Raw genomic sequence first — 52,955 nt, forward strand, 5'->3', positions numbered from 1 at the left:
CCGACCCACGGCACGCCTTCGCCGCCCATATGGGTGAAGGTCTCGGTCGAGCGGTTCATCCACAGCGCCATGAAGTGGCAGCCGATGCCGGCGAGCGCGCGGCTGCCTTCCGGCACCCTGGTCGAGGTGTTGTGCGGACAGCCCGAGCAGAAATACGGCACGCGGGTGACCGGCGCGGTGGCCTGCATCTGCGTCGCCTGCCGGCCGTTGAACCAGTCGGCCTTGGCGCGCAGCATGTCGGCGATTTCGGGATTGAGATTAAGTCGAACCAGCCGCTCCGTGAGCGAGCTCGCAAGCGATGCAACGGAAAGCTCGGCGGCGAAGGTCAGGAAGCGCTTGTCGTGGTCGTCCATCTTGCCGACGATGCGGGGACGCACATCGTCGCGCCAGTTGAACAGCTCCTGCTTGACCTGGTTCTCGACGATCTCGCGGCGTTCCTCGACGATGAAGATCTCTTCCAGGCCGACGGCAAAATTGCGCACGCCTTCCGGCTCCAGCGGCCAGGGCATGCCGATCTTGTAGAGGCGGATACCGATCTTGGCGGCGATCTCGGGCGTGATGCCGAGCTCGCGCAGCGCCTGGCGGATATCCTCGTAGCTCTTGCCCGAAGCCATGATGCCGTAACGCGCGTTCGGCGAATCCATGGTGATGCGGTTGACCTTGTTGGCGCGGGCAAACGCGATCGCGGCAAAGCCCTTGTAGTTCTGCAAGCGCCGGTCCTGCTCGAAGCGGTCATCGGGCCAGCGGATGTTCAGGCCGCCCGGCGGCAGCTCGAAATCGGTCGGGATCACGAACGGCGTCATCTCGTCGGTGAGGTCGATCTCGGCCGTGGTCTCGACCGTCTCGGTGATCACCTTCATGCCCACCCAGCAGCCCGAATAGCGCGACATCGCGATGCCGAGCAGGCCCATCTCGATCATTTCATGGATGCTGGAGGGGTAAAGGTAGGGCATCAGCGCGGAGATGAAGGCGTGGTCGGACTGATGCGGGACGGTGGAGGATTTTGCGCCATGGTCGTCACCGGCCAGGCAGAGCACGCCGCCATTCTTGGCCGAACCCGCCGCATTGCCGTGGCGGAACACGTCGCCGCAGCGGTCGACGCCCGGACCCTTGCCGTACCAGATGCCGACCACGCCGTCGTATGCGGCACCTGGCGAGAGACCGAGCTGCTGCGAGCCCCAGACCGCGGTCGCCGCGAGATCCTCGTTCACGCCGGGCTGGAATTTGACGTTGTATTGCTCGAGATGCTTGCGGGCGGCGAACAGCTGCTGGTCGTAGCCGCCGAGCGGGGAACCGCGATAGCCGGAGATGAAGCCCGCGGTGTTCAGCCCCGCGGCGCGGTCGCGTCTGATCTGCGCCATGGGCAGGCGGACCAGCGCCTGGATGCCGGTCAGGAAGACGTGGCCGGTGCCTTGGGTGTATTTCTGGTCGAGACTGATAGGACCCTGGTTGATTCCCATTTAGCCCTCTTTCCTTGGTCGCGACGACTTGTTTTAGCTAGTCATCCGAGCTTGTTAGAACCAGTCTATGTCGGATTTTCCGCCTCGCGCAGCACAATTCTGAGCCATGACAGCCGGCCCGCAAAAATCGCAATTTCGTGCCGGGAGTATCGCAGCCACGTTTCGGTTTCTGTCGCAGGACAGGCTTGCGACGAAACGGCGTGACGCGTCCGGCAGATCGAACGGTGGATGAATGCAGCGGCGATATCGAGCGGCGACGGCGATTCTGGCGGCTCTCATCTTGTGCGGTGCATTTGCGACGCCTGCGCGTGCGGCAGAGCCGTCCGACGATGTGATCGCCCGCGGCAAGGCGCTCGCCGTCGCCGGCGACTGCGCGGGCTGCCATACGGCCGACCCCGCCAAGCCGTTCGCCGGCGGCAAGCGGATCGACACGCCATTCGGCGCGGTGTTCTCGCCGAACCTTACCCCCGACCGCGATACCGGCATCGGCGGTTGGAGCAATGACGAGTTCGTCCGCGCGCTGCGCACCGGGGTCTCGCCGACCGGCGCACATTATTATCCCGCCTTCCCCTACCCCTATTTCACCAGGCTGATCCGCGACGATATCCTCGCGATCCGCGCCTATCTCGGGACGCAGGCGCCGGTCAGCAACACTGCGCCACCGCCCGAGCTGCGCTGGCCGCTGAACTATCGGGTGCTGATGCGGGCCTGGAATGCGCTGTTCTTCACACCAGGAATCTTGCAGCCGGACCAGAGCAGGAGCGCGGAGTGGAATCGCGGCCGCTATCTGGTCGAGGGCCTCGGCCATTGCGGCGCCTGCCACACGCCGAAGAACGCCTTCGGCGCCGACAAGCGCCACCAGCCGTTCGGCGGCAGCATGGTCCAGAGCATGTTCGCACCAAGGCTCGATGGCGCCACGCGCGGCGGGCTGAAATCCTGGAGCGTCGACGATATCGTCGAGTACCTGCAGAGCGGCCGCAACGGGCACAGCCATGCCGGTCCCCTGATGTCGGAGGTCGTCGTCAACTCGACCTCGAAGATGGGCGATGCCGACGTGCGCGCCATCGCGGTCTATCTCAAGAGCCTGCCCCCCGGTGCGCCGGAGCCCGCGGTCGCTCCGCCCTCGCCCGCGCAGATGAGCGACGGCGAGCGCATCTATCGCGGGGCCTGCGTCGCCTGCCATGAAGTCGACGGCTCCGGCAGCCCGCGGGTCTATCCGCCGTTGCCCGGCAACGCCAATCTGCAGTCGGCCAACCCGGCGAGCACGCTGCGCATCATCCTCGACGGCGCGCAAACCGTGACCACGCCGCGGGCGCCGAATTCGGGTTCGATGCCGGCCTATCCAAAACTCTCCGACCAGGAGGTCGCCGACGTCGCGACCTACATCCGCAACGCCTGGGGCAATGCGGCCACGGCGGTGACGGCGGACGACGTCGCGGCGGCGCGGAAGACGAAATAGCGGTTCACCGCTCCACGTCGCCGAACACGAACTTGGGCATCTCCCATTTGTAGCGGATGGCAAGCAGCCGGAAGCTCAGACCGAGCGCGAAGGTCAATACGGTCCAGAGCGTGTCGTTGAGGTGGAAGCCGAATGCGGTCGCATAGAACAGGCCGGTGACCACGGAGACGCTGGCGTAGAGCTCGCTGCGGAACAGCAGCGGCACCTCGTTGCAGAGGATGTCGCGCAGCACGCCGCCGGCGCAGCCCGTGATCATGCCGGAGACGATCACGATCGCCAGCGGCGCGTCGACCTGCCAGGCCACGTCGCAACCGGCCATCGTGAACACCACGAGCCCGATCGCATCGAGCACCAGAAAGGCGAGATTGAGCCTCACCACCAGCCGCGCCAGCAGGATGGTGATGAAGGCCGCCACGCCCGCGATCACGAGATAGATCGGATGCGCGACCCAGAGCAGCGGGTAATGCCCGAGCAACACGTCGCGGATGGTGCCGCCGCCGAGCGCGGTGATGGCGCCGAGCATGCAGACGCCGGCCCAATCCATGCTCCGCTTGCCTGCCGCGAGCGCCGCCGTCATCGACTGCGCCGCAACCGCGATGAACGAGAGCAGGTGCAGCACGGAATCGGTGGGCGGCAGGGTCCACATCGCAAAATGCCCCATGGAACGGCATGGAACCGGGAATCGCCGGTTCCATCATGAACGGGTTGCAACATTGGCGCGGAACATCCTCCGGCGCCAGCGATTGTCCATGGCGTTTAGCTTTGGGGTGCTAACGGAGGAACGAATCAATGACCTACGATCCCAACGATCCGTACCGCGCCAGTATGAGTGATGAAGAGGCCCGGCGTCAGGCACGCTTCAACAGCCTCGACAACGAGCTGCAGCCGGATCCGGAGCTTCAGGAAGGCCCGGCCAGCGCCACCAAGATTGCAATGTTCGCAGTTGCGATCGCGGTCGTGCTGGGTGCGCTGTTCTATGGGCTGAATAACACGTCGGTGAACCAGGCCCAGACCACGCCGTCGACCCAGACCGCCCAGACCCAGCCCGCCAATCCGGCCGGAGCCCCTCCGGGCATGCGTGACGTGACGCCGAAGCCGAATGGCCAGCCCGGCATGACCACCGGTGCTGCGCCGGCACAGCCGGCGGCTCCTCCCGCCGCCAAGCCGACCGGCCAGGACATCGACCGTTCGGCCACGCCGTCCAATTCGACCGGCGACAAGAACCAGTAATCTGCTCCAACACACCTACGACGCGCAGCGGGCCAATCGGCCCGCTGCTTGTTTGCGTCGTCTATTTGAACATCTTGTTGAGTTCGCCGCCGGGATAGCCATTGGCGAATTCGGTGAAAGTGCCCTTCTCGGCCATCTCCTTGGCGGCTTTCATGACGCCGGTCCATGCCATCCGCGCCAGCGTGCCGCCCACGCTGATCCGGCGCACGCCGAGTTCGGCGACCTTTTGCAGCGACAGGTCGGAGGCACCGCCGATCAACAGATTGACCGGCTTCGGCGCCACCGCCTTCACGACCGCGGCAATCTCCTCGCTGGTCCCGATACCCGGCGCATAGAGCACATCGGCTCCGGCATCCGCGTAGGCCTGCAGCCGTTCGATCACCAGCTTCAGATCCTTGACGCCCCGCAGGATGGCTTCGCAGCGGCCGGTGAGCAGCACACCGCTGTCGCCGATCGCCTTGCGCGCGGCCTTGATGCGCTCGACCGCAAGCTTATGCTCGAACAGCGGATTGGCGGCATCGCCGGTGAAATCCTCGATCGAGAGCCCGGCGACGCCGGTCTTGACTGCGCGCGCGACATTGACGGCGACTTTCTCTGGTTCGACCGCGAAGCCGTCCTCATAGTCCGCATTGACGGGGATATCGACCGCCGCGCACACCGCGGTGAGATGATTGCAGACGTCGTCGACGGTGACGTCGTTGTCGGGCTTGCCGATGGTCCAGGCAAAGCCCGCGCTGGTCGAGGCCAGCGCCTTGAAGCCGAGATGCTGGAGCGCCAGCGCACTGCCGACATCGAACGGGTTCGGAATGATGAAGCATCCGCTCTCGTGCATCTTCTTGAAGGTGGTACGTTTGTCAGCAGTTGTCACTGGCATCGTTCTCTCCCGGTTGAGTTGGCCGCGCAGAGATAGGCACGCGGCCATCCGCGCGCTAGTGCTTCTCGTGAACCGTGCGGCTGTCCTTCGGCGCCTGATCGCGTTCGTTCAGACCGTAATCCCTCATCACGCTTGCGACCCGCAAGCGGTAGTTCTCGAAGATCTTCGCACGGCCCTTGGCCTGGGTGCGGCGATGCTCGATCGTGTTGCGCCAGGCCTCGACCGCGGCTTCGTCGCGAAAGAACGACAGCGACACGAACTTGCCCTTCTCGGTGATGCTCTCGAACCGCTCGACCGAGATGAAGCCGTCGATCTGCTGCAGGATCGGTTTCAGTTCGGCGGCGAGGTCGAAATAGTGCTGCCGCTCATCCGGCTTGGGCCAGACTTCGAAGATCACGGCGATCATGGGCGCCTCCGCAAATTGTCGTTGTGAGCCGACTATAGCTCGACCTTGCGCAGAAAGGTCCGCTCCTCCGCCAGGATGAAGCGGTTTTCTTCCGCGAAATTGAAATTCGCCATGCCCTCGCTGTCCTGGCGCAGCCGTGCCCGATAGGCCTCGTAGGCGGCGAGGTTTTCGAACGAGATCAGCGCGAAGGCGATGTTGTTGGTGCCCTCATGCGGCATCCAGTAGCCGAGCAGATCGCCGCCGCAGCGCGGGATGATCGAGAGCCAGTTCTTCGCATACTGCTCGAACATCGCGCGCTTGAACGGATCGAGCTGGTAGCGAATGAAGACGGTGACGGTCATGATGACACTCCTCGCAATGACGGCATGGTGAGAGACTACCGCCTTGCCCGACGTCGATGCTTCGGCTATCATCGAACTATGAAATCCGGACCCGACATCTCCCGGATCGCCGCGTTGGTCGGCGATCCCGCCCGCTGCAACATGCTGACCGCGCTCCTGACCGGCCGCGCGCTGACCGCGAGTGAGCTCGCGCAGGAAGCCGGCGTCACGCCGCAGACCGCGAGCTCGCATCTTGCCAAGCTCGAAGCCGGCGGACTGATCGAGCCGGAGAAGCAGGGGCGCCACCGCTACTACCGTCTCACCGGCCCCGACGTCGCCAGCGTGCTCGAAGGCTTGCAGGGCATCGCCGCCCGCGCCGGCCACATGCGCGTGCGCACCGGGCCGAAGGATCCGGCGCTGCGCCGCGCCCGCATCTGCTACGACCACCTCGCCGGCGATCTCGGCGTGCAGATGCTCGACAGCATGAAGCGGCAGAGGCTGGTGCGCCAGAGCAAGCAGGCGATCGAGCTGACCGGCGACGGCAAGCGCTTCATGGCCGAACAGCTGCAGATCGACGCCGATGCGCTGACGCATCCGCGCCGTCCGGTGTGCAAGGCCTGCCTCGACTGGAGCGAGCGGCGCCACCATCTCGCCGGCACGCTCGGCGCCGCGCTGATGGACCGCTTCACCGAGCTGAAATGGGCGGCGCGTGACGCTGTGCCGGGCAGCCGCGTGGTCAACTTCTCGCGCAACGGCGAGAAGCGCTTTGCGGCGCTGTTCGGGGCGGATGAATAACCGCGCGCATTTCGTGTCGATGGCGATGAATGCGCCGCGCATCGTTTCTCGTGGCTGCGAAATATGACGAATTGTTACTCGGCCTCCTTGCGGCGTGCTGACGCAGCCATGCCTCGCGACATGATGGCCCGCAACATTCATGTCGCATTCAGCCCGCAAGATTATGGTCGGCGACATCGGGCACGGCTTCTGCAATGATCCGGCCGGGCGAATCGGTAGAGTGAAAGTTTGTTGCGGTGCCGCGGCGCGGCCCATATCAAAGGAGAGACCATGAAGTATCTTTTTGCAGCAGCAGTTTTGGTGACGACCGCATTCGCCGGCATGAGCGCAGCTGAGGCTGCCGGCGGTTGCGGCCCCGGCTTCCATCGCGGCCCCTATGGCGGATGCGCCAGGAATCGCGGTGACGTCGTCGTTGTCCCCGGCGCCGTCGTCGTCGAACGCCCGGTGGTGGTGGTGCCGCGCGGTCGCGGCTGCGGCCCGGGCTTCATGTGGCGCGCCGGCCGTTGCCGTCCGATCTGAGCGCGGCGCGATCCGAGCAAACAAAACCCCGCCACGTGCGGGGTTTTTCTTTTGCGACGAGCACGCCAAAAGCGGTTCACTCAAGTCCGATATCTCACCAGTGCCGGTGATGATGACGCCAGTGCCGGCGCCAATGACGGCGATGCCAGCCCCAGTGCCGGTGATGCCAGCGCCGGTGCCAGTGGCGATGATGCCAGCCGCCATGACGATGATGCCAGCGCACCTCTTCCGGCTTGAGGCGCGCGACTTCCGCGTCCGTGGTGACGGCGGGACGCGCATCCCCGGCCGTCGGCAATTGGGCATCCTGGTTGAGCGGATGCGGCGCGAGCGGCGCCGCCTCCGCAGCGCTGGCGAAGGCCGCGGTGCCCGCGGCGACACCGAAGGCGATCCTGAGAAAATCCCGACGTTCCATGACATCTCCCTTTCGCAGAGTTGGACGACCTGCAGCGCAAGTCTGATGGCGCCGATCTGAATGGCCGGTGAATTCTGCGTTCACCTTCATGAAACCGGCCTGCTGCGTGACGTCACATAATTTACCGTCTCTCCCCTCGTCGTCCCGGCGAAGGCCGGGACCCATACGCCGCGGCGGATGTTGTTGAAGGGACTCGTCATTCCGGCGGGGCCTGACAATGATCTTCGGTGGCTATAGGTCCCGGCCTTCGCCGGGACGACACCGAGTTTGTTGCAAGATCTCGCAAAACAATCGGTGTCGTCCTCCGCGCATGCGGGGGATCCAGTATTCCAGAGACGCTGGTGCTTGAGCCGAGAGGCCGCGGCGTACTGGGTCGCCCGATTAAATCGGGCGATGACAGCGGGGGTGGGGATGTAGCTTCGCGCTCTCGCGACATGAGTTGTCCGAGTTTTGCTTCTCGTTTCGCCCTCTCGCTTTGTAGAGGGCGCAGGGAAAGCCGGGTGCCGATCGCACCCATGGGTCCCGTGCAACAAAAAGCACGGGAGTAGGACCACAGGTGTAACCGGGAACAACCCGGCTTTCCCTGCGCGATGGGTTACGGCTTATACGTGCTCGCCCCGGCGAGACTGGGCTTTTGTGTCACCGTCATCCCTGAGAAGCGCTAGCTTCTCAAAGGAATCAACACCTGCCACTAGGGCGTCAGGCCTGCACGATTTCACCGTCCGCCTTGCGCGCGCTTCGTCCTCGCGCGCTTGGCGTCCACCGCATCTCACCGCAACACTCATGACGACCGCGAAGCGCCCCTCGATCGGGTGAGACGGGACATCTATACACCAAATCACTCTTCCGATAAAACGAATTATTTTTTTGCAGCGGGATTGACGGGTTTTGCTGAGTTGCCCGTCGTGTTGGATTTGTCACACGTCGCGACAGCGCCATGCGAATTGCGCGGGGGTGAGATGATCGTAAATTTCGCGCGCGCCGCCTGCGCGAGCGGATGCTATGGATGCATCGCAGCGAAATGAGCGCGAAGCGGACATCAACCGCTCGCGCCGCGAATGGGAGTGACCGCCATGCGCAGGATCTTTGCGGGCGTGATCGCGACGGCTTGCCTCGCACCGTCGGCGCTAATGGCCGAGGTGATCCGTTTCGACATCACCGAGCGCGTGCCGGCCTTCGCAGGCCGCAGCTTTGGCGAGGTCGGCCCTTACGAGCGGATCACCGCAAAGGCGACGATCGCGCTCGACCCCGCCGACGATCGCAACGCCGTCATCACCGATCTCGCGCAGGCGCCGCGCGATGCCGACGGCAAGGTGGAAGCCACCGCCGACGTCGTGATCCTGCGACCGGCCGATCCGAGCCATGGCAACGGCACGCTGCTGCTCGAAGTGCCCAATCGCGGCCGCAAGCTCGCGCCGCAACTGTTCGACGATTCCCCGCAGCCCGGCGCCAACAACGCTGCCAGCGCCGACGATGCCGGCATCGGCTTCCTGCACCGCCGGGGTTTTACGATGGTCTGGGTCGGCTGGCAGGGCGACATCCCTTCCAAGCCCGGCCAGATGGCGATGGCCGCACCGGTGCTGAAGGGCGTCACCGGGCCGGCGCGCGAGGAATTCGTGTTCGACAACACGACCAATCCGGCGCGCGCGACGCTGACCTGGCCGTTGGCCGATCCGGCCAATCTCAAGGTCACCGTGCGCGCCGCCTGGGCCGATCCGCGCCAGTCGCCGCAGGGCCTCTCCGCCAATCTGGTGGATCCCACCACGATCGAGATCATCCGGCCCGACGGCTTCGATGCCGGCGCGCTCTATGAGGTCACCTACACCGCGCGCGATCCGGTGCCGCTCGGCATGGGCTTTGCCGCGGTGCGCGACGTCGCGAGCTTCCTGCGCCGCGACACCACGCCGGCCAATCCGCTGCTCGACGGCCTGCATCCGTCGGTCAGCCGCGCCATCGGCTTCGGTGTCTCGCAATCCGGCCGCTTCCTGCGCGACTTCCTCTATCTCGGCTTCAACGAGGACACCAAGGGTCGCGTCGTGTTCGACGGGCTGATGCCGCACGTCGCGGGCACGCGGCGGATGGCGACCAATGTCCGCTTCGGCCAGCCCGGCCGCAATCCGCGCAGCCCGCAAGACCCGGCCTGGCAGGCCGATCTGTTCCCGTTTACCTATGCGACGCTGTCCGATCCCTTGTCCGGCAAGACCGACGGCCTGCTGCGCCGCTGCGCGTTGTCGGCGACCTGCCCCAGGGTGATGCAAACCGACAGCGAGCTCGAATGGTGGTCGTCGCACGCTTCGCTCCTGGTCACCGACCTCGCCGGCAACCATCTCGATTTGCCCGACAACGTCCGCGCCTACATGATCGCGGGCACGCCGCATTTCGCCGAGCCGACCGACGTCATGCACAAGGGCGTGCCGGCCCTGTCGCTGCCGCAAAACCCGATGCACGCCGGCGCCCCGATGCGTGCGCTGCTCACCGACCTCAACGCCTGGATCAGCGACGGCACCCCGCCGCCCTCGAGCCGCGTGCCGATGCGCGCGAGCGGCACGCTGGTCCCGGCCAGGGGCGCGGTGCCGACCGACATCCCCGGCCTGCCCTACACCGGCATCCATATGCCCGCCGTCTTCTCCGATCAAACCGTGCTGCCGCCCAGGGAAATCGGCCGCTATCCCGTGTTCGTGCCGAAGGCCGACGATGAAGGCATGGCGATCGCAGGCGTCCACCAGCTCGCCATCGCCGTGCCGCGCGCGACCTACACGGCATGGAATCCCCGTGCGCAGGGCTTTGGCCCGACCGCGCTCTACCCGCTGCAAGGCGCGGTGGTGCCGTTCGCGCCGACTGAAGCCGCGCGGAAGGAGGTCCACGACCCGAGGCCGTCGATCGCGGAGCGTTATGCGGACAATGACGCCTATGTCGCGGCGGTGCGACGGGAGGCCGCACGGCAGGTGGCGGAACGATTGCTGCTGCCCGAGGATGCCGACCGCGCGATCGAATCGGCGAAGCAGAGCGAGCTCGCGAAGCTGGGGCAGTGAGCGGAGCAGCCCTGTCGCCTCGGCGCAGCCGTCCGCAGCGGCGCCGCGACACAGCCCATGCCGGGTTCCACCGCGAGTTGAACAGTTAGGTTAATTTACCTTTGACTTGCCAGCGGTCCGCAGCATTGCGATGATTGGTGATGAAAGCCGATACCGCCACCGCCGAACAAATCGAAACCCTCTATCTCATTCGAACCTTCACCCGGATCAAAGACCGCCATGCCCGGCTCGCCGTGCTGGACTACGTGAAGAGGATGGCTGAGGAAGACGAAGACAGTCGCGGCAACCCGCCCACTCCGAACTGACGCCTCGCCGGCATGAGCGAAGCGCCATGCGGGACAGCAGCTCCGTAGGATGGGTGGAGCGCAGCGATACCCATCATTTCGCCGGGCGGATACCGTTGATGGGTATCGCTGCGCTCCACCCATCCTACGCAGCGCGCACGCGGCAGCGTCTCACATCAGCTTCAACGGTGCATCGTGGACCAGGCGAAGATTGATCCCACCGATCAGCCGCGCACGATACGCCTCGGCACCGGCAATCGCGGCCTCGGTCTGCCGCAGCGTGCTGACATTCGATCCGTACGACACGATGCCGCCGAGCACGAGCACAATCGATCCGAGCGCGGAAGTGACGCCAGTGCCGAACAGGCCGAGTAGCGTGACCAGCAACAACGCGAAGCCCCCAGCGATTGCAACCTTCGAACCAAGGATGATCCTGCGCGAGCGCTCGGCGCTCTCGGCCAGCTCCTCGATCCGCGCTTCGAGCTCGGAAATCTCGTCGGTCGGATCGTCCTCGGACATGGCTTCCAACTCGTAGGGCGGGTCAGGCGCACCCGTAACCCGCTGCCGGTGGCGTAAAGCGAAGCGGTGGGTTACGCTTCCGCCTTCGCTCATTGAGCTACGGCGGACAAGTCGCTAACCCACCCTACGGCATCACTACAACGGCAAATTGTCGTGCTTCTTCGCCGGAATCTCGACCTTCTTGTCCTTCAGCATCGCCAGCGCCCGCGCGATCCTTCGCCGCGTCGAGTGCGGCATGATCACGTCGTCGATATAGCCCCGCTCGGCCGCGATGAACGGCGACAGGAAGCGATCCTCGTACTCCTTGGTCCGCGCCGCGATCTTGTCGGGGTCACCGATGTCGCTGCGGAAGATGATTTCCACCGCGCCCTTGGCGCCCATCACTGCGATCTGGGCGGTCGGCCAGGCGTAGTTCATGTCGGCGCCGATTTCCTTCGACGCCATGACGTCGAAGGCGCCGCCATAGGCCTTGCGGGTGATGATCGTCACCAGCGGCACCGTGCATTGCGAATAGGCGAACAGCAGTTTTGCGCCGTGCTTGATCAGGCCGCCATATTCCTGCGCGGTGCCCGGCAAGAAGCCCGGCACGTCGACGAAAGTGACGATCGGGATGTTGAAGGCATCACAAAAACGAACGAAGCGTGCGGCCTTGCGCGAGGCGTCGCTGTCGAGCACGCCGGCCAGCACCATCGGCTGGTTGGCGACAAACCCCACCGTGCGGCCGGCGATGCGGCCGAAGCCGGTGACGATGTTCTTCGCAAAGGTCTCGGAGATCTCGAAGAAGTCGCCCTCGTCGACGACCTTCAGGATCAGCTCCTTCATGTCGTAGGGCTTGTTCGGATTGTCGGGGATCAGCGTGTCCAGCGACATGTCGACGCGACCGATGTCGTCGAAGCTCGGCCATTCCGGCACGCCGTCGGTGTTGTTGGCCGGCAGGAAGTCGATCAGCCGGCGCATCTGCAAGAGAGCATCGACGTCGTTCTCGAAGGCGCCGTCGGCGATCGAGGAGCGCGTGGCGTGCACCGAGGCGCCGCCGAGTTCTTCCGCCGTGACCACCTCGTTGGTCACGGTCTTCACCACGTCGGGGCCGGTGACGAACATGTAGCTGGTGTTCTTCACCATGAAGATGAAGTCCGTCATCGCGGGCGAATAGACGTCGCCGCCGGCGCAGGGGCCCATGATGACGGAAATCTGCGGGATCACACCCGAGGCGATGACGTTGCGGCGGAACACGTAGGAATAGCCCGCCAAGGCAGCGACGCCCTCCTGGATGCGCGCGCCGCCGGCGTCGTAGAGGCCGATGATCGGCGCCCGCGCCTTCATCGCCATGTCCTGCAGCTTGGTGATCTTCAGCGCATGCGTCTCGGACAGCGAGCCGCCGAACACCGTGAAATCCTTGGCGAACACGAAGGTCTTGCGGCCGTTGACGGTGCCCCAGCCGGTGACGACGCCGTCGCCGGGGATCTTGCTCTTCTCCATGCCGAACTCGGTCGAGCGGTGCTCGACGAACATGTCGAATTCCTCGAACGAGCCCTTGTCGAGCAAAAGCTCGATCCGCTCGCGGGCGGTGAGCTTGCCGCGGGCGTGCTGCGCCTCGATGCGCTTTTCGCCGCCGCCCAGCTTGGCGCCGGCGCGCCGCTCTTCGAGGGTGTCGAGGATGTCTTTCATTTGTTTCCGCCCGTGTTAGCTACAGTCCGCGTCCCACGCGAAGCCCGCTTCGCAGGGAAAACGCTTTAGCACGGCCATTTCGGAACCGGAAACCCGGTCTGTGGGGCAAAAACGGTAGTATTTTCTGATAGCTGGGGAGACGGCGATGACCGACATGGAGCCTGAGGCGACGGGTGCTGCGACCGGTGGGGTGCGCACCCTGCTGCGGCTCGAGGGGCTGGTACTGTTCCTCGGGATGACCGTGCTCTATTACAAATGGGAAGGCTCCTGGCTGGTCTATGTGCTGCTGTTCCTGGTGCCGGACATCAGCTTTGCCGCCTACCTGATCAGCCCGCGCGCGGGCGCCCTCGCCTACAACGCCGCCCACACCTATCTGGCGCCGGTCGCGCTGATGACGCTGGGCTTTGCCGGCGAAGGCCCGCTGGTGCTGTCGATCGCGATGATCTGGCTCGCCCATATCGGGATCGACCGCGCGTTCGGCTACGGGCTAAAATATGAGCGGGGATTCGGCTTCACCCATCTCGGGCGGATCGGCAAGGACAAGGCGCCGGCCTGAGCCGCGCACGGCCGGCCAAATTGACAGGCTGCCGCGCGATTGATCTAGTCGGTCGCATTCAAAAAGACATTTGGGTGAACCGATGCTGACCGATTGGCGCCTGCCCGCGACCGCCATCCTGTTGTGTTGCGCCGTCCTGTTCACCTGCATCGAGACCAGCGCGCAATCCGTGCCGAAGGAGATCGCGGCCCGCACCGAGATCTACGCCATCCCGTCGCTGACGATCTCCGACCAGCAATTCCTGACCGGCGATGCCAACGGCAAGCCGGTCACGGTCGGCGGCGAATTCCGCATTGCGCAAGGAAGCGGCCGGCTGCCGGTCGTGGTGCTGATGCACGGCTCGAGCGGCGTCGGCAGTGCGATGGACGGCTGGGTGCGCCATTTCAACGGCATGGGCATCTCGACCTTCGTGATCGACGGATTTTCCGGCCGCGGCCTGACCGCGACCGGGCCGAACCAGGCGCTGCTCGGCCGGCTCAACCTGATCGTCGACATCTACCGCTCGCTGGAGATCCTGGCGAAGCATCCACGGGTCGACCCTGAGCGGATCGTGCTGATGGGATTCTCGCGCGGCGGACAAGCGACGCTCTATGCGAGCCTCGACCGCTTCAACAAGCTCTGGAACAAGTCCGGCGTGCAGTTCGCGGCCTATATCCCGTTCTATCCGGACTGCTCGACGCGCTATCTCGGCGACACCGAGGTGGCGGCGCGGCCGATCCGGATCTTCCACGGCACGCCCGACGACTACAACCCGGTCGCGAGCTGCAAGGCCTATGTCGCGCGCCTGCAAGAGGCCAAGCGTGACGTTGTGCTGACCGAATATCCCGATTCCGCGCACGGCTTCGATGCCGGCCTGATCGGCAATGCGACCGTGGTGGAATCCGTGGGATCGCAGACCGTGCGCCACTGCACCATCAAGGAAGGCGAAGGCGGCGTGCTGATGAACGCGGCGACGCAAGCCGCCTTCAGCTACAAGGATGCCTGCGTCGAGCTCGGCCCGCATGTCGGCGGCAATCCCACGACCGCGATCGAGGCGCGCAAAGCGGTGAGCGATTTCCTGGTGACGCTGTTCAAGCTCGGATAGCGCTCACGCATATTTGCGCGCGAACACCACGCTGACGACGACGAGGCAGGTCGCCGCGATCATCGTCCAGGCGACCTGCTCATGCAGCAACAGGCCGGCCAGCGCGAGGCCGAAGAACGGCTGCAGCAGTTGCAATTGGCCGACGCTGGCGATGCCGCCGCGCGCGAGCCCGCGATACCAGAACACGAAGCCGACCAGCATGCTGAAGACGGAGACATAGAACAGCCCGAGCCAGGCCGGCGCGCCGATGCCGCTCCAGCTCGGCGGCAAGGTTGCGATCGTCATCAGCAGCACCACCGGCGCGGACAGCACCAGCGCCCAGGAGATCACCTGCCAGCCGCCGAGCCGCCGCGACAAGGTCGCGCCCTCGGCGTAACCGAGACCGCAGACGATGATGGCGGCGACCATCAGGAGATCGCCGGTCAGCGAGGCCGAGCCGTCGTTCGACAGCGCGAAGCCGGCGACCGTGGCGCTGCCGAGGCAGGAGAACAGCCAGAACAGCGGCTTCGGCCGCTCGCCGCCGCGCAGCACGCCGAAGATCGCGGTCGCCAGCGGCAACAGTCCGATGAACACGATCGAATGCGCCGAGGTGATGTGCTGGAGCGCCAGCGCAGTGAGCAGCGGAAAGCCGATCACGACGCCGAACGCGGTGATCACAAGCGAGACCAGGTCGTCGCGCCTCGGCCAGGGCTGGCGCAAAGCGGCCAGCAGCAGCGCGCCGAGCAGCGCCGCGATCGCGGCACGCGCCGCAGTCAAAAACAGCGGCGAGAAGCCGGCCACCGCGACCCGGGTCGCCGGCAGCGAGCCGGAGAAGATGATCACGCCGAGCAGGCCGCTGCCCCAGCCGTCGATTGAAGTCGCCCCCCTCGCCTCGCCCGGCAATGCTCTCGAATCGCTCATCACGCCTCACCTTCGCGGGCGACGCTAGAACGCGTGGGCTGGCCAAGGCAGCTACAGATCAGTACAATATCGAAGAACTGTATGGGTCAAGATAGGCATACACATGCAGCAATCTTCCGACGCGCCGAAGTCCACGCGGACATCAGAGGTGATGAACGCGATCCGCGCCCGGGTGGCGAGCCGGGCGCTCGCAGCCGGCGACCGCCTGCCTTCGATCCGCAGCTTTGCCACCACGATGGGCGTCTCGCCCTCCACCGTGGTCGAAGCCTATGACCGGCTGGCCGCCGAGGGCCTGATCCGGGCCCGGCCCGGCTCCGGCTTCTATGTCTCCGCGACCGCGTTGCCGCCGCTGGCTTTGGCAAAGGATCAGCCGCAGCGCGACCGCGCCGTCGATCCGTTCTGGGTGTCGCGGCAGTCGCTCGACGCAGAGCAGGACGCGCTGAAGCCGGGTTGCGGCTGGCTGCCGTCCGACTGGATGCCGACCGAGGCGCTGCGCCGGGCTTGCCGCGGCCTGGCGCGCGCCGAGGATGCCGTGCTGACCGACTATGGCGCGACGCGCGGCTCACTCAAGCTGCGGCGTCTGCTGATGGCACGCTTCGCCGACGAGGGCCTCGAGGTGCCGCCCGATCAATTGCTGCTGACCAATTCGGGCACCCAGGCGATCGATCTGGTCTGCCGCTTCCTGCTGCGCCCCGGCGACACTGTGCTGGTCGACGATCCCTGTTACTTCAATTTCCGGGCGCTGCTGCGCGCGCATCAGGTGAAAATCGTCAGCGTGCCCTACACGGCGCAGGGTCCTGATGTCGCAAGCTTCGAGGCGGTGCTCGACGCCGAGCGGCCGCGGCTCTATGTCACCAACTCGGCGCTGCATAATCCGACCGGCGCGACGCTGTCGCCGCAGACGGCGCACCGGCTGTTGAACGCGGCCGCGGCCTACGATCTCACCATCGTCGAGGATGATATTTTCGCCGATTTCGAGCCCGAGCCGTCGGCACGGCTCGCCGCGCGACGGGCTCGACCGCGTGATCCGGATCGGCAGCTTCTCTAAGACGCTGTCGGCCTCGGTACGCTGCGGCTTCATTGCGGCGCGCGCCGACTGGATCGAGGATCTCGTCGACCTCCAGGTCGCGACCGGCTTCGGCGGCCCGAGCGTGGTCGCGACCGAAATCATCGCAGGCGTGCTGGCGAGCGGCTTCTACCGCAAGCATGTCGAGGAGCTGCGCCGGCGGCTGTCGCGCGCCCGCCGCGACGTCGGCGAGAAGCTGCAGCGGATCGGCATCACGCCGTGGCTGATGCCGCGCGGCGGCTTCTATCTGTGGTGCCGCCTGCCCGGCGGCTGCGACTCCGCCGACGTGGCGCGCGCGGCGCTCGCGGACAATGTCGTGCTGGCGCCGGGCAACGTGTTCAGCGCGCAGCAAACCGCCGCCAGCTTCATGCGCTTCAACGTCACGCATTGCCGCGACCCGAAGCTGATGCCGACCTTGCAACGGGCGCTCCGGCAATAGCGGTGATCGCTCGTGAGGTGAGCACGTCTGTCAGGCTCCCTCTCCCCTTGCGGGAGAGGGCGGGGAGAGGGGTGGCCCCGGGCGTGATGCGCGGATTCGATCGACGAGCTATCAACCAGCGCTCGCCGCCGGGCAATCGCACCCAACAACAAGCAGAGCAAGCGGCACCGCTCTCCCTAACCCTCTCCCGCAAGGGGAGAGGGAACCCTCGCAGCGGCGCGTCCCTTACTTCCCGGCTATTTCTCGCCGACCTTGAACGGCTCCTCCTTGCCGGGCGGCACGGTTTCCTCGGCCATCGCCAGGATCATCGCGACCATCACGTAATTGCCGGCGAGCGCCGTCAGATCGACGATCTGCTGATCGTTGAAGATTTTCCTGGCACGCGCATAGGTCTCGTCGGAGAGCTTCTTGGTCGTGGCCAGTTCGGTAACGAAATCGTAGACCACGGCCTCGTCGTCGGCCATCTTGCCCGGCCGGTTGCCGGCCTTCAGCTCGGCGATCACGTCGGCCGACAGTCCGGCCTTGGCCGCCAGCGGCGCGTGCGCGAACCATTCGACCTGCGAGCGCCACTGCCTGCCGATGATCAGGATCGCGAACTCGTTGAGCCTGGTCGGCACCGAGGTCTGCCAGCGCAGATAATAGAAGAGATCATAGAGCCGCTGGCCGAGCACCGGGCTGCGGATGATCGGATTGTAGGGCCCGCCGATGCCGACGCTCGACACCTTCATGATCTGCTCGCCGAGCGGCTTCTGCTGGTCGTTGAGCTGGTCCATCGTGAGCTGCGGAAAGCGCGGCTCCTTGCTGGTGGCGGGCGCCGAAAACATCGTGGCCGCGAGCCAGCCGCCGGCGGCGGCGAGCGTGAGCGACGACAGCCAGACTGACGTTGAGTGCATGGTTTCCTCCGGTTTGTTCTTGCCGGAGGATGCTAGGACATGACGTCGCGCGCGACAAACGCAAAGCGTTTGCACGGAGGTCGGCCTGTTACAGCGCGACGATATCGGTGAGGCATTGCTGCGTCACGCTCATCCGCGCATCGATCTGCGCTTGCGTCTTGCAATCCATGTTCATCGCGAACACCGTGATGTCATTGCCCTTCTCGACCCAGCCGACCAGCCAGCCGAGCGAGCCGTGCTCCTTGTCGGTCAGTCCGGTCTTGGCGCGGATGATGGCGTCGCCGACTTTGGTCACCGGCAGGATGTCGCGCACCAATTCCTGGCTGCGCTTTGCGACCGGCAGTGTGCCGCGGCGCAGCCGGTCGAGGAAATCGACCTGCTGGGTCGGATCGATCCGCAAATTGCCCTTGACCCAGAACTGGTCGATGCCGCCGCCGATGTCGCGATTGCCATAGTCGAGCATGTCGACATATTTCTGCATCCGCTCCGCGCCGATCCGGCGCGCGATCTCCTGGTAGACTGGAAATGCCGACACCGCGATCGCCGAGCGCAGCGTGTGGTCCTTGTTCCAGGCGTCCACGCTGCGCGTCACGCCGTCCCACTTGAAGACGTCCTTGTCGGGGTCCTGCACCACGCCGGTTTCCAGCGCGATCAGCGAATTCGCAATCTTGAAAGTCGAGGCCGGCAGCCTGCCCTCACCCGAACGCACCTTGTCGCTGGCGACGATCAGATAGTCGTCGATCTTGTAGCCGACGAAGGTGCCGACGGTGTCGAGATCGAAGAACCGCCGCGCCAGTTCCTCGCGGAACTCGCTGCGCTGATAGGAGACATTGGATCGGCCGCGCGACGGCACGATGCTCGCGGCGGCGATGAGACCGAGCGTTTGGCGGCGATTGATCACGACAGAACCTGGATTGGATCGGGTTGGCGACGATGGTTGATGCCATCGTGGCAATGCGATGGCAATAAGGCTCTCTTGTTGACGCGTTCTCTTGACGCGAACCGGGATCCGCTTCGCTTGAAAACGCTATGGTTGGCGCACCCGTCCCGACATCCGCAGCACGAAGATCAAGACCTCGGCGACCGCCTTGTAGAGCTCGGTTGGAATCTCCTCGCCGAGCTCGACATTGGAGAGCGCACCGGCCAAGACTTCGTTCTCCTCGATCGGGATCTCGTTCGCCTTGGCGACCTCGATGATCTTGGCGCCGATCGCGCCCTTGCCTTTCGCCACCACGCGCGGCGCGCCGGAATGGTCGTAGTGCAGCGCGATCGCGAGCTGGTTTCTGCTGTCGGTCATGATGCGCGGTCCAGGAAATGGCCGGCCCGCGCCGGCGCCACCTGCGGCGGCGCACCGTCGCGGATCTCGATGTCACCAGGCACGAGCTCGGCCTTGGCCAGCGCCTGGCTCAACTCGGCGGCGCCGGCGCGCAGCTCGGCTGCGGTCGACGGCCGCTCGGCCCACATCCGCACCGAGGTGCGCTCGCCGCTGAGCGAGATCAGGGCATGCACCGGCCCGGTCGGTTCGACATCAAGCGTGAAGCGTGCGCGCCAGACCCGCTTGGCGGCTTCCAGCTCATTGCCGGCGCCGTCGCGTGAGATCTCGAACTGCGCCATCGCCGTGCCCTGCTGGGTGAAGAACGGCACCTCGAAATTCCAGCGTGGCGTCATCGCATCGAGCTGCGGCCGCGCGGCGTCGGCACGATCCGGCAGCGAGGCGAGCTGCAGCAGCGTGTGCCGTGCCAGCGCCGCGTCGGTATTTTCACCAAGGCGATGCGCGACGGTTGCGAGCGGCGCATCCGGCGCAATCGACGGCGCCGCGATGGGCTGCGCCGCCGGCAATGAACCGCGAAACGGCGGCGGCGTGCCGGCGTGCGCAAGCGCATCGCCGGCCTGCGTGTTGCTCGCACCCGCGCCCTGCCGGGCCGCTTCCTGCAGCAAATTGAGCGCGCTGGCCGGCGTGGCTGCGGCGTCGAGCGCCTCGGCCAGGACGCCGGCGAGGCTTGCGCCGCCGGCACTGGACTCGCCGGCCAGCGGCACGCGCACCTGCGGCAACAGGATCTGCTGAAGCTCGGGCTCCGGCATCTCCGGCACCAGGCCGGGTGCGGTGCCGACATTCGAAAGCGTCGCCTCGGGGACCGTCGCGGACATGGATCCGGCGGCATTCGCCGTGCCGAGCGATGACAGCGTCTGCCGCAGCACGATCAGCGCGGCCTTGAGATCGGGTGCATTGCCGGGCGGCGCTACGCCTGCGGCCAGCGAGGCCTCGAGCAGCACGCCGGATCGCTGGAACGCGGACTTGACGTCCGCGCCGCTTAGCTGCTCGTCGAGACTGGTCTGCTGCGCCAGCACTTGCGCGACGGCGGCTTGAAGTTTTGGCGGCAGATTGGCAGAGGCGATCGCCGCCAGATTGGCGAACAGCGGCGCCTGGCTGCCTTGCACGGACGCCGCGCTCTGCGCCGTGGTGGCGACCGTGACGCGCTCGAGCGGCGTCAGCACGTCGCGTGCCGGCGCACTGCCCTGCACGTTGACGCCGGGGCCGGCCACGCCCGGCGACAGCGTGACCGCGTCGCTTGCGTCGGTGCCCGACCCGACCAGTTGCAGGCGGATGCCGTCGCCATTCTGCGAGACGGCAAGCTGCAGGTTCTGGCCCTGCTGCAATGGCACTTCGGTCTGCACGTCGATCGCGAGGCCCGCGATCGCGATCCGCACCATGTCGGCCGACAGCACTTTCAGCACCTCGGCCTTGACGACACTGCCCGCGTTGAGCGTGAGGTCCGGCGCAACGCTGCCCGCCTCGGAGGCGGCAAGCACCGGCAGCACGGGATTGATGGCGATTGCCATGGGGGGTCTCGGCGGCGGCAGGAGTTGCATGAATCGCCCCAGGACAGCGTCGTTCGCCGCCCCGGATCGGGCTCCACGCTAGCCCGGCGTCCTAAACCTCTCGTTAACCCCGCGCCGAAAGTGCCTCAGTGGGCGCCCACCACGGCCCAATAGCGGCGGCCGTTGGTATTGGGATCGGTCCCGTCGCTGCTCGAGAAAATGATGCCAAAACCCTTCCAGTGCGCGAAGCGTCCATGACCGGAGCTGACCTCGGCAAAGGTTGAGTGGGCGGGTCCGAGCGGCGTCTTGTTCTCGTAGACGACGACCGGAGACCGCGAATCGCCCTCGATGTGGGGATCGTCAGCGAGGGCGGCCAAATCGCCATATTCGCGTGACGAAGGCACGGTGCGGAATGCAGCCTTGGCCTGCGGCTCGAACGGCCCGACCAGCTGGACGACAATCTCGCCTTTCGGACGCGGATCGTCCCACGAGCGGTCCAGCCAGAGCGCCACGCTGAAATAGGCGGCGACGCCCAACGCAATGCTCGGCCACAGCAGGTGACCGTTCCAGGCCAGCAGCCAGGCTCGGCTGCCTCGCACCGGTTCCACAAAGCATTGCGACATATCTGCACTCATTAACGCCACGCCACCATCTATCCCGGTGCCAGACCAACTGGACAAAAATCAGGCGCCCGCCAACCAGCCGCGCATCGCCCACGTCGATCTGCCGTCAGCCTATCACGGACTTGGCGGCGCGGCGACCATGCTGGTCGGGGCGACAGCGGCATCCGGGAAGCCGGCGTTGCCCAACATGTCGATTGATTGCTGATTAGCCAGCCGCCGTGCGCGCCTTGAGAATGCCGGCCGCGGCCTTGAAGTCGACCAGCCGCGCGGCGCGGCGTGCGGCGACCTCCTCGTCGATGCCCCATTGCTGGGTATTCCAGTCCTCGTCGACATGCGCGGCGGCCCAGATCTGGTCCTCGTCGCGAACGCCGTGCGCAAGCGCCAGCGCCAGCAGCGCCGAACCGGTCAGCGTGGTCACCACATGCAGCGCCGCGACCGACCATGGATCGGTCGGGAAAGCCGCGCGCGCAGCAGCGATCGCCGCCTCGGGCTGGCCGACATGCATGATGCCCTCGGCCAGCACGAAATGCGCACCGAGTTGATCTGCGGCCCAGAACACGATCGGGTCCCAGTGCGCGGCTTCCCGCGCCACCAGCGTCTCGGGATGGCCGGCGCGATAAAACAGCAGATCGCTGCCGAGGAATTTTGCGGCATCCGCGGCGACGTCGTCGACTCGATCAATCACCCCTTCGACGACGCTGTTGGCAAATCGCGTCAGCGGCATGGTCAGCGGATCGATGGTTTCGCCTTGCGCATTCCATTCCGATGCGATCGTGTCCGCGATGGCGCGCGCCGGCACCACGATCGGCTTGCCGGATGGCGAGCGGATCTGTTTACCGTCGAGCGTGATTGCAAACCCGCCGTCGGCATCGGCCACGCCGGCGCTGCCGTAGAACCGCTTGCGCTGGGGCGTGCGCAGCTGGCGCCGCACCGCCTCCTGGGGATCGAGCGGGGATTGTCCTGCAACGTCGTCAAACAGTTCGCGCATCCCGCCGACCAGCTTCCGTTTTGAGGGGTTTAACGGCATGATATGTAGAGCCATTTCCGTTGCGATGGAATCGGAACGGGGCTCTAGACTGTCGTTTTGACGCATTTTCTTTTACGCGAACCGGTACCGACTTCGCTCGAAAACGCTATCGTGCCAACGGCAAATAGAGCTGATGGGACGCGCCAAATTCCTCGCTTGCCTTGTCGGCGTGGCCGCGTTCGGCGCGGTCCCGGCCGATGCCGGGTTCCGCTCGCCGGAATCCCTGATCCGCAATGTCTATGCCCATTACGGCCGAGGCAGCGCCGAGTTCTCAAACGGCCTGCCGCGCGACGAGGACACAGCGCGGCAATTCTTCGATCCGACGTTGCGCGATATCTGGACCGCGCCGCATGACGCGCCCTACGATTTCCTGGTGCAGAGCCCGACCTGGCGGCTCGGCGCCATCTCGATCACCGTGCTGCGCCGGCAATTCGATCGAACCTACATGACCGTGACGTTCGACAATCAGGGCCGCGCCGTCACGCTCAGCTTCGTCGTGATGAAAGGCCCCGAAGGTTGGGTGATCACGGACGTCGAAAGCGCCCACGATTCCCTGCGGATGTTTCTGGTGCAGTTCAGGCGGTAAGGATGATCGTGATGTCGCATGGCCAGGCCATGCGGTTCACAGCCTGAACAGCGCCTCCGCATTGCCATGCGCGATCAGCGCGCGGTCGGCGGCTGACACCGGGATCTGATCCAGGAACGCGCGGGCCTTGGCCATCGAGCCGTAGGGGTAGTCGGCCGAAAACATGATGCGGCCGACCCCGATCTCGAGCAGCAGATCGAGAAATGTCGGTGGGAAATTGAAGCCCGCGAACGTGTAGTGCAGGTTGTCGCGCAGATAGGCGCTGACGGGGCGCTTGAGCTTTGTGATCTCGACCGGCATCACGTCGACCCGCTGCATGAAGAACGGCAGGCCCTCGCCCATGTGGCCGATCACGACCTGAAGCTTTGGGAAGCGGTCGAAGACGCCGCCCAGCACCATGCGCAGCACGTGCACCGCGGTCTCGATGTGCCAGCCGAAACCCGGGCCGGCCAGCATCTCGGTGACAAAAGGCGCAAAGCCGCCGAACGACGCCTCGATCACCGGCTTCGGTGGTTTGGTCGGATGCAGATAGACCGGCGCGCCCAGCACCTCAGCGGCCTCCAGCACCGGCCAGAAGAATTTGTCGTCGAGATAGCGGCCGCGGTGATGGCCGTTGATGACCGCTCCCGCAAAGCGTTGACCGTTGACGCGGCGCTCGAGCTCCTTCGCCGCATGATCGGGCGAGGCGATCGGCAGCGCCGCGAAACCCGACAATCGCGTCGGGTGCCTCGCGATCGCCTCGGCCAGCGCATCGTTGGTGTCGCGCGCGAGCGCCAGGGCATCCGCGGTTTCCAACTGCTCGACGCCCGGCGCGGTCAGCGAGAGCACCTGCATGTCGATCCCTGCCGCGTCCATCTGCGCGATCCGGCCGTCGCCGAGATCGCAGAGATCGCGCATCAGTTGCTCGGCACGTCCCCCGACCTGGCGGGCCTGCTCTTTGAGGTCGCGGCCCGGGCCATCGAGAAAGCCCGGCGTGGCGAAATGCTCTTCAAGCGTGATGGTGCGCATGGCCTGGTCTTCCGTTGCAGGCGGATGCCCGCCAACGGGCATTCATCCGATCTATCGAAGTGTTGCGGCGAATGTTGGCGATTTTCCGGGGTGCCGCTCGAGAACTGATTGCCCGATTGATTTTAGATGTGATCAAAGAGACGTCACCTACCCGCGATTTGCCGTGGAGCTCCGCTGAAATGACGCACGTGACGTTCCGCCCTGCCCAGATCGGCGATCTTCCGGCCATCATCGCCCTGCTCGCCAACGACGTCCTGGGGCAGCAACGCGAGGATGCGAGCATGCCGCCGCACCCGACCTGTGTCGACGCGTTTCGCGCCATTCTCGCCGACCCCAACCAGTTGCAGGTCGTAGCCATCCTGCACGATGACGTGATCGGCGCCCTGCAACTCAGCTTCATTCCCGGGCTCGCGCGGATGGGCGCCTGGCGCGGCCAGATCGAGGCGGTGCGCATTGCGGAAGCGCACCGCGGATCGGGCGTCGGGCAGCGGATGTTCGAATGGGCGATCGCGCAGTGCCGCGCGCGAGGCTGCAATCTGGTCCAGCTCACCACCGACAGGACGCGGCCCGACGCCCATCGCTTCTATGAAAGGCTGGGGTTCGTTGCCAGCCATGTCGGCTACAAGCTGACGCTTTGAAGTCGCGGGCTCTCACGGCTTCTGATAGATCACGCGGCCGGCGCGGATGGTGGTGCTCACCTTTGCGAGATTGCTGACATCGCTGAGGGGATCGCCGTCGAGCACAACGATGTCGGCATCGAAGCCCTGCTCCACTTTGCCCTTCTTCGCGGCCTTGAAATACTGTGCCGGGTTGGTCGTGAGCGAAGCCAGCACCTGACGCTCGGTCAACACGCGATGCATCAGTTCATATTCCCGCGTGGTGTCGTAAAGCTGGATGAAACCGACATCGGTGCCGAACAGGACCGGGCCGCCGCCGTTCTCGGAAAACTGCTCGAGCTGGTTGACGGCCGCTGCAACCAGGCGGTCCGTCACGGCGGGGATGAGCACGACGGTCGTGAACAGCGACAGCGTCGGGATCAGCGCCGTTCCCTGCGCCTTGAAGCGCGCGAGCTGCTCCTGGGTATAACCGCTGCTGCCGGATGGCGCGGTATGCGCCATGACGTCGACATCGGCCGCGATCACCGTGTCCACGCCGATCATGTTCTGCGGATGGGCAAACACCGGCTTTCGTTGCGCATGCGCGACATCGACTGCGGCCTTGGCGATCGCGGGATCCATGTTGATCACCGGCTTGTCGCCCATGAACGCGCCAGTGAACAGTTTGATGCCGTCCTCGCCCATGGCGAGCCAGTCCTGCGCCCGTTTGGTCGCCTCCTCCGGCGTCGCCACTTCAGGAAGCTGCACCTCGCGCGGGACATAGACGGGATGGCCGCCCTTCGGGAACATGTTGCCGGCGAGCAGGATGTTCGGACCCGCAACCTCGCCCTTGGCGACGCGCTGGCGCAGCGGCAGCGTATCGCGTGGATCGGAGCCGAGATCCCACACCGTGGTGAAGCCCCAGCGCGTCAGCATCTCCTGCATGTGCTGCGTCAACGGCTCGGCCGGCGCGGTGCCGGCGTTGCGCCAGGCCGGTTCGGTGAAATGCACATGGCTGTTCCAGAACCCGGCCACGATGGTCTTGCCGCTGCAATCGATCGTGCGGGCATCGGGCGGGATCTGGACGTCACCGGATTTGCCGACCGCGCCGATCACGCCGTCGGTCATCACGATCACGGCATCGCGCAGCGGCGCTGCATACGGCGATGCATAGAGGCTGCCGCCGCGGAGCGCCAGGGTTTCGCCGTGCGCCGCGCTTGCGGCGATCGCCGAGCCGAGAAGTCCGAGGAGAAGCGCACTGCGGAGCCAGGTCATGGACAACCTCTTCGATCATGATGACGCCCGATATCGGCGAGCGCGCGGCAAGATAGCCGCGGCCGCCGACAGCGTTTGATCGTTGTTGCGGTGTCCGGAGTTTATTCTTCCGGCGCGTTCTCGATCGGATCGAAGCGGTCGGCCTCGAGCCCGAGCAGATTCCAGGATTGCAGCATGTGCGGCGGCAGCGGCGCGGTGGCGTCGATCACGCCACCGCGCGGATGCGGGATCACGATGCGGCGGGCCAGGAGATGCAGCCGGTTCTGCAACCCGCCGGGCAATTGCCAGTTCTCCTTGTTGAAATATTTGGGATCGCCGACGATGGCGTGATCGATATGCGCCATGTGGGCGCGCAGCTGATGGGTGCGGCCGGTGACCGGCTTGAGCGAGACCCAGGCAAGCTTCTGCGCCGAGGCCTCGACAACGGCGTAGTAGGTCACGGCGTGGCTCGCGCCCTCGTCGCCATGCGCCGCGATCCGCATGATGGTGTCCTCCTCGCTCTCCTCCTTCGCAAGGTAGGTCGAGATGCGGCCCTGCTTCGGCTTCGGCACGCCCGCGACCAGCGCCCAGTAGACTTTTCGCGCGGAGCGATGGCGGAAGGCGCCGGTGAGATGCGAGGCGGCAAACCGCGTCTTGGCGATCAGCAGGCAGCCCGAGGTCTCCCGGTCGATGCGATGCACCAGGCGCGGCTTCTGCCCCTTGGCGTCGCGCATCACCTCCAGCATGTCGTCGACATTGCGCGTGATCCCGGAGCCGCCCTGCACGGCGAGACCCACCGGCTTGTTCAGCACCAGCACGTCGTCGTCCTCGTACAGGATCATGCTCTTGAGGTCTTGCAGGGTCTTCTTGGCCGCTTCCGAGAGGCTGGCGGCTGCCTTGGGCGTGTCGAGCTTCAGCGGCGGAATGCGGACGCTCTGGCCTTCTTCCAGCCGGTCCTTGCTGTCCGCGCGCTTGCCGTTGACGCGCAGCTCGCCCTTCCGGACGATGCGCTGGATGTGGGAAAACGACAGGCCAGGGAAACGCGCTTCGAGGAAACGGTCGACGCGCATATTGTTCTCATCCGCCGTCACGACCACGGTCTGGACCTTGGTCGGCAACGGGGGCGGCTCGGCCACGATCTTTTCCGGCTCGGGCACGAATGGCTTGGGCGCGCGCGGCTTGTCCGTCAAGCGCGCCGCTGGCTTGCCGCCCGGACGATGCCCCGGCCCCCGCTCAGCTGACGAGCCGCGAAAAGGACGCGCGCCCTTGGCGCGATCGCCCGCCGGGCGGAGAGGTTTCTTGACGCGACGGCTCATGCCGTTTTTCCCAATTTGCGCGGTGACGGCCGGCCTGCGCGACGCGGCAAGGCCGCGATTTGAACACCAACCTCATTTTCTGCGAGCCGCAGCTCGTAAAGCTGCTGCAGGTTCATCCAGAACTGTGGAGTTGTTCCAAACCAATGCCCGAGCCGGAGTGCCGTGTCGGCGGTGATACCGCGCTGACCATGAATGATGCCAGTAATGCGGTTCACGGGAACGTCGATCTGGCGCGACAGCTCGGCGGCCGTCATGCCGAGTTCACGCAGTTCTTCCGCGAGATGTTCTCCGGGATGGATTGGGGTACGAGGCATAGCGATGATGTTCTCTCAGTGATAATCAACGATCTCAACGTCGACGGGACCAGGCGATCCGTCCGGCCACCTGAAACAGATCCGCCATTGATCGTTAATGCGAATCGAAAATTGCCCGGCTCGGTCGCCCTTTAGGGCTTCCAATCGGTTTCCAGGCAACGCCGCCAAATCAGCAAGGCTGGCTGCCGCTTCCAATCGATCAAGGCGCATCTCGGCCTGCCGGGCGAAACCCGAGAACTCCTTGACGTGCAATCCGGAGGCAAACCGTTCGGTGACCTTGTCCCGATGACCGACAATCACATCGCCTAATTTACCAACTTTTACGACTTACGTAAAGAGTAATTGGCTTGAATGACGCGGTACAGGTCCGTGTGATATCGACCATATTGAGCCAACCGCGCGCCACTGGCGACGTCTGATGACGCTGACATTTCATCAAGACCGGCAGTAGTCAAGCATTCAGAACAGCCGCACCTGCACCGCGCTTGTGGTGATCTTCGGCGAGCTGGAATCGACGGCCCTCTGCACCTGCGAAAACTTGGAGCGCAGCACCTTCTCGACCTCGTTGCGCAGCGCGGCGTCGCTTTCCGCCGACACGAACGCGACGGTGCCTGCCGTCAGGCGGTTGGAGTCGCTGAGCTCGGTGAAGTCGGTAAAGACCGCATTGGCGCTGTAGCCCTGCTGCAGCAGATAGTTCTGCATGTCCAGCGCCAGTCCCTTTTGCTCGGCGACATAGAGCACCACGACGACCTTGCCGTTGTTGGCATCGGCCTGGGTCTTCTCCGCCGCCGTCACCGTGGGGACCCTGGTGGCTTTCTCGATCGCATCGACACGCTGGCGCAGCATCACGATCTGCCGCCTGACGTCGGCGCCCTGCTCGCCGATCTGCTGCGTCTGGGACTGCAACTGTTCGCGAACCAGGCTGATCTCGCCGCCTCCTGGCAGCTTGATGGCGAGATTGAGAACGGTCGGCGCGACGCACAGCAAGGCCGCGACGCCGAGCACCATCGCGATGCCGTTCGGGATGTCGGGATTGTTGAGGATCCTGCGCACCAGCGCGGCAATCAGCCCGAGGCCGGCCAAAAGCGGCACCACGACGATGGCAGCAGTCAGCCAGATATTGTCCATGCAGCGATAACCCCCAGAGGTTGCCGCTGTAGCATAGGGCTATTTCAGGGAGATGTCAGCCGCCGCGCTGCGCGCGCAGCTTCGCCCAGTAGTCCAGCCGCTTGCGGATCTCGCGTTCGAAACCGCGGTCGGGCGGATCGTAGAAGGTCTGGCGGCCGAGCGCTTCCGGGAAGTAGTCCTGGCCCGAGAACGCGTCGGGCATGTCGTGATCATATTGATAGCCGGACCCATAACCCTCCGACTTCATCAGCTTGGTCGGCGAGTTCAGGATGTGCTTCGGCGGCAGCAGCGAGCCGTTTTGTTTCGCGGTCTGCATCGCGGCACCGAAGGCGGTGTAGGCCGCGTTCGATTTCGGCGCGGTGGCGAGATAGATCACGGCCTGCGCGATCGCGAGCTCGCCCTCCGGCGAGCCGAGGAAGTCGTAGGCGTCCTTGGCGGCGTTGCAGATCGCGAGCGCCTGCGGATCGGCAAGGCCGATGTCCTCCACCGCCATCCGCACCACGCGCCGCGCCAGGAACAGCGGATCCTCGCCGGCGTCGAACATCCGCGCCAGATAATACAGCGCCGCATCCGGATCGGAGCCGCGCACCGACTTATGCAGCGCGGAGATCAGGTTGTAGTGGCCGTCGGCCGATTTGTCGTAGATCGGCGCGCGACGCTGCAGGATGTCCTGCAGCTGTTCGGCGTTGAACACCTCGTCCTTGCGCGCGGCGCGCCAGACCTCTTCGGCCAGGGTCAGCGAGGCGCGTCCATCGCCGTCGGCCATCCGCACCAGCACCGCGCGCGCCTCGGCATCGAGCGGCAGCGCCCTGCCCTCGACCTTCTCGGCATTGGCGAACAGGTTCTCGATCGCCGCCGTGTCGAGCGAGTGAAACACCAGCACGCGGGCGCGCGACAAGAGCGCCGCGTTGAGCTCGAAGGACGGGTTCTCCGTGGTGGCGCCGACCAGCACCACGGTGCCGTCCTCCATCACGGGCAGGAAGGAATCCTGCTGCGCGCGGTTGAAACGATGCACCTCATCGACGAACAGCAGCGTGCCCTTGCCGGTCTCGCGGCGGGCGCGCGCGGCATCGAACACCTTCTTCAGGTCGGCGACGCCGGAGAACACTGCCGATATCTGCTCGAAATGCAGCTCGGTGGCGTCCGCCAAGAGCCGCGCCACCGTGGTCTTGCCGGTACCGGGCGGCCCCCAGAACACCAGCGAGCCCAAGGTGCGCGTCTCCAGCATGCGGGTCAGCGCACCGTCGGGCCCAAGGATGTGGTCCTGGCCGACGACGTCCGCAAGCGAGCGCGGGCGCAGCCGGTCCGGCAGCGGCCGCGGCGCGTCCTGCTCCATCCCCGCCGCCGCGAACAGGTTCGCTGCCTCCCGCGGTTGCTTCGGGCTCATCCGCCGAGCGTCACGTTGATCTGCTGGCCGCCGCGCACCAGGGTGATCCGCCAGACCCGCGATCCCGTCTTCGACGCCTTGTCCAGATCGCCGGTCCGCGCGATCTTCTCGTTGTTGACCGCCAGGATGATGTCGCCCTTCTGGAATCCGACATTGGCCGCGGTGCCGTCGTCGGCGAGCTCGGTCACCACGACGCCCTCGGCGCCGGCATCGAGATGCAATTCATCGGCGAGCGCCGGCGAGATGTTGGCGACGCGCGCGCCCTGGAACGGCGAGCGCGCGGTCAGCACGATCTCGTCGCGGCCGGTGTCGGGCGCGGTCTCCAGCGGCACGGTGAGCTTCACCGGCTTGCCGGCGCGCTGCACCTCGATCTCGGCGTTGCCGCCGAGCGGCCGGGTGGCGAAGCGATAGTCGAACGCGTTGGGATCGTCGATCGGCGTGCCGTCGATCCCGACGATCAGGTCGGAGAGCTTGAGCCCCGCCTTCGCCGCCGGACTGTTCGGCGCGACATTGGCGACCAGCGCACCAGACGGCAGCTTCAGGCCGAGCGTCTCGGCGATCTCGGGCGTCACGGCCTGCAGCCGCGCGCCGAGCCAGGGCCGCTTCACCGCCTTGCCGCCGCCCTTGGCGGAGGCCACCACCACGCGCACCATGTTGGCGGGGATCGCGAAGCCGATGCCCTGCGAGCCGCCGGAGCGCGAGAAGATCGCGGTGTTGATGCCGGCAAGCCGCCCGGTCATGTCGACCAGCGCGCCGCCGGAATTGCCGGGATTGATGGCGGCGTCGGTCTGGATGAAGAATTGATAGTCGGTGATCCCGACCTGGGTGCGCGCCAAGGCCGAGATGATGCCGTGCGTCACGGTCTGGCCGACGCCGAACGGGTTGCCGATCGCGAGCACGACGTCGCCGACCTGCAGCTGGTCGGAATTGGCGAAGTCGAGGGTGGTGAACTTCTCCTTGTTGGTGTCCTTCAGGCGGAGCACCGCGAGGTCGCTGCGGCTGTCCTTCAACACGATCTCGGCCTCGAATTCCCGCTTGTCGGACAGCGAGACCTTCACCTGGTCGGCGCCTTCGATCACGTGATTGTTTGTGACCACGAGGCCGGACGAATCGACCATCACGCCGGAACCGAGCGAGCGCTGCATCTGCTCGGGCTGCTGTCCCGGCACGCCAAAAAATCTGCGAAAGATCGGATCATCCAGGAATGGATTGCGGTTCTGGACCATCTTGGCAGCGTAGACATTGACGACCGCCGGCTGCACGCGCTGCACGATCGGGGCGTAGGACAGCTGCAGCTCCGCCTGCGAGGACGGTACGCGGCGGTCCTGGGCCTCGGCCTGGCTAGGACTTCCCAGCAGGGACAGTCCGAACAGGGCGAAGATGGCGGCAAAGCGGACGGGTCGGAGCATTCTCACCTCTCGTAGGAAACGGCGGAATATAGGGGTGTTCGTGGGGTAATTGAAGGGCATCCGGGCGAATAAGGCGACCCTGGCGAGACCGGCGCAAGACCTGCCGCCGGCGCGTCGAAGCGCGTCCCTCGACTTCCATGATGCCTATCATCTCACTGCGCCCGTGTTGCGTGCCGACCACATCCGGAACGGCGGTCCCATGTTACGCTGTCGTTCGTCAGTCACGTTGGACTTCTAGGACTCGCGTGACGGTGTGGGGAAATGCAAACACAACAGGGGTGCTGAAATGGGTGCGACAAAGCTAAGTGCAATTGCCGTTGGAATCGCAGGTGCGCTCGCCGCTTCGCCGGCGTTTGCGGAAAGCAGCGACGCCGAGATCGCGCTGCTGAAGCAGCAGCTGCACATGCTTGAGCAGAAGCTCGACAAACTGCAGAAGCAGAGCGACGCCAACTCGGCGACCGCCGCCTCCGCCAATGCGCGCGCGAAAGCAGCGGACACCAAGGCCGCCGACGCGAATGCGAAAGCTGCGAGCGTCGCCAACGCCAACGCGGCGCTCCCGGTCAAGGGTCCGATCGCGGCGTCAGGCGTCGTCGTGACGATGCCGAACAACCGGCCGACGATCTGCACCGCGGACGACCAGAACTGCATCGCCATCGTCGGCCGCATTCACTATGACGTCGGCGGCTACAACTATCGGCCGGATACGGCAGCGACCTCGCCGCAAAAGCTCGACAGCGGCGAGAATCTCCGTCGCGCGCGCATCGGCATTGCCGGCAAATTCCTCAGCGACTGGAATTTCGCGCTGATCTACGACTTCGGCGGATCGTCCGACGGCTTTGGCGGCACCGGCGCGGCCGGCGCGACCTCGGTCGGCTTCCTTCCCGGCGGCGGCACCTCGGGCGTCGAGAATGCCTATCTCAGCTACACCGGCTTCAAGCCGTTCGGCGGCAAGATGGCGATCGAAGGCGGCATCATGGACCTCGCCTGGACGATGGACGAGTCCACCAGCTCCAACGACATCATGTTCATGGAACGCGCCTCGGCAGGCATCATCGCGCAGAATATCGCGGCCGGCGACTTCCGCTCGACGGCCGGCACCCGCTGGTGGAACGACCAGCTCTGGGTCGGCGGCTATGTCACCGGACCGACCACGGGCGCGATCCACTCCGCCTCCAGCACCTCGCCGGCCGGGACGTCGGAGCAATATGGCGCGGTCGCCCGTATCGCCGGCAATCCGATCAGCGGCAAGAACTATTCGGTGCATATCGGCGCCGACGCGGAATGGCTGATCCAGCCGCCGCGCAATCTGGTAACGCAGGCGCAAACGCTGACGCTCAGCGACCGGCCCGAGCTGCGCATCGATCCGACCTCGCTGATTTCGACCGGCGCGATCGCCAACGTCTCGGGGGCGCAGGTCTACGGCGTCGAAGCGGCGGCGACCTACGGCTCGTTCATCGCGCAGGGTGAATACTACTGGTTCAACATCGACCGCACGGCAAATACCGGGCTGCCGCCGTTCGGCGCGCCGAGCCTGAAGTTCGACGGCGGCTACGCGCAGGTCGGCTACGTCCTGACCGGCGAGACCCATTCCTACAACGCAGCGAACGCCGCCTATGGCGGCGTCAAGCCGGCGAATCCGTTCTCGCTCGCCGGCGGCGGCTGGGGCGCCTGGGAAATCGCCGGACGCTTCAGCCAGATGAACCTCAACGATCAGCTTGCCACCGCAGCCGGCGTCGCGGGCGGACGGCAGAACGTCTACACCCTCGCGCTGAACTGGTACGTCAACAGCAACGTCCGCTTCATGCTCGACTACCTGCATGGCGACATCTCCAAGCAGGCTTCGGCGGTCTCGACCCTCGATGCGGGTTCGAAGTTCAACGCGGTCGCAATGCGCACGCAGATTGCGTGGTGATGTGACAAGGCCGGGAGCGGCACCCTGCTCCCGGCCTCCCCTTCACGGCCGTATCGCGGGTTCCTTACGCCGCGCGCTTCGGCTTCTTCACGACTTCAGGCGCGGGTGCGCAGGACAGCCGCTCCTGATGGCTCTCGCCCCAGGCTTTCAGGATATCGATCACCGGGCGCAGGCTCTCGCCGAGTTCGGACAGCGTGTATTCGACCCGCGGCGGCACCTCGGCATAGACCTTGCGGATCACGAGACCGTCGTCCTCGAGCGCGCGCAGCTGCTTGGTCAGCATGCGCTGGGTGATGCCGGGCATCCGCCGTCGCAACTCGCCGAAGCGCTGGGTGCCGGCCTGCAGATGAAACAGGATCACGCCTTTCCATTTGCCGTCGATCAGGTCGAGCGCCGCCTCGACCGCGCAGCCCGGCCGACGGGCGAAATTCTGCCGTTTCATGCGAGTTTCCCCAACAGTATACAAACAGGGACTAGTTCCCCCTTTTTACAGTACTTGCCAATTCGACGCCAGCGCGACAGTTAGACGGCAGGCAATCGCCATCCATGGAGAGCAGGCATGAAGGCCGTCGGATACCAGACATCGCTGCCGATCGAGGCAGCGGACGCGCTCGTCGATTTCGAGACTGCGAAGCCGGAGCCGAAGGGCCGCGACATCCGCATCGCGGTGAAGGCGATCTCGGCCAACCCGGTCGACTACAAGGTGCGCAAGCGCGCCGCGCCCCCGGCGGGTGAATACAAGATCCTCGGCTACGACGCGGCCGGCGTGGTCGATGCTGTCGGTCCCGACGTCAGCCTGTTCAAGGTCGGCGACGAGGTGTTCTATGCCGGATCGATCCAGCGTCAGGGCACCAACTCCGAATTCCATCTGGTCGACGAGCGGATCGTCGGCATCAAGCCAACGTCGCTCTCGTTCGCGCAGGCGGCAGCGCTACCGCTGACCTCGATCACCGCCTGGGAGCTGCTGTTCGACCGGCTCGGCGCGGTGCCCGGCAAGAGCCTCGATCCGCGCACGCTGCTGATCACGGGCGGTGCCGGCGGCGTCGGCTCGATCCTGATCCAGCTCGCCCGCCGTCTCACCGGGCTGACCGTGGTTGCGACCGCGACGCGGCCGGAATCGCAGAAGTGGTGCCTCGAGCTCGGCGCACATGCCGTGATCGATCATTCCAGGCCGATGAAGGAGCAGATCGAGACGTTGAAGCTGCCGCCGGTCGGCCTCGTCGCCAGCCTCACCTACACCGACCAGCACTACAAGAGCATCGCCGACTTCATCGCGCCGCAAGGCAAGTTCGGCCTGATCGACGATCCATCGGAGTTCAACGTCGCGGCCTTCAAGGGCAAGGCGGTATCGGTGCACTGGGAATCGATGTTCACCCGGTCCTCGTTCCAGACGCCTGACATGATCGCGCAGCATCATCTGCTCAACGACGTCGCCGACCTCCTCGACAAGGGCGTGCTGCGCACCACGCTCGACCAGACTTTTGGCACCATCAACGCCGCGAATTTGAAACGCGCGCATGCGCTGCTCGAAAGCGGCAAGTCGCGCGGCAAGATCGTGCTCGAGGGTTGGTAGACGTTGGCTGGTGCGTAGGGTGGGCAAGGCGCGAAGCGCGGTGCCCATCATCACGCGACGTGCTCGTGATGGTGGGCACGCTGCGCTTTGCCCGCCCTACGGCTGTGCGGCTTACGCGATCGTGCTGATAATGCCGCCTTCGGCGCGCAGCGCCGCGCCGTTGGTGGCCGACGACAGCGTCGAGCAGACATAGACCACGAGATTGGCGATTTCTTCCGGGCTGGCGAAGCGCTGCAGCAGCGAGGTCGGACGATGCTGCTTGACGAAATTGGCCGCCGCCTCGTCGACCGACTGGCCGTTCTGCTTCGCCAGATCCTTCACGAACGTCTCGACGCCCTCCGACATGGTCGGGCCCGGCAGCACGGAATTAACGGTGACGGCAGTGCCGCGGGTCAGCTCGGCAAGCCCGCGCGAGATCGCAAGCTGCGCGGTCTTGGTCATGCCGTATTGAATCATCTCGGTCGGAATGTTGAGGCCCGACTCCGAGGAGATGAAGACGATACGGCCCCAATTGCGCTTCAGCATCCCAGGCATATAGGTGCGCGACAGCCGCACGCCCGACATCACGTTGATCTCGAAGAAACGGCTCCAGTCCTCGTCGGGGATCTCGAAGAAGTCCTTCGGCTCGAAAATGCCGGCATTGTTGACGAGGATATCGACATCGGGCAGCGCCGCGAGCAGCGCCTTGCAGCCGGCGGCGCTCGAGACGTCGGCGGCGATGCCGCGGACCTTGCTGCCCGGGACTGCCTTCGTGATCGCTGCGACCGCGGCATCCACCTTGGCCTGGCCGCGGCCGTTGACGACGACCTCGGCGCCCGTTCCGGCAAGCCCCCTTGCGATGGCATGGCCGATGCCGGCGGTCGAGCCGGTGACGAGCGCAGTCTTTCCGGAAAGGTCGATATTCATGGGGCAAATCTCCTGTCGGTTCCCCCAATATTGGGCGCCGGCGCGCCGCTAGCAAGCGACCGAAGTAACGCCGTTGATCACGGCCGTCTCGCCCGCAGCACATACATCAGCGGCAGTTGCGGCATTCCCGGCCTCATCCTGAACATGCCGAGGCCCGCGTCCTCCATCTCCGGCCGGCGCTTGAGCACCGAGCGGTCGAGCTCGCGCAACTCCGTGATATTGAGGCCTGCAGCGGCGAGCGCGGTGATGACCTCGCCGAGCGGATGATTCCACTGCACCGTTCCGGGCGCGATGGCCGCATCGTCGATGGCGCGGCGATCGACGCATCCCTCGCACGGCGTGAAGTAATCGAATTTGAGTTCGGTCCGATCGGCGGCGCGCCAATCCAGCATCCATTCGACCGGGTGGAACTCGAACAGATAGAGCTCGCCGCCGGGCTTCAGCAGGTCGCGCACGACCTGCGCCCAGCGCGCGATATCGGGCAGCCAGCACAGCGCGCCGACGCCGGTATAGACGATGTCGAAGCGGCGTCCGAGCACGCGAGGCGCCTCGTAGACATCGGCGATCACGAACTCGGCGTCGAGCTCGCATCTGGCGGCGATCCTGCGCGCCGCAGCGATCGACGTTTGCGAAAAATCGAGGCCGGTGACGCGCGCGCCACGCCGCGCCCAGGACAGCGTATCGAGCCCGATATGACATTGCAGATGGACGAGATGCTTTGCACCGATATCGCCGAGATCCCTGATCTCATGCGATCGCAGCGAGGAGCGTCCCGCGATGAAGCCCGGCACATCGTAGACCGGCGAGCGGATGTGATCGGAGACCTTGCGGTTCCACATCGCCATGTTCCGCGCACGCCAGTCGGTCGCCCATTCTGACATTCCAAGGCAGTCCAGTATCGCCGCCCCCGCGCCTAAGCACGATATCCGGTCGACGCCGTCGCGGCAGACATCGTGTTGTCACGCGTCCAATTGCCACAAGCGCGTGCGATCGCCGCAAACAAAAACGGCGCCCGAAGGCGCCGTCTGCAAAATGAATGCGTGAGAGCGGCTTAGGCCGCCTCGGCTTCCTTTTCCTGGGTCGGGCCGGAGTCCTTGCCCTTCGCATCGACGTCGCGGTCGACGAATTCGATCACGGCCATCGCCGCGTTGTCACCGTAGCGGAATCCGGCCTTGATGATGCGGGTGTAGCCGCCCTGGCGGTCCTTGTAGCGGGGTGCCAGCACATCGAACAGCTTCTTGACCTGGTCGAGGTCGCGCAGCTCCGAGATCGCCTGGCGGCGCAGCGACAGGCCGCCCTTCTTGCCGAGGGTGACGAGCTTCTCGACGATCGGCCGCAGCTCCTTGGCCTTCGGCAGCGTGGTGACGATCTGCTCGTGCTTGATCAGGGCCGCCGACATGTTGGCGAACATCGCACGCCGGTGCTCGGCGGTGCGGTTGAGCTTGCGATGAACCTTGCCGTGACGCATTGACTTCTTCCTTCTTCAATTCTGTCGCGGTGGTTCGGCGACAAGTTTCAGGTGGGCTTCCTGCGTTCGCCCATTAAAAAATCGTGGCCGGAAGGCTTCCGGCCACGATGGTCAAAATCGGATCAGTAGTGATCCTCGAAGCGCTTGGCGAGCTCGTCGATGTTCTCCGGCGGCCAGCCCGGCACTTCCATGCCGAGGTGCAGACCCATCTGGGCCAGCACTTCCTTGATCTCGTTGAGCGACTTGCGGCCGAAGTTCGGGGTGCGCAGCATTTCCGCTTCCGACTTCTGCACGAGGTCGCCGATATAGACGATGTTGTCGTTCTTCAGGCAGTTTGCCGAACGCACCGAGAGCTCGAGCTCGTCGACCTTCTTGAGGAAGGCCGGGTTGAAGGCGAGATCCGGGATGATCTCCTGGGTGACTTCCTTGCGCGGCTCTTCGAAGTTGACGAACACGTTGAGCTGGTCCTGCAGGATGCGCGCGGCGTAGGCGACGGCGTCATCCGGCGTGATCGCGCCGTTGGTCTCGATCGTCATGGTCAGCTTGTCGTAGTCGAGGATCTGGCCCTCGCGGGTGTTCTCGACCTTGTAGGAGACCTTGCGGACCGGCGAGAACAGGCTGTCGACCGGGATCAGGCCGATCGGCGCATCCTCGGGCCGGTTGCGCTCGGCGGCGACATAGCCCTTGCCGGTGGTGACCGTGAACTCCATGCGAATCTCGGCGCCGTCGTCCAGCGTGCAGAGCTGCAGGTCCGGATTGAGCACCACGACGTCGCCAACGGTCTGGATGTCGCCGGCGGTGACGGCGCCCGGGCCCTGCTTCTTCACGACCATGCGCTTCGGGCCTTCGCCCTGCATCTTGATCGCGATGTCCTTGATGTTGAGCACCATGTCGGTGACGTCCTCACGGACGCCGGCAATCGACGAGAACTCGTGCAGCACGCCGTCGATATGCACCGACTGCACCGCGGCGCCCTGCAGCGAGGACAGCAGGATGCGGCGCAGCGCGTTGCCGAGCGTCTGGCCGAAGCCGCGCTCGAGCGGCTCGGCGACGATGGTGGCAAACCGGGTCGGGTCCGAGCCGGGCGTCACCTGCAGCTTGTTCGGTCGAATAAGCTCTTGCCAATTTTTCTGGATCGTCACTGTGTCACCCATGTGCCAGTCGTTCGGGCCGGTCGAATGGCCGTAGCTGGCGTTGGAGATCGCGGAACAGTCCGCGCGGTCAATTCCAAGAAGTCAGTTCCAAGAACGAACGAAGGGCGGCACACGCGCCGCCCGCAACGTTCGATCAGACGCGCCGGCGCTTGCGCGGACGGCAGCCATTGTGCGGGATGGTGGTCACGTCGCGGATCGAGGTGACGGTGAAGCCCGCAGCCTGCAGCGCGCGGAGCGCCGATTCACGGCCCGAACCCGGGCCGGCAACTTCAACCTCCAGCGTGCGCATGCCGTGCTCCTGCGCCTTCTTGGAGACGTCTTCAGCCGCAACCTGCGCGGCGTAGGGGGTCGACTTGCGCGAGCCCTTGAAGCCCATCGTGCCGGCCGACGACCAGGCGATGGTGTTGCCCTGCGCGTCGGTGATGGTGATGGTCGTGTTGTTGAACGACGAATTCACGTGCGCGATGCCGGAGGCGATGTTCTTGCGTTCGCGGCGGCGTACGCGGGTGGCTTCCTTGCCCATTTCAAACCTTTCCTGTGATCTCAAGCGCCGCCGTAGTGCCAGCGGCTACACCTCAAAACGCAAATGGCGAGTAGCGAACTTCGATTCGCTACTCCCCACCTGCAATTCGCAAAACTTACTTCTTCTTGCCGGCGATTGCCTTGGCCGGCCCCTTGCGCGTGCGCGCATTGGTATGGGTGCGCTGGCCGCGCACCGGCAGACCGCGGCGATGACGCAGGCCGCGATAGCAGCCGAGGTCCATCAGCCGCTTGATGTTGATGCCGACCTCGCGACGGAGGTCGCCCTCGACCAGGTAGTCGCGGTCGATGACTTCGCGGATCTGCAGGACTTCCTGGTCGCTCAGCTGGCTGACGCGACGATCCAGCGGGATCTTCACCTTCTCCATGATGTCGGCGGCGTTCTTCTGGCCGATGCCATGAATGTACTGAAGCGCGATCAGCACGCGCTTGTTGGTCGGAATGTTGACGCCGGCAATACGGGCCACGGACTTCTCTCCTGTCGCCGATCCCTCACGGATACGGGCTGCTCAAGTTCTTGCTGTTGCGGGCGATTGTGTCCACAAACGCGAACACGACGCCCTCCCCTCATGTCCTTCGGGGCCCGGCATCGTCATAAAACTATCCAACTTGGATGCGGGGCTTATTAAAGGATTCATGTCGGTTTCGTCAACCGCTCCTAGCGTTTAGCTCGCTTTTTCGTGAGCTTTTTTGCCACCTTTTTGGTGGCTTTTGCCCCCTTCCGGGCACTGGCGCCGCGAGCAGCCTTCTTGGCCGGCTTTTTTGCGACTTTGGCCTTGGAAGCCGCTTTGGCGGCCTTGCGGGCCGGGCTGGCGGCCTTTTTGGCCACCTTTGCTGGCTTCTTGGCCGGCTTCCCGGCAACCTTGGCGGTCTTCCTGGCGCCCTTCGAGGCTTTTTTGGCGGGTTTGACCTGCTCTTCCTCTCCCAGCGCGCCGAGCGCGCCCAGGATCCGGTTGATCTCGCGGGTGACGTGCTCGATGGTCATCATGCCATCGACGGTCAGAAGCTTGCGCCGCTCGGAGTAATAGTGAATCAGCGGCTCCGTCAGCGAGCGGTACTGCGCTAGGCGCTTGGTCAGGACCTCCGGCGTATCGTCGAGGCGCACGTCCTCGCCGCGCGCCCGGGTCTCCTCGGCGCGCTTCTCGACGCGCGCGAGCAGCGCGCTCTCGTTGACGCGGAGCTCGACGACGGCATCGAGCTTGAGGTGCTTCTTCCGCAGCAGTTCGTCCAGGGCTTCGGCTTGCGGCACCGTGCGCGGGAAGCCGTCGAGGATGAAGCCCTTTTTGGCATCGGGCTCCTCGATGCGGTCGGCGATGATTCCGACCACGACCTCGTCGGGGACCAGGCCGCCATTGGCCATGATCTCCTTGGCCTGCAGGCCGATCGGGGTGCCTGCGGCGACGGCCGCGCGCAGCATCTCACCGGTCGAGAGCTGGACGATGCCGTGCTTGTGGACCAGCCGCTGCGCCTGGGTGCCCTTGCCCGAGCCCGGCGGGCCGAGAAGAATCAGTCTCATATGCGTTCGCCCCCGCGATTGCTGCGCGATAGATCGCGCACCTGCTTTTTAAGATCAAGAATAGTGCAAACCACAATCAGCACCGAACCACCACCGATTTTATAGGGCAGCGCCACCCCACCTGCCACCAGCAGCTCTGGAATCAGCGATACCGCGACGAGGTAGACGGCTCCGACGACGGTCGTCAACGATGCGATGCGATCGAGATGATCGGCGGTCGCCTCGCCCGGCGCTATGCCCGGTATCGTGCCGCCCTGCGCCTGCAGGGTCTCGGCGGCCTGCTCGGGATCGAGCACGCGGGCGGTGTAGATGAAGGCCAGCACGATGACGATCATCGATCCGAGAATGATGTGCAGCGGCTGCGCGAACTGGAGATGCGCATAGGCCGCGGCCAGCCACGGTGTCCGGCCGAACAGATAGGCGCCGAACGAGAGCGGCAGATAGATCACCCACAGCGCCACTGTCGTCGGGATCAGGAAACCCGCGCTGTTGAGCTTGATCGACAGCACCGAGGCGCGCGGGCCAAGGAGCCGCTTGCCGACTTGCCGCGGGCCATACTCCACCGGCACGTTGCGCCGTGCGCTCTCGACCAGGACGATCAGACCGATCAGCGCAATCCAGAGCACGCCGTTGAAGAGCAGGACATTGCCGGATACTGCGCCCTGTCGCAGCAGCTCGAGGGCGGTGGCGATTTCCGACGGCAGCGATACCACGACGCCGACGCTCAGGATGAGCGCAAGCCCGTTGCCGATGCCGTGACGGGTGATCTGCTCGCTGAGCCAGACCAGGAAGAAGACGCCGCCGACCATCGTTGCGATCGTCGACGCCAGAAACCAGGAGCCGGGTTCGGCGACCAGACCTCGAATGCCCTGCAAAGCGGATGCAATGCCGAAGGCCTGGAAGACGGCAAACCCCAGCGTCACGATCAAGGTGCAGCGGACGATCTTGCGGCGGCCGGCCTCGCCTGAGCGTTCGAGCGCGCCCAGCCTGCCCCACACCACCGAGAGCAGCTGCATGATGATCGCAGCGGAGAGGTAGGGAACGATCGAGAGTGCGAAGATCGAGACGCGGAACAGCGTGCTCGGCGGCAACACCCCGCTCTGGGTCGAGAGTCCCGCCAGTGGGACATAACAGCCGAGCCTGAAGATGAGCAGCGCGCCGATCGTGATTGCGATGCGGCGCGCCAGCTCACTCATCATCGGTCGGCGGCGTCCATCAGCGACGGCGTCCGCGCAGCTTCGATTTGCGGATCAGGCCTTCATACTGGTGCGCCAGCAGATAGCCCTGCACCTGCGAGACGGTGTCCATGGTCACGCTGACCACGATCAGGAGCGACGTGCCGCCGAAGTAGAACGGCACCGAAGCGTAGGAGATCAGGATTTCCGGGATCAGACAGACGATCGCGAGATAGATCGCGCCGAGCACCGTGATCCGCGACAGCACGTAGTCGATATATTCTGCGGTGCGCTCGCCGGGCCGGATGCCCGGGATGAAGCCGCCATGCTTCTTCAGATTGTCCGCGGTCTCGGTCGGGTTGAACACGATCGCGGTGTAGAAGAACGCGAAGAACACGATCAGCACGAGATAGAGGATCAGGAACAGCGGCCGGCCGTGGCCGAGCTGAGTGGTGATCCACTGGAACCATTCCGGCCCCTTGCCGGCGTTGAAGTTGGCGACCGTGGTCGGCAGCAGCAGCAGCGACGAGGCGAAGATCGGCGGGATCACGCCCGAGGTGTTGAGCTTGAGCGGCAGATGCGAGGACTGGCCCTCGAACATCTTGTTGCCGACCTGGCGCTTCGGATACTGGATCAGCAGCCGGCGCTGCGCGCGCTCCATGAACACGATGAAGGCGATCACGGCGACCGCCATCAGGATGACGATCAGGATCAGGCCGGTCGACATCGCGCCCTGGCGGCCGAGCTCCAGCATGTTGGCGAGCGCCGACGGCAGCTCGGCGACGATGCCGGACAGGATGATCAGCGAGATGCCGTTGCCGATGCCGCGCGAGGTGATCTGCTCGCCGAGCCACATCAGGAACATGGTGCCGCCGGTCAGCGTGATCGCGGTCGAGATACGGAAGAACATGCCGGGGTCGCTGACGACGTTGCCGGCGCCTTCGAGGCCGATCGCGATGCCGTAGGACTGGAACAGCGCCAGGATCACCGTGAGATAGCGGGTGTACTGGTTCAGCGTCTTGCGGCCCGCCTCGCCTTCCTTCTTCAGCGCCTCGAGCTGCGGCGACACGGTGGTCAACAGCTGCACGATGATCGATGCCGAGATGTACGGCATGATGTTCAGCGCGAAGATCGCCATGCGGTGGATGCCGCCGCCGGCGAACATGTTGAACATGCCGAGGATGCCGCCGGACTGGGTGCGGAACACCTGCTCCCAGATGTTGGGGTCGATGCCGGGCAGCGGGATGTAGGTCCCGAGCCTATAAACAAGCAGCGCACCCAGCGTGAACCAGATGCGCTTCTTCAGTTCGTCGGCCTTCGCCAGCGATCCGAAATTGAGGTTTGCGGCGAGTTGTTCGGCTGCTGAGACCATGTTTCGGCTTTCTTCCCGGAGCCCCTTCGCCGACACCCCGGGAGACTGGTTCTCTCCGGGGCGATCGGCAGACACCGGACATTATCTGGTGCTCGGCCGCGATAAGTCCATCATTCGATCGGCGGATTGCCCGCGGGCCGCGGGCAATGACGCAGATGTTACGCCGCCTCGCCGTCTTCCTTCTTGGCGGGGGCCAGGATCTTGACCGAACCGCCGGCCTTCTCGACCGCGGCGACCGCCGACTTGGAGGCGCCGTACACCTCGATGGTCAGCTTGGCCTTGATCTCGCCGCGGCCGAGCAGCCGCAGGCCGTCCTTGGCGCGGCGCAGCACGCCGGCCTTGACCAGCGTTTCGGCGGTCACGGTCGCCGAGGCGTCGACCAGCTTGTTGTCGACAGCTTCCTGCAGACGGTCGAGATTGATCTCGGCGAAGTCGAGCCGGAAGATGTTGTTGAAGCCGCGCTTGGGCAGACGGCGATGCATCGGCATCTGGCCGCCTTCGAAACCCTTGATGCGGACGCCCGAACGCGCGGTCTGGCCCTTGCCGCCGCGGCCCGAGGTCTTGCCCTTGCCGGAACCGATGCCACGGCCGACACGCATGCGCTTCTTGCGCGAGCCGGCGTTGTCGGCGATATCGCTGAGCTTCATCGTTAGCGTCCTTATGTCTTGCTTACTCGCCGACGACGCGGACGAGATGCTGGACCTTGCTGATCATGCCGCGAACTTCAGGGGTGTCCTGCAGCTCGGCAACCCGGCCGATCTTGTTGAGCTTGAGGCCGATCAGCGTCGAACGCTGCGAGTGATGGCGGCGGATCGCGCTGCCGGTCTGCTCGACCTTGATCGTCTTGCTGGCCTTGGCCATGACAGTAACTCCAAATAGCCGGTTATTCCGCCACCACTTCGGCGTCGCCGCCGACGCGGCGCGACTGCAGGGTGGAGACCTTGATGTTACGGCGCGCCGCCACCGAGCGCGGCGAATCCTGGTTCTTCAGCGCGTCGAAGGTGGCGCGAACCATGTTGTAGGGGTTCGACGAGCCGATCGACTTCGCCACCACGTCCTGGATGCCGAGCGTCTCGAACACCGCGCGCATCGGGCCGCCGGCGATGATGCCGGTACCGGCCGGAGCGGCACGCAGGTAGACGCGGCCGGCGCCGTGACGGCCGGCGATGTCGTGATGCAGCGTGCGGCCTTCGCGCAGCGCGACGCGGGTCAGATTGCGCTTCGCCGATTCGGTCGCCTTGCGGATCGCCTCGGGAACTTCGCGCGCCTTGCCGTGGCCGAACCCGACCCGGCCCTTCTGGTCGCCGATCACGACCAGCGCCGCAAAGCCGAAGCGCTTGCCGCCCTTGACGACCTTCGCCACGCGATTGATGTGGACGAGCTTGTCGACGAACTCGCTGTCGCGCTCTTCGCGATCCCTGCTCCGTTCGCGTCCGCCGCGTTCGCGTTCACCTGCCATGGTGTTTTCCAATCTCTAGGAGGCCTACGCCTCTATCCTCGTAATCGTTCAGTTCTGTTTAGAAGCTGAGCCCGCCTTCGCGCGCCGCATCCGCGAGCGCCTTGACGCGCCCGTGATAGATGTAGGCGCCGCGATCGAACACGACTTCCTTGACGCCCTTCTGCGCCGCGCGCTCGGCAAGCAGCTTGCCGACCGCCTTCGCGGCATCGATGTCGGCGCCGGTCTTGCCGCCGCCGCGCATCGACTTCTCGAGCGACGAGGCCGAAGCCAGCGTCTCGCCCTTCTGGTCGTCGATGACCTGGGCGTAGATGTGCTTGGACGAGCGGAACACCGACAGCCGCGGACGGCCGCCTGCCGAGCGGCGAAGCGCAAGGCGCACACGCTGCTTGCGCCGGGCATTCGTAACCTTGAGTGACATGACCGGCTCCGTTACTTCTTCTTGCCTTCCTTGCGGAAGATGAATTCGTTGGCGTACTTCACGCCCTTGCCCTTGTAGGGCTCCGGCGGGCGATAGGCACGGATCTCGGCGGCGACCTGGCCGACGCGCTGCGGATCGTTGCCGGTGATCGTGATCTCGGTCGGCTTCGGCACCGCGATGGTGATGCCTTCCGGGATCGCGTAGACGACGTCGTGGCTGTAGCCGAGCGCGAGCTGCAGGTTCTTGCCCTGCATCGCGGCACGGTAGCCGACGCCGGTGATCTCGAGCTTCTTCTCGAAGCCCTTGGTGACGCCCTCGACGAGATTGGCGACCTGGGCGCGCGCGGTGCCGTAGAGCGCCTGCGCACGGTTGGTCTTGTGGCGCGGAGCGACCTTGACCTGGCCGTTCTCGAACTTGACCTCGACGTCGTCATGCACGACGAACTGAAGCTGGCCTTTCGGCCCCTTCATCTTCACCATCTGGCCTTCCACGGTCGCCGTCACACCCGACGGGATCGTCACCGGCCGCTTGCCGATACGTGACATGCCTAATTCCTTCCTCAGAACACCGTGAAGAGAACTTCGCCGCCCACGTTCGCGTCGCGCGCCTCGTGGTCAGCCATGATTCCCTTCGGCGTCGACAACACCGAAATGCCGAGACCGTTGTTCACGCGCGGCAGGTTCTTCACCGAGGCGTAAACGCGGCGGCCGGGCTTCGACACCCGCTCGATCTCGCGGATGACGGGCGAGCCGTCGAAATACTTCAGTTCGATCTCGAGCTCGCTGCGGCCCGAGGCGTGCTCGACGCTGGCGTAGCCGCGGATGTAGCCCTCGGACTTCAGCACTTCGAGCACGTTGGCGCGCATCTTCGAGCCCGGGCTCGAGACCTTGGACTTGGAGCGCATCTGCGCATTGCGGATGCGGGTGATGAGATCGGAGATCGGATCGTGCGTAGACATGGTTCCGACCCTCCTTACCAGCTCGACTTCACGAGCCCGGGAACCAGGCCCTTGGAGCCGAGTTCACGCAGCGCGATGCGCGAGAGCTTGTTCTTGCGATAGTTCGAGCGCGGACGACCGGTCAGCTCGCAACGCAGACGGATGCGCGTCGGCGACGAGTTGCGCGGCATCTCGGCGAGCTTCAGCGTCGCCGCGAAGCGCTCTTCCATCGGCTTGGTCTTGTCGGCGATGATCGCCTTCAGCTTCTCGCGACGCGGGGCGGCGTTCTTCGCCATCCGCTTGCGCCGGTTGTTCTTCTCGATTGAACTCTTCTTTGCCATGCTTGGCTCCTGGGTATCCGCGTTTGAGTGGCTTTTTCTCAGCTACTCACTGCCGGAACGGGAAATTGAAAGCGGCCAACAAGGCACGGGCCTCGTCGTCGGTCTTTGCGGTGGTGCACACCGTGATGTCCATGCCGCGGGCTTCCGTGACCTTGTCGAAGTCGATCTCCGGAAAAATGATGTGCTCCTTGATGCCGAGCGAATAGTTGCCGCGGCCATCGAAGCTCTTCGGGTTCAGACCGCGGAAGTCGCGGACGCGGGGCAGCGCCACGTTCACCAGGCGATCGATGAACTCGTACATATGGGTCTTGCGCAGCGTGACCTTGCAGCCGATCGGCTGGTTTTCACGCAGCTTGAAGGTCGCAATCGCGATCCGCGAATAGGTCACGATCGCCTTCTGGCCGGCGATCTGCGACAGCTCGCTCGCTGCGGTCTCGGCCTTCTTGCGGTCGTTGACGGAATCGCCGACGCCCATGTTGAGCACGACCTTGTCCAGCCGCGGAACCTGCATCACGTTGGCATAACCGAACTTCTCGGTCATCATGCCGCGGATCTTCTTGTCGTACTCCGCGCGCAGGCGCGGCGTGTAAGCTGCATCAGCCATCGATCTCTGCTCCCGAGCTCTTGGCAACACGAACCTTCTTGCCATCGGCCTGAATCTTGAACCCAATGCGGGTCGGCTTGCCGTCCTTGCCGACATACGCGATGTTGGACAGGTGGACCGGCGCCTCCTTGGAGACGATGCCGCCCTCCTGGGCCTGGGTCTGCTTCTGGTGACGCTTCACCATGTTGATGCCGCGGACCAGCGCCTTGTTCTCGTCCGGACGCACCTCGAATACTTCGCCGGTGCGGCCCTTGTCGCGGCCGGTCAGCACGATCACCTTGTCGCCCTTGCGGATCTTGGCAGCCATCACAGCACCTCCGGCGCGAGCGAGATGATCTTCATGTGGTTCTTGGCGCGCAGCTCGCGCGGCACCGGCCCGAAGATTCGGGTGCCGACCGGCTCGGACTGATTGTTGATCAGCACGGCGGCGTTGCGGTCGAAGCGGATCACCGAGCCGTCGGCGCGGCGGATGTCCTTGCGGACCCGCACCACGACGGCCTTCATGACGTCGCCCTTCTTCACCTTGCCACGCGGAATGGCTTCCTTGATCGACACAACGATAACGTCGCCCACGGTGGCATAGCGGCGCTTGGAACCTCCAAGAACCTTGATGCACATGACACGGCGTGCGCCAGAATTATCGGCCACGTCGAGGTTGGTCTGCATCTGAATCATTGATGCACCTCGTCCTCTTTCTGCGCTTTAGCGCGCTCAAAATTTCCCTGAACTCTCCCGGCTAAGCCGAGACGATCAGGCCGTTTTCTTGTGTTCGCCCCGGACCACGGTCCAGCGCTTCAACTTCGAGATCGGCTTCGATTCCTCGATCCAGACCATGTCGCCCGGCTTGAACTCGTTGCTCTCGTCGTGGGCGTGGTAGTTCTTGGAACGGCGGATCGTCTTCTTGTAGATCGGATGGGTGAAGCGGCGGTCGACGCGCACCACGATCGTCTTGGCTTGCTTGTCGCTGACGACCACGCCCTGCAGAGTACGTTTCGGCATAGCTGGCCCCTTACTTCTTCTTCGCGCGCTGCTGCGCGGCGATGGTCTTGATACGAGCGATATCGCGGCGGGCTTCCCGCATCCGCGAGGTGTTCTCCAGCTGCCCGGTGGCGCGCTGGAAGCGCAGGTTGAAGCGTTCCTTCTTCAGGTTGAGGATCGCGTCTTCCCGCTGGTCGTCGCTCATCGCGCGAATGTCTTCAACTTTCATGTCGGCCATGGCGATTACTCCGCGATGCGCGCGACGAAGCGCGTCTTGATCGGCAGCTTGGCGGCGGCCAGCGACAGCGCTTCCTTGGCGGTCTGCACCGGCACGCCGTCGATCTCGAACATCACGCGGCCCGGCTTGATCCGGACCACCCACAATTCCGGGGCGCCCTTGCCGGAGCCCATGCGGACTTCGGCGGGCTTCTTCGACACCGGCACGTCGGGGAACACGCGGATCCAGACCCGGCCGGCGCGCTTCATGTGACGGGTCAGCGCGCGACGGGCGGCTTCGATCTGACGGGCGGTGACGCGCTCAGGCTCCATCGCCTTCAGGCCGAACTGGCCGAACGCCAACGTCGCGCCAGAGGTCGCAACGCCGTGGATACGGCCCTTATGCGCCTTCCGGAACTTCGTTTTCTTAGGTTGCATCATGGCTTTAAGCCCTCAAATTCCTGCTTTGCCTCAAGCGGCGTCGCGGCGCGAACGCGGGGTGTTGTCGCCCTCGGCCATCTTCTTGTCCTGGGCCATCGGATCGTGCTCGAGGATCTCGCCCTTGAAGATCCAGACCTTGACGCCGCAGGTGCCGAAGGTCGTGAACGCGGTGGCGACGCCGTAGTCGACGTCGGCGCGCAACGTGTGCAGCGGCACGCGACCTTCGCGGTACCACTCCATGCGCGCGATTTCGGCGCCGCCGAGGCGGCCCGAACAGTTGATGCGGATGCCCTCGGCGCCGAGACGCATCGCCGACTGCACGGCGCGCTTCATGGCGCGGCGGAACGCGACGCGGCGCTCGAGCTGCTGGGCGATCGATTCGGCGACCAGGGTCGCGTCGAGCTCCGGCTTGCGGATTTCGACGATGTTGATCACGACGTCCGACGAGGTGATGTCGGCGACCTTCTTGCGCAGCTTGTCGATGTCGGCGCCCTTCTTGCCGATCACCACGCCCGGACGCGCCGAATGGATCGTCACGCGGCACTTCTTGTGCGGACGCTCGATCACGATGCGGGCCACGGCCGCCTGCTTGAGCTCCTTGTGCAGGATCTCGCGGATCTTGACGTCCTCGTGCAGCAGCTTGCCGTATTCCTGCTTGCCGGCGAACCAACGGGAGTCCCAGGTCCGGTTGATGCCGAGACGCAGCCCGATTGGATTGATCTTTTGACCCATCGTCTTCTCCTGCGCCCTTAAGCGCTTGCCTCGGCCTCGACCTGACGAACCACGATGGTCAGGTGCGAGAACGGTTTGTACACACGGCCCGAACGGCCACGGCCGCGGGGCGCAAAGCGCTTCATCACGATGCCGTTGCCGACATGCGCCTCGGCGACGACGAGATCGTCGACTTCGAGGTCATGGTTGTTCTCGGCGTTGGCGATCGCCGATTCCAGGCACTTCTTGACGTCGACCGCGATCCGCTTGCGCGAGAACTGCAGGTCGGCGAGCGCGGCCGAGGCCTTGCGGCCGCGGATCAGCTGCGCCACCAGGTTCAGCTTCTGCGGGCTGACGCGCAGCATGCGGGCGACGGCCTTGGCCTCATTGTCCGCGAGGCTACGTTCGCGCTTTGGTTTGCTCATCGTCTAATTCCTCAAGCCTTCTTGGCTTTCTTGTCGCCCGAGTGGCCGTGGAAGGTCCGGGTCGGCGAGAACTCGCCGAACTTGTGACCCACCATTTCCTCGTTGATCGCCACCGGCACGTGCTTCTGGCCGTTGTAGACGCCGAAGGTGAGCCCGACGAACTGCGGCAGGATAGTGGAGCGGCGGCTCCAGATCTTGATGACGTCGTGACGGCCGGACGCACGGGCGGCATCTGCCTTCTTGAGCAGAGAACCCTCGACGAACGGGCCTTTCCAGACTGAACGAACCATGTCCGGCGTTCCTTACTTCTTCCGCTTGTGGCGGCTGAGGAGAATGAATTTGTTGGTCGACTTGTTGGTACGGGTCTTCTTGCCCTTGGTCGGCTTGCCCCACGGAGTAACCGGGTGGCGACCGCCCGAGGTACGACCTTCACCACCGCCGTGCGGATGGTCGATCGGGTTCATGACGACGCCGCGGTTGTGCGGACGCCAGCCGAGCCAGCGGGTACGACCGGCCTTGCCGATCGAGATGTTCATGTGATCGGGGTTCGACACCGCGCCGATCGTGCCGCGGCAACGGCCGTGCACGAGACGCTGCTCGCCCGAGTTCAGACGGACGATCACGTAGTCGTGGTCGCGGCCGACGATCTGGGCGTAGGTGCCGGCGGAGCGCGCCAGCTGACCACCCTTGCCGATCTTCAGCTCGATGTTGTGCACGATGGTGCCGACCGGCATGTTGCCGAGCGGCATGACGTTGCCCGGCTTGACGTCGACGTAGTTGCCCGCGACGACGGTGTCGCCGGCGGCCAGGCGCTGCGGCGCCAGGATGTAGGCGAGCTCACCGTCCTGATACTTGATCAGCGCGATGAACGCGGTGCGGTTCGGATCGTACTCCAGCCGCTCCACGACCGCCGGCACGTCCACCTTGTCGCGGCGGAAGTCGACGGTGCGGTAGGCCTTCTTGTGGCCACCGCCGCGGAAACGCACGGTGATGCGACCAGTGTTGTTGCGGCCGCCATTGCCGAGCTTGCCCTCGGTCAGCGCCTTCACCGGCTTGCCCTTGTAGAGCGCCGAACGATCGACCATGACCAGCTGGCGCTGGCCCGGCGTCGTGGGGTTAAAGGTTTTCAATGCCATCGTCGTTACGCCTTATAGTCCGGTCGTCACGTCGATCCGGTGGCCCTCTTCGAGGGTCACGATCGCGCGCTTGGTGTCCGACTGCGAGCCGAGATTGCCGCGGAACACCTTGGTCTTGCCCTTGCGAACGAGAGTGTTGACGCTCTTCACCTTGACGTCGAACAGCTTCTCGACCGCTTCCTTGATCTGCGGCTTGGTCGCCTTGTCGGCGACCTTGAACATCACCTTGTTATGCTCGGAGGCGAAGGTCGCCTTTTCCGTCACGACGGGCGCGATGATCACGTCGTAGTGGCGCGGGTCGATGTTCTTCATTTGAAGCGCGCCTCCAGCGCATCAACCGCAGCCTTGGTCAGCACCAGCTTGTGGCGGCGGAGAATGTCATAGACGTTGATGCCCTGGATCGGCAGCACGTCGATGTTGGGGATGTTGCGGGCCGCGGACGCGAAACCGTTGTTGACCTCGGCGCCGTCGATGATCAGCGCATTGGTCAGCCCGAGGCCGGAGAAATGGCCGACAAGCGCCTTGGTCTTGGCTTCCGCCAGCGCCGCGCTGTCGATCACGATCAGCCCGCCGTCCTTGGCCTTGGCCGACAGCGCATGCTTGAGCGCCAGCGCGCGGACCTTCTTCGGCAGGTCGGTCGCATGCGAGCGCACGACCGGACCGAACGCACGGCCACCGCCGCGGAACTGCGGCACGCGGGCCGAGCCGTGACGGGCGCCGCCGGTGCCCTTCTGCTTGTACATCTTCTTGCCGGTGCGCCAGACGTCGGCGCGGCCCTGGGCCTTGTGCGTGCCGGCCTGGCGCTTGTTCAGCTGCCACTGCACGCAGCGCTGGATGATGTCAGCGCGCGGCTCGAGACCGAAGATCGCGTCCGACAGCTCGACCGAGCCGGCGTCCTTGCCCTCAAGGGTGGTGACTTTCAGTTCCATCTCACGCACCCTCCGTCTCGGCCACAGCCTCGGCCTCGCCGCCGCCAGCAACCTTGAACTTGCCGGGCTTCGGAGCTTCCTTCGGCAGCGGCTTCTTCACCGCGTCGCGCACCGAGATCCAGCCGCCCTTGGAGCCGGGAACGGCGCCTTCGACCAGGATCAGGCCGCGCTCGACGTCGGTCGAGACCACGCGCAGGTTGAGCGTGGTGATGCGGTCGACGCCCATGTGGCCGGGCATCTTCTTGTTCTTGAACGTCTTGCCGGGGTCCTGACGGCCACCGGTCGAACCGATCGAACGGTGCGAGACGGATACGCCGTGGGTGGCGCGCAGACCGCCGAAATTCCAGCGCTTCATGCCGCCGGCAAATCCCTTGCCGATCGAGGTGCCGGTGACGTCGACGAACTGGCCGACCACGAAATGGTCCGCCTGGATCTCGGCGCCGACCGGGATCAGCGCGTCCTCGGACACGCGGAACTCGGCGACCTTGCGCTTCGGCTCGACCTTGGCGACCGCGAACTGGCCGCGTTCGGCCTTGGGCATGTAAACGGTCTTGCGGGCGCCAGAACCGAGCTGAAGAGCGACATAGCCGTTCTTCTCGGTGGTGCGGTGGCCCAGCACCTGGCAGTTGCCCAGCTTCAGCACGGTCACAGGGATATGCTCGCCGGCCTCTGTAAAGACCCGCGTCATCCCGACCTTCTGTGCGATCACTCCGGAGCGCATCGGCGTGCTTCCTGTCTTTCTGTCCGCAAGCGGCGGACGTAAAAATCCAAAACCTTAGAGCTTGATCTCGACGTCGACGCCGGCGGCCAGGTCGAGCTTCATCAGCGCATCGACGGTCTGCGGGGTCGGGTCGACAATGTCGAGCAGGCGCTTGTGGGTGCGCATCTCGAATTGCTCGCGGCTCTTCTTGTCAACGTGCGGCGAACGGTTGACGGTGAACTTCTCGATGCGGGTCGGCAGCGGAATGGGTCCGCGAACCTGCGCACCGGTGCGCTTCGCCGTGTTCACGATCTCACGGGTCGACGTATCGAGGATTCGATGGTCGAACGCCTTGAGACGGATGCGAATATTTTGGCCGTTCATTGCCGTATTCTTTCTTTCGTGGGTTGGCGAGTAGCGAATAGCGAGTGATCCACTCGCTACTCGCCGTTCCCTATTCGCGTAGTTACTCGATGATGGCGGCGACGACGCCGGCGCCGACGGTGCGACCGCCTTCGCGGATCGCGAAGCGCAGCTTCTCTTCCATCGCGATCGGCACGATCAGGTGCACTTCCATCGCGATGTTGTCGCCCGGCATCACCATCTCGGTGCCTTCGGGCAGATGCACGACGCCGGTCACGTCGGTGGTGCGGAAGTAGA

Annotated in this window: 67 protein-coding genes and 1 pseudogene (2 of these 68 running past the window's edge); 13 read left to right on the forward strand and 55 right to left on the reverse strand. The window is 65.0% G+C overall.

Features of this window, described 5'->3' with window-relative positions; all coding sequences use genetic code 11:
• Positions 1-1,460: the 5' end (the start) of an indolepyruvate ferredoxin oxidoreductase family protein gene (locus IC762_RS21670; protein WP_195784267.1), read on the reverse strand. The gene continues 2,035 nt to the left of window position 1, outside the view; 1,460 of the gene's 3,495 nt are visible here — the first part of the coding sequence; the start codon lies at positions 1,458-1,460; its stop codon lies beyond the left edge, outside the window.
• 232 nt (positions 1,461-1,692) lie between these two features.
• On the opposite strand from IC762_RS21670, the gene IC762_RS21675 reads away from it, so the two are divergent.
• Positions 1,693-2,919 (forward strand): c-type cytochrome, encoded by a 1,227-nt coding sequence (locus tag IC762_RS21675; protein ID WP_195784268.1) that lies wholly within the window; start codon positions 1,693-1,695, stop codon positions 2,917-2,919.
• A 4-nt stretch (positions 2,920-2,923) separates the two neighbouring features.
• On the opposite strand, the gene IC762_RS21680 is transcribed toward IC762_RS21675, so the two are convergent.
• Complete coding sequence (locus IC762_RS21680) at positions 2,924-3,565, reverse strand: trimeric intracellular cation channel family protein (RefSeq protein ID WP_195784269.1); 642 nt, start codon at positions 3,563-3,565, stop codon at positions 2,924-2,926.
• 143 nt (positions 3,566-3,708) lie between these two features.
• On the opposite strand from IC762_RS21680, the gene IC762_RS21685 reads away from it, so the two are divergent.
• Positions 3,709-4,149, forward strand: coding sequence for a hypothetical protein (locus IC762_RS21685; protein ID WP_195784270.1), 441 nt, complete (start codon positions 3,709-3,711; stop codon positions 4,147-4,149).
• A gap of 61 nt (positions 4,150-4,210) precedes the next feature.
• Here the strand turns inward: IC762_RS21685 and IC762_RS21690 are convergent, their stop codons facing one another.
• Genes IC762_RS21690 through IC762_RS21700 form a run of 3 tightly spaced genes read right to left on the reverse strand, consistent with a single transcriptional unit; the run spans position 4,211 to position 5,770 of the window.
• On the reverse strand, positions 4,211-5,023 hold the full coding sequence (locus IC762_RS21690; protein WP_195784271.1) for an isocitrate lyase/PEP mutase family protein: 813 nt from the start codon (positions 5,021-5,023) through the stop codon (positions 4,211-4,213).
• A gap of 55 nt (positions 5,024-5,078) precedes the next feature.
• Positions 5,079-5,429 carry an antibiotic biosynthesis monooxygenase family protein gene (locus IC762_RS21695; protein WP_195784272.1) on the reverse strand — a complete coding sequence of 117 codons (351 nt, stop codon included), beginning with the start codon at positions 5,427-5,429 and terminating at the stop codon, positions 5,079-5,081.
• A gap of 32 nt (positions 5,430-5,461) precedes the next feature.
• Positions 5,462-5,770 carry an NIPSNAP family protein gene (locus IC762_RS21700; protein ID WP_195784273.1) on the reverse strand — a complete coding sequence of 103 codons (309 nt, stop codon included), beginning with the start codon at positions 5,768-5,770 and terminating at the stop codon, positions 5,462-5,464.
• Between the two features lie 78 nt (positions 5,771-5,848).
• On the opposite strand from IC762_RS21700, the gene IC762_RS21705 reads away from it, so the two are divergent.
• Both IC762_RS21705 and IC762_RS21710 read left to right on the forward strand, forming a co-directional pair.
• A complete protein-coding gene (locus IC762_RS21705; protein WP_195784274.1) occupies positions 5,849-6,544 on the forward strand; it encodes an ArsR/SmtB family transcription factor in 696 nt (231 codons plus the stop codon).
• Positions 6,545-6,814: 270 nt separating this feature from the next.
• Positions 6,815-7,063: a GCG_CRPN prefix-to-repeats domain-containing protein gene (locus IC762_RS21710; protein ID WP_195784275.1), complete on the forward strand. Its 249-nt coding sequence runs from the start codon at positions 6,815-6,817 to the stop codon at positions 7,061-7,063.
• A gap of 94 nt (positions 7,064-7,157) precedes the next feature.
• Here IC762_RS21710 and IC762_RS21715 read toward each other — a convergent pair whose 3' ends face one another.
• Positions 7,158-7,475, reverse strand: coding sequence for a twin-arginine translocation signal domain-containing protein (locus IC762_RS21715; RefSeq protein WP_195784276.1), 318 nt, complete (start codon positions 7,473-7,475; stop codon positions 7,158-7,160).
• A gap of 1,073 nt (positions 7,476-8,548) precedes the next feature.
• On the opposite strand from IC762_RS21715, the gene IC762_RS21720 reads away from it, so the two are divergent.
• Both IC762_RS21720 and IC762_RS21725 read left to right on the forward strand, forming a co-directional pair.
• Positions 8,549-10,507, forward strand: a complete 1,959-nt coding sequence (locus IC762_RS21720; RefSeq protein ID WP_195784277.1) for an alpha/beta hydrolase domain-containing protein — start codon at positions 8,549-8,551, stop codon at positions 10,505-10,507.
• A gap of 140 nt (positions 10,508-10,647) precedes the next feature.
• Positions 10,648-10,812, forward strand: a complete 165-nt coding sequence (locus IC762_RS21725; RefSeq protein ID WP_195784278.1) for a hypothetical protein — start codon at positions 10,648-10,650, stop codon at positions 10,810-10,812.
• 150 nt (positions 10,813-10,962) lie between these two features.
• Here the strand turns inward: IC762_RS21725 and IC762_RS21730 are convergent, their stop codons facing one another.
• Together IC762_RS21730 and IC762_RS21735 are read right to left on the reverse strand one after the other, a co-directional pair.
• A complete protein-coding gene (locus tag IC762_RS21730) occupies positions 10,963-11,310 on the reverse strand; it encodes a hypothetical protein (RefSeq protein ID WP_195790231.1) in 348 nt (115 codons plus the stop codon).
• A gap of 135 nt (positions 11,311-11,445) precedes the next feature.
• A complete protein-coding gene (locus IC762_RS21735; protein ID WP_195784279.1) occupies positions 11,446-12,978 on the reverse strand; it encodes an acyl-CoA carboxylase subunit beta in 1,533 nt (510 codons plus the stop codon).
• Between the two features lie 145 nt (positions 12,979-13,123).
• Here IC762_RS21735 and IC762_RS21740 point away from each other — a divergent pair, with 145 nt between their 5' ends.
• Positions 13,124-13,534, forward strand: a complete 411-nt coding sequence (locus IC762_RS21740; RefSeq protein WP_195784280.1) for a DUF4260 domain-containing protein — start codon at positions 13,124-13,126, stop codon at positions 13,532-13,534.
• An 82-nt stretch (positions 13,535-13,616) separates the two neighbouring features.
• Positions 13,617-14,618: a dienelactone hydrolase family protein gene (locus IC762_RS21745; RefSeq protein ID WP_195784281.1), complete on the forward strand. Its 1,002-nt coding sequence runs from the start codon at positions 13,617-13,619 to the stop codon at positions 14,616-14,618.
• 3 nt (positions 14,619-14,621) lie between these two features.
• On the opposite strand, the gene IC762_RS21750 is transcribed toward IC762_RS21745, so the two are convergent.
• On the reverse strand, positions 14,622-15,518 hold the full coding sequence (locus IC762_RS21750) for a DMT family transporter (protein WP_195784282.1): 897 nt from the start codon (positions 15,516-15,518) through the stop codon (positions 14,622-14,624).
• A gap of 103 nt (positions 15,519-15,621) precedes the next feature.
• Here IC762_RS21750 and IC762_RS21755 point away from each other — a divergent pair.
• Positions 15,622-17,023, forward strand: a pseudogene (locus IC762_RS21755) (PLP-dependent aminotransferase family protein).
• A 236-nt stretch (positions 17,024-17,259) separates the two neighbouring features.
• Here the strand turns inward: IC762_RS21755 and IC762_RS21760 are convergent.
• The 6 genes from IC762_RS21760 to IC762_RS21785 all read right to left on the reverse strand — a co-directional run bounded on the left by IC762_RS21760 (position 17,260) and on the right by IC762_RS21785 (position 22,347).
• Positions 17,260-17,916: a carboxymuconolactone decarboxylase family protein gene (locus IC762_RS21760; protein ID WP_195784283.1), complete on the reverse strand. Its 657-nt coding sequence runs from the start codon at positions 17,914-17,916 to the stop codon at positions 17,260-17,262.
• 88 nt (positions 17,917-18,004) lie between these two features.
• Positions 18,005-18,817, reverse strand: a complete 813-nt coding sequence (gene blaOXA, locus IC762_RS21765; RefSeq protein WP_195784284.1) for a class D beta-lactamase — start codon at positions 18,815-18,817, stop codon at positions 18,005-18,007.
• 126 nt (positions 18,818-18,943) lie between these two features.
• Entirely contained in the window at positions 18,944-19,213 is a 270-nt protein-coding gene (locus IC762_RS21770; RefSeq protein WP_195784285.1) for an EscU/YscU/HrcU family type III secretion system export apparatus switch protein, read from the reverse strand.
• Positions 19,210-20,757, reverse strand: a complete 1,548-nt coding sequence (locus IC762_RS21775) for a flagellar hook-length control protein FliK (RefSeq protein WP_195784286.1) — start codon at positions 20,755-20,757, stop codon at positions 19,210-19,212. The genes IC762_RS21770 and IC762_RS21775 overlap by 4 nt, the downstream gene beginning before the upstream one ends.
• 125 nt (positions 20,758-20,882) lie before the next feature.
• On the reverse strand, positions 20,883-21,380 hold the full coding sequence (locus IC762_RS21780; protein ID WP_195784287.1) for a hypothetical protein: 498 nt from the start codon (positions 21,378-21,380) through the stop codon (positions 20,883-20,885).
• 184 nt (positions 21,381-21,564) lie between these two features.
• Entirely contained in the window at positions 21,565-22,347 is a 783-nt protein-coding gene (locus IC762_RS21785; RefSeq protein ID WP_195784288.1) for an ATP12 family chaperone protein, read from the reverse strand.
• A gap of 172 nt (positions 22,348-22,519) precedes the next feature.
• Here IC762_RS21785 and IC762_RS21790 point away from each other — a divergent pair, with 172 nt between their 5' ends.
• Entirely contained in the window at positions 22,520-22,972 is a 453-nt protein-coding gene (locus IC762_RS21790; RefSeq protein WP_195784289.1) for a hypothetical protein, read from the forward strand.
• Positions 22,973-23,008: 36 nt separating this feature from the next.
• On the opposite strand, the gene IC762_RS21795 is transcribed toward IC762_RS21790, so the two are convergent.
• Positions 23,009-23,980, reverse strand: a complete 972-nt coding sequence (locus IC762_RS21795; protein WP_195784290.1) for an amidohydrolase family protein — start codon at positions 23,978-23,980, stop codon at positions 23,009-23,011.
• Between the two features lie 179 nt (positions 23,981-24,159).
• On the opposite strand from IC762_RS21795, the gene IC762_RS21800 reads away from it, so the two are divergent.
• Complete coding sequence (locus tag IC762_RS21800) at positions 24,160-24,618, forward strand: GNAT family N-acetyltransferase (protein ID WP_195790232.1); 459 nt, start codon at positions 24,160-24,162, stop codon at positions 24,616-24,618.
• A gap of 12 nt (positions 24,619-24,630) precedes the next feature.
• Here the strand turns inward: IC762_RS21800 and IC762_RS21805 are convergent, their stop codons facing one another.
• From IC762_RS21805 to IC762_RS21835, 7 genes are all read right to left on the reverse strand, one after another.
• Positions 24,631-25,851, reverse strand: a complete 1,221-nt coding sequence (locus IC762_RS21805; RefSeq protein ID WP_195784291.1) for an amidohydrolase family protein — start codon at positions 25,849-25,851, stop codon at positions 24,631-24,633.
• A gap of 101 nt (positions 25,852-25,952) precedes the next feature.
• Complete coding sequence (locus IC762_RS21810) at positions 25,953-27,146, reverse strand: RluA family pseudouridine synthase (RefSeq protein WP_246801144.1); 1,194 nt, start codon at positions 27,144-27,146, stop codon at positions 25,953-25,955.
• Positions 27,143-27,460, reverse strand: a complete 318-nt coding sequence (locus IC762_RS21815; RefSeq protein WP_195784292.1) for a HigA family addiction module antitoxin — start codon at positions 27,458-27,460, stop codon at positions 27,143-27,145. The genes IC762_RS21810 and IC762_RS21815 overlap by 4 nt, the downstream gene beginning before the upstream one ends.
• Positions 27,461-27,475: 15 nt before the next feature.
• Positions 27,476-27,760: a type II toxin-antitoxin system RelE/ParE family toxin gene (locus IC762_RS21820; RefSeq protein ID WP_195784293.1), complete on the reverse strand. Its 285-nt coding sequence runs from the start codon at positions 27,758-27,760 to the stop codon at positions 27,476-27,478.
• A 159-nt stretch (positions 27,761-27,919) separates the two neighbouring features.
• Positions 27,920-28,588 (reverse strand): hypothetical protein, encoded by a 669-nt coding sequence (locus IC762_RS21825; protein WP_195784294.1) that lies wholly within the window; start codon positions 28,586-28,588, stop codon positions 27,920-27,922.
• A gap of 55 nt (positions 28,589-28,643) precedes the next feature.
• Positions 28,644-29,975, reverse strand: coding sequence for a replication-associated recombination protein A (locus tag IC762_RS21830; protein ID WP_195784295.1), 1,332 nt, complete (start codon positions 29,973-29,975; stop codon positions 28,644-28,646).
• Positions 29,972-31,384 carry a DegQ family serine endoprotease gene (locus IC762_RS21835; protein ID WP_195784296.1) on the reverse strand — a complete coding sequence of 471 codons (1,413 nt, stop codon included), beginning with the start codon at positions 31,382-31,384 and terminating at the stop codon, positions 29,972-29,974. The genes IC762_RS21830 and IC762_RS21835 overlap by 4 nt, the downstream gene beginning before the upstream one ends.
• A 286-nt stretch (positions 31,385-31,670) precedes the next feature.
• On the opposite strand from IC762_RS21835, the gene IC762_RS21840 reads away from it, so the two are divergent.
• The gene (locus tag IC762_RS21840) at positions 31,671-33,296 is read left to right on the forward strand and encodes an OprO/OprP family phosphate-selective porin (RefSeq protein WP_195784297.1); all 1,626 of its coding nucleotides are present in this window, start codon (positions 31,671-31,673) and stop codon (positions 33,294-33,296) included.
• Positions 33,297-33,360: 64 nt separating this feature from the next.
• On the opposite strand, the gene IC762_RS21845 is transcribed toward IC762_RS21840, so the two are convergent.
• Entirely contained in the window at positions 33,361-33,738 is a 378-nt protein-coding gene (locus IC762_RS21845) for a winged helix-turn-helix transcriptional regulator (protein WP_195784298.1), read from the reverse strand.
• Between the two features lie 117 nt (positions 33,739-33,855).
• Here IC762_RS21845 and IC762_RS21850 point away from each other — a divergent pair, with 117 nt between their 5' ends.
• Complete coding sequence (locus IC762_RS21850) at positions 33,856-34,869, forward strand: zinc-binding alcohol dehydrogenase family protein (RefSeq protein WP_195784299.1); 1,014 nt, start codon at positions 33,856-33,858, stop codon at positions 34,867-34,869.
• A gap of 111 nt (positions 34,870-34,980) precedes the next feature.
• Here the strand turns inward: IC762_RS21850 and IC762_RS21855 are convergent, their stop codons facing one another.
• From IC762_RS21855 to tuf, 31 genes are all read right to left on the reverse strand, one after another.
• Entirely contained in the window at positions 34,981-35,775 is a 795-nt protein-coding gene (locus IC762_RS21855; protein ID WP_195784300.1) for an SDR family NAD(P)-dependent oxidoreductase, read from the reverse strand.
• Between the two features lie 77 nt (positions 35,776-35,852).
• Entirely contained in the window at positions 35,853-36,656 is an 804-nt protein-coding gene (locus IC762_RS21860; RefSeq protein ID WP_195784301.1) for a class I SAM-dependent methyltransferase, read from the reverse strand.
• A gap of 170 nt (positions 36,657-36,826) precedes the next feature.
• Positions 36,827-37,243, reverse strand: coding sequence for a 50S ribosomal protein L17 (rplQ, locus tag IC762_RS21865; protein ID WP_195784302.1), 417 nt, complete (start codon positions 37,241-37,243; stop codon positions 36,827-36,829).
• 122 nt (positions 37,244-37,365) lie between these two features.
• Positions 37,366-38,397: a DNA-directed RNA polymerase subunit alpha gene (locus IC762_RS21870; RefSeq protein ID WP_195784303.1), complete on the reverse strand. Its 1,032-nt coding sequence runs from the start codon at positions 38,395-38,397 to the stop codon at positions 37,366-37,368.
• A 133-nt stretch (positions 38,398-38,530) separates the two neighbouring features.
• Positions 38,531-38,920, reverse strand: coding sequence for a 30S ribosomal protein S11 (rpsK, locus tag IC762_RS21875; RefSeq protein ID WP_006021048.1), 390 nt, complete (start codon positions 38,918-38,920; stop codon positions 38,531-38,533).
• A 115-nt stretch (positions 38,921-39,035) separates the two neighbouring features.
• Positions 39,036-39,404, reverse strand: a complete 369-nt coding sequence (rpsM, locus tag IC762_RS21880) for a 30S ribosomal protein S13 (protein ID WP_195784304.1) — start codon at positions 39,402-39,404, stop codon at positions 39,036-39,038.
• Between the two features lie 191 nt (positions 39,405-39,595).
• The gene (locus tag IC762_RS21885) at positions 39,596-40,453 is read right to left on the reverse strand and encodes an adenylate kinase (protein ID WP_195784305.1); all 858 of its coding nucleotides are present in this window, start codon (positions 40,451-40,453) and stop codon (positions 39,596-39,598) included.
• The gene (locus IC762_RS21890) at positions 40,450-41,469 is read right to left on the reverse strand and encodes a preprotein translocase subunit SecY (protein WP_246801146.1); all 1,020 of its coding nucleotides are present in this window, start codon (positions 41,467-41,469) and stop codon (positions 40,450-40,452) included. The genes IC762_RS21885 and IC762_RS21890 overlap by 4 nt, the downstream gene beginning before the upstream one ends.
• 199 nt (positions 41,470-41,668) lie before the next feature.
• Positions 41,669-43,000: a preprotein translocase subunit SecY gene (secY, locus tag IC762_RS21895; RefSeq protein ID WP_195784307.1), complete on the reverse strand. Its 1,332-nt coding sequence runs from the start codon at positions 42,998-43,000 to the stop codon at positions 41,669-41,671.
• Between the two features lie 158 nt (positions 43,001-43,158).
• Positions 43,159-43,647 carry a 50S ribosomal protein L15 gene (gene rplO / locus IC762_RS21900; RefSeq protein WP_195784308.1) on the reverse strand — a complete coding sequence of 163 codons (489 nt, stop codon included), beginning with the start codon at positions 43,645-43,647 and terminating at the stop codon, positions 43,159-43,161.
• Positions 43,648-43,669: 22 nt separating this feature from the next.
• The gene (gene rpmD / locus IC762_RS21905; protein WP_024578582.1) at positions 43,670-43,861 is read right to left on the reverse strand and encodes a 50S ribosomal protein L30; all 192 of its coding nucleotides are present in this window, start codon (positions 43,859-43,861) and stop codon (positions 43,670-43,672) included.
• Positions 43,862-43,883: 22 nt separating this feature from the next.
• Positions 43,884-44,459 carry a 30S ribosomal protein S5 gene (rpsE, locus tag IC762_RS21910; RefSeq protein ID WP_195784309.1) on the reverse strand — a complete coding sequence of 192 codons (576 nt, stop codon included), beginning with the start codon at positions 44,457-44,459 and terminating at the stop codon, positions 43,884-43,886.
• A 58-nt stretch (positions 44,460-44,517) separates the two neighbouring features.
• Complete coding sequence (rplR, locus tag IC762_RS21915; RefSeq protein ID WP_195784310.1) at positions 44,518-44,877, reverse strand: 50S ribosomal protein L18; 360 nt, start codon at positions 44,875-44,877, stop codon at positions 44,518-44,520.
• Between the two features lie 11 nt (positions 44,878-44,888).
• A complete protein-coding gene (gene rplF, locus IC762_RS21920) occupies positions 44,889-45,422 on the reverse strand; it encodes a 50S ribosomal protein L6 (RefSeq protein WP_195784311.1) in 534 nt (177 codons plus the stop codon).
• Between the two features lie 14 nt (positions 45,423-45,436).
• Positions 45,437-45,835, reverse strand: a complete 399-nt coding sequence (gene rpsH, locus IC762_RS21925; RefSeq protein WP_195784312.1) for a 30S ribosomal protein S8 — start codon at positions 45,833-45,835, stop codon at positions 45,437-45,439.
• 14 nt (positions 45,836-45,849) lie between these two features.
• On the reverse strand, positions 45,850-46,155 hold the full coding sequence (gene rpsN / locus IC762_RS21930) for a 30S ribosomal protein S14 (RefSeq protein ID WP_195784313.1): 306 nt from the start codon (positions 46,153-46,155) through the stop codon (positions 45,850-45,852).
• 46 nt (positions 46,156-46,201) lie between these two features.
• Positions 46,202-46,759 carry a 50S ribosomal protein L5 gene (gene rplE, locus IC762_RS21935; RefSeq protein WP_195784314.1) on the reverse strand — a complete coding sequence of 186 codons (558 nt, stop codon included), beginning with the start codon at positions 46,757-46,759 and terminating at the stop codon, positions 46,202-46,204.
• Positions 46,752-47,066 carry a 50S ribosomal protein L24 gene (gene rplX / locus IC762_RS21940; protein WP_195784315.1) on the reverse strand — a complete coding sequence of 105 codons (315 nt, stop codon included), beginning with the start codon at positions 47,064-47,066 and terminating at the stop codon, positions 46,752-46,754. Before rplX ends, rplE begins: the two co-directional genes overlap by 8 nt.
• A complete protein-coding gene (rplN, locus tag IC762_RS21945) occupies positions 47,066-47,434 on the reverse strand; it encodes a 50S ribosomal protein L14 (protein WP_011473865.1) in 369 nt (122 codons plus the stop codon). The genes rplX and rplN overlap by 1 nt, the downstream gene beginning before the upstream one ends.
• Positions 47,435-47,509: 75 nt before the next feature.
• Positions 47,510-47,758, reverse strand: a complete 249-nt coding sequence (rpsQ, locus tag IC762_RS21950; protein WP_195784316.1) for a 30S ribosomal protein S17 — start codon at positions 47,756-47,758, stop codon at positions 47,510-47,512.
• 10 nt (positions 47,759-47,768) lie between these two features.
• Complete coding sequence (rpmC, locus tag IC762_RS21955) at positions 47,769-47,975, reverse strand: 50S ribosomal protein L29 (protein ID WP_195784317.1); 207 nt, start codon at positions 47,973-47,975, stop codon at positions 47,769-47,771.
• A gap of 5 nt (positions 47,976-47,980) precedes the next feature.
• Positions 47,981-48,394 (reverse strand): 50S ribosomal protein L16, encoded by a 414-nt coding sequence (gene rplP, locus IC762_RS21960; RefSeq protein ID WP_016843752.1) that lies wholly within the window; start codon positions 48,392-48,394, stop codon positions 47,981-47,983.
• A 30-nt stretch (positions 48,395-48,424) separates the two neighbouring features.
• The gene (gene rpsC, locus IC762_RS21965; RefSeq protein ID WP_018272135.1) at positions 48,425-49,126 is read right to left on the reverse strand and encodes a 30S ribosomal protein S3; all 702 of its coding nucleotides are present in this window, start codon (positions 49,124-49,126) and stop codon (positions 48,425-48,427) included.
• Between the two features lie 17 nt (positions 49,127-49,143).
• A complete protein-coding gene (gene rplV / locus IC762_RS21970) occupies positions 49,144-49,530 on the reverse strand; it encodes a 50S ribosomal protein L22 (RefSeq protein WP_066499414.1) in 387 nt (128 codons plus the stop codon).
• 11 nt (positions 49,531-49,541) lie between these two features.
• On the reverse strand, positions 49,542-49,820 hold the full coding sequence (rpsS, locus tag IC762_RS21975; protein ID WP_018272137.1) for a 30S ribosomal protein S19: 279 nt from the start codon (positions 49,818-49,820) through the stop codon (positions 49,542-49,544).
• 12 nt (positions 49,821-49,832) lie between these two features.
• On the reverse strand, positions 49,833-50,666 hold the full coding sequence (rplB, locus tag IC762_RS21980; RefSeq protein WP_195784318.1) for a 50S ribosomal protein L2: 834 nt from the start codon (positions 50,664-50,666) through the stop codon (positions 49,833-49,835).
• A gap of 12 nt (positions 50,667-50,678) precedes the next feature.
• Positions 50,679-50,978, reverse strand: coding sequence for a 50S ribosomal protein L23 (locus tag IC762_RS21985; protein ID WP_195784319.1), 300 nt, complete (start codon positions 50,976-50,978; stop codon positions 50,679-50,681).
• The gene (rplD, locus tag IC762_RS21990) at positions 50,975-51,595 is read right to left on the reverse strand and encodes a 50S ribosomal protein L4 (protein ID WP_195784320.1); all 621 of its coding nucleotides are present in this window, start codon (positions 51,593-51,595) and stop codon (positions 50,975-50,977) included. The genes IC762_RS21985 and rplD overlap by 4 nt, the downstream gene beginning before the upstream one ends.
• A gap of 1 nt (position 51,596) precedes the next feature.
• Positions 51,597-52,316, reverse strand: coding sequence for a 50S ribosomal protein L3 (gene rplC / locus IC762_RS21995; RefSeq protein ID WP_195784321.1), 720 nt, complete (start codon positions 52,314-52,316; stop codon positions 51,597-51,599).
• Positions 52,317-52,370: 54 nt separating this feature from the next.
• Positions 52,371-52,679, reverse strand: a complete 309-nt coding sequence (gene rpsJ, locus IC762_RS22000) for a 30S ribosomal protein S10 (protein WP_002712302.1) — start codon at positions 52,677-52,679, stop codon at positions 52,371-52,373.
• A gap of 82 nt (positions 52,680-52,761) precedes the next feature.
• On the reverse strand, positions 52,762-52,955 hold the end of the coding sequence (tuf, locus tag IC762_RS22005) for an elongation factor Tu (protein ID WP_195784322.1). Its footprint extends 997 nt past the window's final position; 194 of the gene's 1,191 nt are visible here — the last part of the coding sequence; the start codon falls outside the window, past its right edge; it ends in the stop codon at positions 52,762-52,764.

The organism is Bradyrhizobium genosp. L, from assembly GCF_015624485.1.
Lineage (GTDB): Bacteria > Pseudomonadota > Alphaproteobacteria > Rhizobiales > Xanthobacteraceae > Bradyrhizobium.

Bases quoted from the DNA above. Each gene is read 5' to 3' on its own strand.
- IC762_RS21985 (WP_195784319.1), bottom strand. From the start codon at position 50,978: ATGAAGAACATCGACCCGCGCCACTACGACGTGATCATCGCGCCCGTC.
- rplO (WP_195784308.1), bottom strand. From the start codon at position 43,647: ATGAAGCTCAGCGATATCGCCGACAACGCCGGCTCGCGCAAGAAGCGC.
- IC762_RS21770 (WP_195784285.1), bottom strand. From the start codon at position 19,213: ATGACCGACAGCAGAAACCAGCTCGCGATCGCGCTGCACTACGACCAT.
- IC762_RS21870 (WP_195784303.1), bottom strand. From the start codon at position 38,397: ATGGGTGACACAGTGACGATCCAGAAAAATTGGCAAGAGCTTATTCGA.
- rpsH (WP_195784312.1), bottom strand. From the start codon at position 45,835: ATGTCTACGCACGATCCGATCTCCGATCTCATCACCCGCATCCGCAAT.
- IC762_RS21735 (WP_195784279.1), bottom strand. From the start codon at position 12,978: ATGAAAGACATCCTCGACACCCTCGAAGAGCGGCGCGCCGGCGCCAAG.
- IC762_RS21845 (WP_195784298.1), bottom strand. From the start codon at position 33,738: ATGAAACGGCAGAATTTCGCCCGTCGGCCGGGCTGCGCGGTCGAGGCG.
- IC762_RS21730 (WP_195790231.1), bottom strand. From the start codon at position 11,310: ATGTCCGAGGACGATCCGACCGACGAGATTTCCGAGCTCGAAGCGCGG.
- IC762_RS21745 (WP_195784281.1), top strand. From the start codon at position 13,617: ATGCTGACCGATTGGCGCCTGCCCGCGACCGCCATCCTGTTGTGTTGC.
- IC762_RS21750 (WP_195784282.1), bottom strand. From the start codon at position 15,518: ATGAGCGATTCGAGAGCATTGCCGGGCGAGGCGAGGGGGGCGACTTCA.
- IC762_RS21815 (WP_195784292.1), bottom strand. From the start codon at position 27,460: ATGCCTCGTACCCCAATCCATCCCGGAGAACATCTCGCGGAAGAACTG.
- IC762_RS21680 (WP_195784269.1), bottom strand. From the start codon at position 3,565: ATGTGGACCCTGCCGCCCACCGATTCCGTGCTGCACCTGCTCTCGTTC.
- rplN (WP_011473865.1), bottom strand. From the start codon at position 47,434: ATGATTCAGATGCAGACCAACCTCGACGTGGCCGATAATTCTGGCGCA.
- IC762_RS21775 (WP_195784286.1), bottom strand. From the start codon at position 20,757: ATGGCAATCGCCATCAATCCCGTGCTGCCGGTGCTTGCCGCCTCCGAG.
- rplE (WP_195784314.1), bottom strand. From the start codon at position 46,759: ATGGCTGATGCAGCTTACACGCCGCGCCTGCGCGCGGAGTACGACAAG.
- rpmC (WP_195784317.1), bottom strand. From the start codon at position 47,975: ATGGCCGACATGAAAGTTGAAGACATTCGCGCGATGAGCGACGACCAG.
- IC762_RS21835 (WP_195784296.1), bottom strand. From the start codon at position 31,384: ATGCTCCGACCCGTCCGCTTTGCCGCCATCTTCGCCCTGTTCGGACTG.
- rplX (WP_195784315.1), bottom strand. From the start codon at position 47,066: ATGGCTGCCAAGATCCGCAAGGGCGACAAGGTGATCGTGCTGACCGGC.
- IC762_RS21885 (WP_195784305.1), bottom strand. From the start codon at position 40,453: ATGAGACTGATTCTTCTCGGCCCGCCGGGCTCGGGCAAGGGCACCCAG.
- IC762_RS21760 (WP_195784283.1), bottom strand. From the start codon at position 17,916: ATGCACTCAACGTCAGTCTGGCTGTCGTCGCTCACGCTCGCCGCCGCC.
- IC762_RS21740 (WP_195784280.1), top strand. From the start codon at position 13,124: ATGACCGACATGGAGCCTGAGGCGACGGGTGCTGCGACCGGTGGGGTG.
- IC762_RS21810 (WP_246801144.1), bottom strand. From the start codon at position 27,146: ATGAGCCGTCGCGTCAAGAAACCTCTCCGCCCGGCGGGCGATCGCGCC.
- IC762_RS21690 (WP_195784271.1), bottom strand. From the start codon at position 5,023: ATGCCAGTGACAACTGCTGACAAACGTACCACCTTCAAGAAGATGCAC.
- IC762_RS21675 (WP_195784268.1), top strand. From the start codon at position 1,693: ATGCAGCGGCGATATCGAGCGGCGACGGCGATTCTGGCGGCTCTCATC.
- rpsS (WP_018272137.1), bottom strand. From the start codon at position 49,820: ATGGTTCGTTCAGTCTGGAAAGGCCCGTTCGTCGAGGGTTCTCTGCTC.
- IC762_RS21825 (WP_195784294.1), bottom strand. From the start codon at position 28,588: ATGGACAATATCTGGCTGACTGCTGCCATCGTCGTGGTGCCGCTTTTG.
- rplD (WP_195784320.1), bottom strand. From the start codon at position 51,595: ATGGAACTGAAAGTCACCACCCTTGAGGGCAAGGACGCCGGCTCGGTC.
- rpsN (WP_195784313.1), bottom strand. From the start codon at position 46,155: ATGGCAAAGAAGAGTTCAATCGAGAAGAACAACCGGCGCAAGCGGATG.
- rplQ (WP_195784302.1), bottom strand. From the start codon at position 37,243: ATGCGTCACGGCAAGGTTCATCGCAAGCTCAACCGCACCGCCGAGCAC.
- IC762_RS21785 (WP_195784288.1), bottom strand. From the start codon at position 22,347: ATGCGCGAACTGTTTGACGACGTTGCAGGACAATCCCCGCTCGATCCC.
- IC762_RS21855 (WP_195784300.1), bottom strand. From the start codon at position 35,775: ATGAATATCGACCTTTCCGGAAAGACTGCGCTCGTCACCGGCTCGACC.
- rpsQ (WP_195784316.1), bottom strand. From the start codon at position 47,758: ATGCCGAAACGTACTCTGCAGGGCGTGGTCGTCAGCGACAAGCAAGCC.
- rplV (WP_066499414.1), bottom strand. From the start codon at position 49,530: ATGAGCAAACCAAAGCGCGAACGTAGCCTCGCGGACAATGAGGCCAAG.
- IC762_RS21890 (WP_246801146.1), bottom strand. From the start codon at position 41,469: ATGCAGCTGCTCTCGGTGGTGTGGGGCAGGCTGGGCGCGCTCGAACGC.
- IC762_RS21685 (WP_195784270.1), top strand. From the start codon at position 3,709: ATGACCTACGATCCCAACGATCCGTACCGCGCCAGTATGAGTGATGAA.
- rpsJ (WP_002712302.1), bottom strand. From the start codon at position 52,679: ATGAACGGCCAAAATATTCGCATCCGTCTCAAGGCGTTCGACCATCGA.
- rpmD (WP_024578582.1), bottom strand. From the start codon at position 43,861: ATGGCCAAGGCCAGCAAGACGATCAAGGTCGAGCAGACCGGCAGCGCG.
- rpsE (WP_195784309.1), bottom strand. From the start codon at position 44,459: ATGGCAGGTGAACGCGAACGCGGCGGACGCGAACGGAGCAGGGATCGC.
- IC762_RS21705 (WP_195784274.1), top strand. From the start codon at position 5,849: ATGAAATCCGGACCCGACATCTCCCGGATCGCCGCGTTGGTCGGCGAT.
- rplR (WP_195784310.1), bottom strand. From the start codon at position 44,877: ATGTCACTCAAGGTTACGAATGCCCGGCGCAAGCAGCGTGTGCGCCTT.
- rplB (WP_195784318.1), bottom strand. From the start codon at position 50,666: ATGGCATTGAAAACCTTTAACCCCACGACGCCGGGCCAGCGCCAGCTG.
- rplC (WP_195784321.1), bottom strand. From the start codon at position 52,316: ATGCGCTCCGGAGTGATCGCACAGAAGGTCGGGATGACGCGGGTCTTT.
- rpsC (WP_018272135.1), bottom strand. From the start codon at position 49,126: ATGGGTCAAAAGATCAATCCAATCGGGCTGCGTCTCGGCATCAACCGG.
- rplP (WP_016843752.1), bottom strand. From the start codon at position 48,394: ATGATGCAACCTAAGAAAACGAAGTTCCGGAAGGCGCATAAGGGCCGT.
- IC762_RS21795 (WP_195784290.1), bottom strand. From the start codon at position 23,980: ATGCGCACCATCACGCTTGAAGAGCATTTCGCCACGCCGGGCTTTCTC.
- IC762_RS21860 (WP_195784301.1), bottom strand. From the start codon at position 36,656: ATGTCAGAATGGGCGACCGACTGGCGTGCGCGGAACATGGCGATGTGG.
- IC762_RS21840 (WP_195784297.1), top strand. From the start codon at position 31,671: ATGGGTGCGACAAAGCTAAGTGCAATTGCCGTTGGAATCGCAGGTGCG.
- secY (WP_195784307.1), bottom strand. From the start codon at position 43,000: ATGGTCTCAGCAGCCGAACAACTCGCCGCAAACCTCAATTTCGGATCG.
- rplF (WP_195784311.1), bottom strand. From the start codon at position 45,422: ATGTCACGTATCGGCAAGCGGCCGGTGACGATCCCGTCGGGTGTGACG.
- IC762_RS21850 (WP_195784299.1), top strand. From the start codon at position 33,856: ATGAAGGCCGTCGGATACCAGACATCGCTGCCGATCGAGGCAGCGGAC.
- IC762_RS21790 (WP_195784289.1), top strand. From the start codon at position 22,520: ATGGGACGCGCCAAATTCCTCGCTTGCCTTGTCGGCGTGGCCGCGTTC.
- IC762_RS21695 (WP_195784272.1), bottom strand. From the start codon at position 5,429: ATGATCGCCGTGATCTTCGAAGTCTGGCCCAAGCCGGATGAGCGGCAG.
- IC762_RS21830 (WP_195784295.1), bottom strand. From the start codon at position 29,975: ATGAGCCCGAAGCAACCGCGGGAGGCAGCGAACCTGTTCGCGGCGGCG.
- IC762_RS21715 (WP_195784276.1), bottom strand. From the start codon at position 7,475: ATGGAACGTCGGGATTTTCTCAGGATCGCCTTCGGTGTCGCCGCGGGC.
- IC762_RS21800 (WP_195790232.1), top strand. From the start codon at position 24,160: ATGACGCACGTGACGTTCCGCCCTGCCCAGATCGGCGATCTTCCGGCC.
- IC762_RS21700 (WP_195784273.1), bottom strand. From the start codon at position 5,770: ATGACCGTCACCGTCTTCATTCGCTACCAGCTCGATCCGTTCAAGCGC.
- rpsK (WP_006021048.1), bottom strand. From the start codon at position 38,920: ATGGGCAAGGAAGCCACCCGCGTACGCCGCCGCGAACGCAAGAACATC.
- IC762_RS21710 (WP_195784275.1), top strand. From the start codon at position 6,815: ATGAAGTATCTTTTTGCAGCAGCAGTTTTGGTGACGACCGCATTCGCC.
- IC762_RS21805 (WP_195784291.1), bottom strand. From the start codon at position 25,851: ATGACCTGGCTCCGCAGTGCGCTTCTCCTCGGACTTCTCGGCTCGGCG.
- IC762_RS21725 (WP_195784278.1), top strand. From the start codon at position 10,648: ATGAAAGCCGATACCGCCACCGCCGAACAAATCGAAACCCTCTATCTC.
- IC762_RS21720 (WP_195784277.1), top strand. From the start codon at position 8,549: ATGCGCAGGATCTTTGCGGGCGTGATCGCGACGGCTTGCCTCGCACCG.